The organism is Allobosea sp. Root381 (assembly GCF_001429395.1).
Lineage (GTDB): Bacteria > Pseudomonadota > Alphaproteobacteria > Rhizobiales > Beijerinckiaceae > Allobosea.
On sequence record NZ_LMJT01000015.1, the window covers coordinates 1 to 57,671 of the forward strand.

The 57,671-nt window shown below is 65.5% G+C and carries 47 protein-coding genes and 1 riboswitch (1 of these 48 running past the window's edge); of the genes, 10 read left to right on the plus strand and 37 right to left on the minus strand.

The window, feature by feature from the left end; all coding sequences use genetic code 11:
* Nucleotides 1-177: 177 nt before the first annotated feature.
* From ASE63_RS14230 to ASE63_RS14275, 10 genes are all read right to left on the minus strand, one after another.
* Complete coding sequence (locus ASE63_RS14230) at nucleotides 178-894, minus strand: GntR family transcriptional regulator (RefSeq protein WP_082609941.1); 717 nt, start codon at nucleotides 892-894, stop codon at nucleotides 178-180.
* 95 nt (nucleotides 895-989) lie between these two features.
* Nucleotides 990-2,420 (minus strand): amidase, encoded by a 1,431-nt coding sequence (locus tag ASE63_RS14235; RefSeq protein ID WP_056802162.1) that lies wholly within the window; start codon nucleotides 2,418-2,420, stop codon nucleotides 990-992.
* 46 nt (nucleotides 2,421-2,466) lie between these two features.
* Entirely contained in the window at nucleotides 2,467-3,375 is a 909-nt protein-coding gene (locus ASE63_RS14240; protein ID WP_082609942.1) for an ABC transporter permease, read from the minus strand.
* A 2-nt stretch (nucleotides 3,376-3,377) separates the two neighbouring features.
* The gene (locus tag ASE63_RS14245) at nucleotides 3,378-4,298 is read right to left on the minus strand and encodes an ABC transporter permease (protein WP_082609943.1); all 921 of its coding nucleotides are present in this window, start codon (nucleotides 4,296-4,298) and stop codon (nucleotides 3,378-3,380) included.
* Between the two features lie 129 nt (nucleotides 4,299-4,427).
* Nucleotides 4,428-5,963, minus strand: a complete 1,536-nt coding sequence (locus tag ASE63_RS14250) for an ABC transporter substrate-binding protein (protein WP_162261773.1) — start codon at nucleotides 5,961-5,963, stop codon at nucleotides 4,428-4,430.
* A gap of 32 nt (nucleotides 5,964-5,995) precedes the next feature.
* Nucleotides 5,996-7,390: a M20/M25/M40 family metallo-hydrolase gene (locus ASE63_RS14255; protein WP_082609954.1), complete on the minus strand. Its 1,395-nt coding sequence runs from the start codon at nucleotides 7,388-7,390 to the stop codon at nucleotides 5,996-5,998.
* A 32-nt stretch (nucleotides 7,391-7,422) separates the two neighbouring features.
* Nucleotides 7,423-8,880, minus strand: coding sequence for a serine hydrolase (locus ASE63_RS14260; RefSeq protein ID WP_056802169.1), 1,458 nt, complete (start codon nucleotides 8,878-8,880; stop codon nucleotides 7,423-7,425).
* Nucleotides 8,881-8,902: 22 nt separating this feature from the next.
* Nucleotides 8,903-9,769, minus strand: a complete 867-nt coding sequence (locus ASE63_RS14265; protein WP_056802171.1) for an ABC transporter permease — start codon at nucleotides 9,767-9,769, stop codon at nucleotides 8,903-8,905.
* A 4-nt stretch (nucleotides 9,770-9,773) separates the two neighbouring features.
* On the minus strand, nucleotides 9,774-10,712 hold the full coding sequence (locus ASE63_RS14270; protein WP_056802173.1) for an ABC transporter permease: 939 nt from the start codon (nucleotides 10,710-10,712) through the stop codon (nucleotides 9,774-9,776).
* A 36-nt stretch (nucleotides 10,713-10,748) separates the two neighbouring features.
* Nucleotides 10,749-12,218, minus strand: a complete 1,470-nt coding sequence (locus ASE63_RS14275) for an ABC transporter substrate-binding protein (protein ID WP_162261774.1) — start codon at nucleotides 12,216-12,218, stop codon at nucleotides 10,749-10,751.
* Here ASE63_RS14275 and ASE63_RS28020 point away from each other — a divergent pair.
* Nucleotides 12,217-12,405, plus strand: a complete 189-nt coding sequence (locus ASE63_RS28020) for a hypothetical protein (protein ID WP_210169317.1) — start codon at nucleotides 12,217-12,219, stop codon at nucleotides 12,403-12,405. The genes ASE63_RS14275 and ASE63_RS28020 overlap by 2 nt on opposite strands.
* Nucleotides 12,406-12,823: 418 nt before the next feature.
* On the opposite strand, the gene ASE63_RS14280 is transcribed toward ASE63_RS28020, so the two are convergent.
* From ASE63_RS14280 to ASE63_RS14335, 12 genes are all read right to left on the minus strand, one after another.
* Nucleotides 12,824-13,489, minus strand: coding sequence for a GntR family transcriptional regulator (locus tag ASE63_RS14280; RefSeq protein WP_156410350.1), 666 nt, complete (start codon nucleotides 13,487-13,489; stop codon nucleotides 12,824-12,826).
* 88 nt (nucleotides 13,490-13,577) lie between these two features.
* Nucleotides 13,578-14,810, minus strand: a complete 1,233-nt coding sequence (locus ASE63_RS14285; RefSeq protein WP_056802179.1) for an amidohydrolase family protein — start codon at nucleotides 14,808-14,810, stop codon at nucleotides 13,578-13,580.
* A 12-nt stretch (nucleotides 14,811-14,822) separates the two neighbouring features.
* Nucleotides 14,823-15,770 (minus strand): ornithine cyclodeaminase family protein, encoded by a 948-nt coding sequence (locus ASE63_RS14290; RefSeq protein WP_056802181.1) that lies wholly within the window; start codon nucleotides 15,768-15,770, stop codon nucleotides 14,823-14,825.
* Between the two features lie 5 nt (nucleotides 15,771-15,775).
* Nucleotides 15,776-16,783 (minus strand): trans-3-hydroxy-L-proline dehydratase, encoded by a 1,008-nt coding sequence (gene lhpH, locus ASE63_RS14295; protein ID WP_056802182.1) that lies wholly within the window; start codon nucleotides 16,781-16,783, stop codon nucleotides 15,776-15,778.
* Nucleotides 16,784-16,796: 13 nt separating this feature from the next.
* On the minus strand, nucleotides 16,797-17,678 hold the full coding sequence (locus ASE63_RS14300; RefSeq protein ID WP_056802184.1) for an ABC transporter permease: 882 nt from the start codon (nucleotides 17,676-17,678) through the stop codon (nucleotides 16,797-16,799).
* 37 nt (nucleotides 17,679-17,715) lie between these two features.
* Nucleotides 17,716-18,762, minus strand: a complete 1,047-nt coding sequence (locus tag ASE63_RS14305; protein WP_056802186.1) for an extracellular solute-binding protein — start codon at nucleotides 18,760-18,762, stop codon at nucleotides 17,716-17,718.
* A gap of 40 nt (nucleotides 18,763-18,802) precedes the next feature.
* Nucleotides 18,803-19,867, minus strand: coding sequence for an ABC transporter ATP-binding protein (locus ASE63_RS14310; protein WP_056802188.1), 1,065 nt, complete (start codon nucleotides 19,865-19,867; stop codon nucleotides 18,803-18,805).
* 2 nt (nucleotides 19,868-19,869) lie between these two features.
* Nucleotides 19,870-20,667, minus strand: a complete 798-nt coding sequence (locus ASE63_RS14315; RefSeq protein WP_056802189.1) for an ABC transporter permease — start codon at nucleotides 20,665-20,667, stop codon at nucleotides 19,870-19,872.
* Between the two features lie 510 nt (nucleotides 20,668-21,177).
* Nucleotides 21,178-22,602: an FAD-dependent oxidoreductase gene (locus tag ASE63_RS14320; RefSeq protein WP_056802191.1), complete on the minus strand. Its 1,425-nt coding sequence runs from the start codon at nucleotides 22,600-22,602 to the stop codon at nucleotides 21,178-21,180.
* 26 nt (nucleotides 22,603-22,628) lie between these two features.
* Nucleotides 22,629-23,471 carry a carbohydrate ABC transporter permease gene (locus ASE63_RS14325; RefSeq protein ID WP_082609948.1) on the minus strand — a complete coding sequence of 281 codons (843 nt, stop codon included), beginning with the start codon at nucleotides 23,469-23,471 and terminating at the stop codon, nucleotides 22,629-22,631.
* Nucleotides 23,468-24,370 carry a sugar ABC transporter permease gene (locus ASE63_RS14330; RefSeq protein WP_056802195.1) on the minus strand — a complete coding sequence of 301 codons (903 nt, stop codon included), beginning with the start codon at nucleotides 24,368-24,370 and terminating at the stop codon, nucleotides 23,468-23,470. The genes ASE63_RS14325 and ASE63_RS14330 overlap by 4 nt, the downstream gene beginning before the upstream one ends.
* A gap of 50 nt (nucleotides 24,371-24,420) precedes the next feature.
* On the minus strand, nucleotides 24,421-25,734 hold the full coding sequence (locus tag ASE63_RS14335; protein ID WP_156410351.1) for a sugar ABC transporter substrate-binding protein: 1,314 nt from the start codon (nucleotides 25,732-25,734) through the stop codon (nucleotides 24,421-24,423).
* Between the two features lie 195 nt (nucleotides 25,735-25,929).
* On the opposite strand from ASE63_RS14335, the gene ASE63_RS14340 reads away from it, so the two are divergent.
* Complete coding sequence (locus ASE63_RS14340; RefSeq protein WP_056802199.1) at nucleotides 25,930-26,952, plus strand: substrate-binding domain-containing protein; 1,023 nt, start codon at nucleotides 25,930-25,932, stop codon at nucleotides 26,950-26,952.
* A gap of 278 nt (nucleotides 26,953-27,230) precedes the next feature.
* Here ASE63_RS14340 and ASE63_RS14345 read toward each other — a convergent pair whose 3' ends face one another.
* Entirely contained in the window at nucleotides 27,231-28,412 is a 1,182-nt protein-coding gene (locus tag ASE63_RS14345) for an MFS transporter (protein ID WP_056802201.1), read from the minus strand.
* Nucleotides 28,413-28,423: 11 nt separating this feature from the next.
* The gene (locus tag ASE63_RS14350) at nucleotides 28,424-28,762 is read right to left on the minus strand and encodes an aldo/keto reductase (RefSeq protein ID WP_056802202.1); all 339 of its coding nucleotides are present in this window, start codon (nucleotides 28,760-28,762) and stop codon (nucleotides 28,424-28,426) included.
* Between the two features lie 99 nt (nucleotides 28,763-28,861).
* Here ASE63_RS14350 and ASE63_RS14355 point away from each other — a divergent pair, with 99 nt between their 5' ends.
* The gene (locus ASE63_RS14355) at nucleotides 28,862-29,755 is read left to right on the plus strand and encodes a LysR family transcriptional regulator (protein WP_156410353.1); all 894 of its coding nucleotides are present in this window, start codon (nucleotides 28,862-28,864) and stop codon (nucleotides 29,753-29,755) included.
* A 156-nt stretch (nucleotides 29,756-29,911) separates the two neighbouring features.
* Here the strand turns inward: ASE63_RS14355 and ASE63_RS14360 are convergent, their stop codons facing one another.
* Nucleotides 29,912-31,627 carry a tetratricopeptide repeat protein gene (locus ASE63_RS14360; RefSeq protein WP_244491412.1) on the minus strand — a complete coding sequence of 572 codons (1,716 nt, stop codon included), beginning with the start codon at nucleotides 31,625-31,627 and terminating at the stop codon, nucleotides 29,912-29,914.
* A gap of 155 nt (nucleotides 31,628-31,782) precedes the next feature.
* Here ASE63_RS14360 and ASE63_RS28425 point away from each other — a divergent pair, with 155 nt between their 5' ends.
* The gene (locus ASE63_RS28425) at nucleotides 31,783-39,498 is read left to right on the plus strand and encodes an autotransporter-associated beta strand repeat-containing protein (RefSeq protein WP_156410354.1); all 7,716 of its coding nucleotides are present in this window, start codon (nucleotides 31,783-31,785) and stop codon (nucleotides 39,496-39,498) included.
* Between the two features lie 458 nt (nucleotides 39,499-39,956).
* Here ASE63_RS28425 and ASE63_RS27265 read toward each other — a convergent pair whose 3' ends face one another.
* From ASE63_RS27265 to ASE63_RS14380, 3 genes are all read right to left on the minus strand, one after another.
* On the minus strand, nucleotides 39,957-40,355 hold the full coding sequence (locus ASE63_RS27265; RefSeq protein ID WP_156410355.1) for a hypothetical protein: 399 nt from the start codon (nucleotides 40,353-40,355) through the stop codon (nucleotides 39,957-39,959).
* 104 nt (nucleotides 40,356-40,459) lie between these two features.
* The gene (locus ASE63_RS14375; protein WP_056802213.1) at nucleotides 40,460-41,551 is read right to left on the minus strand and encodes a LuxR C-terminal-related transcriptional regulator; all 1,092 of its coding nucleotides are present in this window, start codon (nucleotides 41,549-41,551) and stop codon (nucleotides 40,460-40,462) included.
* 43 nt (nucleotides 41,552-41,594) lie between these two features.
* The gene (locus tag ASE63_RS14380) at nucleotides 41,595-41,852 is read right to left on the minus strand and encodes a hypothetical protein (protein WP_056802216.1); all 258 of its coding nucleotides are present in this window, start codon (nucleotides 41,850-41,852) and stop codon (nucleotides 41,595-41,597) included.
* A gap of 252 nt (nucleotides 41,853-42,104) precedes the next feature.
* Here ASE63_RS14380 and ASE63_RS14385 point away from each other — a divergent pair, with 252 nt between their 5' ends.
* From ASE63_RS14385 to ASE63_RS14400, 4 genes are read left to right on the plus strand one after another with little or no spacing between them, the layout of a single operon-like run.
* Nucleotides 42,105-43,193 carry a hypothetical protein gene (locus ASE63_RS14385; protein ID WP_056802217.1) on the plus strand — a complete coding sequence of 363 codons (1,089 nt, stop codon included), beginning with the start codon at nucleotides 42,105-42,107 and terminating at the stop codon, nucleotides 43,191-43,193.
* A gap of 41 nt (nucleotides 43,194-43,234) precedes the next feature.
* The gene (locus ASE63_RS14390; protein ID WP_056802219.1) at nucleotides 43,235-46,009 is read left to right on the plus strand and encodes a molybdopterin cofactor-binding domain-containing protein; all 2,775 of its coding nucleotides are present in this window, start codon (nucleotides 43,235-43,237) and stop codon (nucleotides 46,007-46,009) included.
* Nucleotides 46,006-46,536: a 2Fe-2S iron-sulfur cluster-binding protein gene (locus tag ASE63_RS14395; protein WP_056802221.1), complete on the plus strand. Its 531-nt coding sequence runs from the start codon at nucleotides 46,006-46,008 to the stop codon at nucleotides 46,534-46,536. The genes ASE63_RS14390 and ASE63_RS14395 overlap by 4 nt, the downstream gene beginning before the upstream one ends.
* A complete protein-coding gene (locus ASE63_RS14400; protein WP_056802223.1) occupies nucleotides 46,533-47,150 on the plus strand; it encodes a hypothetical protein in 618 nt (205 codons plus the stop codon). Before ASE63_RS14395 ends, ASE63_RS14400 begins: the two co-directional genes overlap by 4 nt.
* Nucleotides 47,151-47,480: 330 nt before the next feature.
* Here the strand turns inward: ASE63_RS14400 and ASE63_RS14405 are convergent, their stop codons facing one another.
* The 6 genes from ASE63_RS14405 to ASE63_RS14430 all read right to left on the minus strand — a co-directional run bounded on the left by ASE63_RS14405 (nucleotide 47,481) and on the right by ASE63_RS14430 (nucleotide 54,295).
* Complete coding sequence (locus tag ASE63_RS14405) at nucleotides 47,481-48,227, minus strand: ABC transporter ATP-binding protein (RefSeq protein WP_056802225.1); 747 nt, start codon at nucleotides 48,225-48,227, stop codon at nucleotides 47,481-47,483.
* Nucleotides 48,227-49,210: an iron ABC transporter permease gene (locus tag ASE63_RS14410; protein WP_056802227.1), complete on the minus strand. Its 984-nt coding sequence runs from the start codon at nucleotides 49,208-49,210 to the stop codon at nucleotides 48,227-48,229. Before ASE63_RS14410 ends, ASE63_RS14405 begins: the two co-directional genes overlap by 1 nt.
* Entirely contained in the window at nucleotides 49,207-50,082 is an 876-nt protein-coding gene (locus ASE63_RS14415; protein WP_156410357.1) for an ABC transporter substrate-binding protein, read from the minus strand. Before ASE63_RS14415 ends, ASE63_RS14410 begins: the two co-directional genes overlap by 4 nt.
* The gene (locus tag ASE63_RS14420; RefSeq protein WP_056802230.1) at nucleotides 50,083-52,254 is read right to left on the minus strand and encodes a TonB-dependent receptor; all 2,172 of its coding nucleotides are present in this window, start codon (nucleotides 52,252-52,254) and stop codon (nucleotides 50,083-50,085) included.
* A complete protein-coding gene (locus tag ASE63_RS14425; RefSeq protein WP_056802233.1) occupies nucleotides 52,251-53,006 on the minus strand; it encodes a hypothetical protein in 756 nt (251 codons plus the stop codon). The genes ASE63_RS14420 and ASE63_RS14425 overlap by 4 nt, the downstream gene beginning before the upstream one ends.
* Nucleotides 53,007-53,243: 237 nt before the next feature.
* Nucleotides 53,244-53,448, minus strand: a riboswitch (cobalamin riboswitch).
* A 97-nt stretch (nucleotides 53,449-53,545) separates the two neighbouring features.
* Nucleotides 53,546-54,295 (minus strand): sulfite exporter TauE/SafE family protein, encoded by a 750-nt coding sequence (locus tag ASE63_RS14430; RefSeq protein WP_056802292.1) that lies wholly within the window; start codon nucleotides 54,293-54,295, stop codon nucleotides 53,546-53,548.
* 97 nt (nucleotides 54,296-54,392) lie between these two features.
* Here ASE63_RS14430 and ASE63_RS14435 point away from each other — a divergent pair, with 97 nt between their 5' ends.
* Nucleotides 54,393-55,283, plus strand: coding sequence for a LysR family transcriptional regulator (locus ASE63_RS14435; RefSeq protein ID WP_056802234.1), 891 nt, complete (start codon nucleotides 54,393-54,395; stop codon nucleotides 55,281-55,283).
* 16 nt (nucleotides 55,284-55,299) lie between these two features.
* Here ASE63_RS14435 and ASE63_RS14440 read toward each other — a convergent pair whose 3' ends face one another.
* From ASE63_RS14440 to ASE63_RS14450, 3 genes are read right to left on the minus strand one after another with little or no spacing between them, the layout of a single operon-like run.
* A complete protein-coding gene (locus tag ASE63_RS14440; RefSeq protein WP_056802237.1) occupies nucleotides 55,300-56,184 on the minus strand; it encodes a DMT family transporter in 885 nt (294 codons plus the stop codon).
* Complete coding sequence (locus tag ASE63_RS14445; protein ID WP_056802239.1) at nucleotides 56,184-56,609, minus strand: DUF1330 domain-containing protein; 426 nt, start codon at nucleotides 56,607-56,609, stop codon at nucleotides 56,184-56,186. The genes ASE63_RS14440 and ASE63_RS14445 overlap by 1 nt, the downstream gene beginning before the upstream one ends.
* Nucleotides 56,610-56,626: 17 nt before the next feature.
* A complete protein-coding gene (locus tag ASE63_RS14450) occupies nucleotides 56,627-57,442 on the minus strand; it encodes a crotonase/enoyl-CoA hydratase family protein (RefSeq protein WP_056802241.1) in 816 nt (271 codons plus the stop codon).
* Between the two features lie 85 nt (nucleotides 57,443-57,527).
* Between ASE63_RS14450 and ASE63_RS14455 the strand changes: the two genes are divergently transcribed.
* On the plus strand, nucleotides 57,528-57,671 hold the 5' end (the start) of the coding sequence (locus tag ASE63_RS14455; protein ID WP_056802295.1) for a TetR/AcrR family transcriptional regulator. Its footprint extends 468 nt past the window's final position; the window shows 144 of its 612 coding nt (coding positions 1-144); the start codon lies at nucleotides 57,528-57,530; the stop codon falls past the right edge of the window.

Here is a 57,671-nt window from a genome sequence, read left to right on the forward strand (position 1 = left end):
CTCCTTCGGCTTGATGTCGAAGGACACGTCGCGGACGACCTGCCGCCACGCACCCTCGACGCGAAACGACGTGCTCAGGTTGCTGACGGAGAGGATGGGGGAGGCGGCGTTTCCGTTCACGGGGCTCATTCCTGTTCTCCCGAACTGTTGTGATGTGATCGGCCGCGGGGCGCTGGATCAGACATGGCTTTTGAAGCGATCCCAGCTGTTCTCTATATGACGGCGCAAGATGTCGGAGAGCTCGCTCTTCCGCCGGGCGCAGAGATGCTCGATGATCGCCTCATGTTCAGCGAGCGCTTCCTGCCATTCGGCCGGGTTGTCGCTGCCCATGAAACGGACGCGCTTCAGCTGCGACTGCAGGGATCGATGCGTCGCGATCAGCGTCTGGTTATCCGATAGCTTCACGATATAGGAATGGATATCCTGGTTCGCATTGAAATATTGCAGCCGCTCGTTCCGCTCGAAATGGGCGACCATGCGGTAATGCATGGCCCTGACCTCTCCGATCTGCGTGTCCCTCGCCTTCTCGCAGGCGAGTTGCCCCGCGAAGGGTTCGAGGACCGCAAGCACTGACAACATGTCGTGAACATCCTTGCGGGTCAGCTTGCGAACGATCGCGCCCCGGTGTGGGACGAGTTCAACCAGCCCCTCGCTGGCGAGATATTTCAGGGCCTCGCGCAGCGGTGTCCGGGAGATCTCGAGCATCTCGCCGAGGCGTACCTCATGAATCCTCGCGCCGGGCTCGAATTCGCCCTGCGCGATCATGTCCCGGATCCGAGCCACGATACGATCGTGCAGCGTCTGACGCTCGATGACGAAGCGCCGGAGGCCGCCGGATGACGCATGTTGCTCGGCTTCCGGGAAATCGGTCACCGTCGGGTCGGGGAATGGCATGCGTGGCGTAACACCTTGTCGATGAGGCTGCCGGGCGGGCGCGGTTGAGGCGCAACCGGGACGGCGGGGAACTCCCGTCCCGGCGACCACGACCGTCAGTGGGCTCCCAGAGCGAGTTTAGGCACGGGTCGAGCGAATTCGGTCCCGACAAGCAGGGTTTCGATTGCCTTGGCCGCGGCCATGACCGTGAGGTCGCTATGCATCCGTCCGACGATCTGGATGCCGAAGGGCAGGCCGAGATCGTCGACGCCGCAGGGCAGCGAGGCGACCGGGTTGCCGGTCACGGTCAGTGTCGAGGTCAGCGCCGCCCAGTGAACGTAGTTCTCCATGGCTATGCCGTCGATCTCACGCGGGAAGAGGTCCTTGGCGGGGTAAGGCGGGATCGTGACCGTCGGGCAGATCAGCAGGTCGTGCTCGTCGAAGAAGGCGTCGAGGTCGCGGATCAGGCGGTACTGCTCGCGATAGGCCGCGCCGATCTCGCGGGCGGTCATCTTGAAGGCCGCTTCGAGATTGGTCAGGACGTTGGGGTTCACGTCGTCGTTGTACATGTGCATGCGGTCTTCGTGTCGCGCGATGAAGTCGACGCCGCGAATGGTCCAGAAGATCTCCACTGCATTGCGGAAGTCCGGATCGGCATGGGCGCTGTCCTTGAAGAAGGACGCGAGATGCTTGACCCTCGCCTCGAAGCCGGCGCGGATTGGGCGCGACAGCGGCGCGATGCCGAGATCGGCCGAGAATGCGACCTTGAGCTTGCTGAGGTCGCAGGCCGGTGGGGAACGGAATTCGCGCGAGTCACGCGGAAATGCCAGCGGGTCGGCGCTGCACCGGGTCGCCATCGCCGCCAGCATCAAAGCAAGGTCGTCCATGTCGCGCGCCATCGGCCCCTGGGCCTGATAGGTTGTGTAGGCGATGGCGCGCTTAGCGCTGCCCATCACCCCCGGAGAGCCGCGAAAAGCCGTCACGCCACAGAACGAGGCCGGAATGCGCAGGCTGCCGCCGGTGTCCGAGCCGGTGGCGAGCGGCATCATGTTGGTCGCCAGCGCGACAGCCGAGCCGCCGGAGGAGCCGCCGCAGGTCCGTTCGAGATCGAACGGGTTCAGCGTCGTGCCGAACAGCTTGTTCGTGGTGTTGGCGCCGGCTCCGAATTCGGGCGAGTTGGTCTTGCCGATGACGATGCCGCCGGCTGCCCTGAGCGAGCCGACGACATGGTCGTCCTTCTCGGGGACATGGTCCTTGAACAGCAGCGAGCCATAGGTGGTCCGGATGCCGGCGGTATCGTTAAGTTCCTTCACGCCGAAGGGCAGGCCGTGCAGCAACGGCAGGTCGTCGCCGCGGACGACGGCCGCGTCCGCCGCCTTCGCCTCGGCCCGCGCGCGGTCGAAGGCCGGCGTGTTGACGGCGTTGACGAAGGGATCGGCATATTCGATCTGCGCGATGCAGGATTCCACCAGCTCGGCCGATGAGAGCTGCTTGTTGCCGATGAGGCGTCGGGCTTCGGTCGCGGATAGGTCGCAGGGGCGAGTCAAGTCGGTCTCCGGAAAACAACAGAGGGGGAGAAAGGGTGTGGAGCTGTCACGGGTCCACAGATTTGGGATCGAGGGCGATGCGCAGCCCGTCCTGGAGCAGGTTCAGCCCGAGCACGAGGAAGAGGATCGCCAACCCCGGAAAGATCACGATATGCGGGGCGATCAGCATGTAGTTGCGGCCGCTCGCCAGCATGCTGCCCCATTCCGGCGTCGGCGCCTGCGCGCCGAGGCCGAGGAAGCTCAGGCTGGATGCGGTCAGCACAGCGATGCCGATGCGCAGCGTCGCCATCACCGTGATCTCGCCGGTGATGTTGGGCAGGATGTGCCTCAGCATGATGCGCCCGTTGCGCATGCCCATCGAGCGCGCGGCTTCGATATAGGGCTCTTTCATCAGGGCAAGCGTCGCCGAACGCGCGATCCGGGTGAAGATCGGAATGGTGTAGACCGCGACCGCGATCATCGTGTTCGTCAGACTTGGGCCGAGGATGCTGACGATGACGATCGCGAGCAGTACGCCCGGGAATGCCAGCATGACGTCGATGACGCGCATCAGCACGATGTCGAGCTTACCGCCGAAAAAGGCGGCGACGACTCCGAGCGGGACGCCGACCGACATCGCCAGCGCAACCGACAGCACGCCCTCAAGCAGCGAGATGCGCGCGCCATGGATGACACGTGAGAGGAGGTCGCGCCCGAGCTCGTCGCGGCCGAAGAGATGCGCCCAACTCGGCCCTTCCAGCATCGCGCCGAACTCCGGCCGGAACGGGTCGTACGGAGCGATCCAGGGCGCGAAGAGGCCGCAGAAGACGATGATGGCGACGATGATGCCGCCGGGCAGCGCCGGCTTGGACCTGCGGAATTTCTTCCAGAAGCGGGCCCATTCGGAGGAACGCTGCGGCTTGAAGGGCTCGGCCGCGCTGGGCACGGTTGTGTCGACGTTTTCCGTGAAAGACATCGTCAGGCGACCTCGACGCGGGGATCGACCAGGCCGTAGAGCAGGTCGGTCAGCAGATTGATGATCACGAAGGTGACGGCGATCAGCAGCACGGAGGCCTGCACCAGCGGCAGGTCGCGCGAGGAGATCGACTGAATGATCAGCCGCCCGAGCCCGGGCCAGCTGAACACGGTCTCGGTGATGACGGCGCCGCCGAGCAGATATCCCATCTGCAGGCCAACTACGGTGATCACCGGCATCAGCGCGTTGCGCAGCCCGTGACGGGTAATCACGCGGAAGCCCGACAGGCCCTTGGCATAGGCGGTGCGGACATAGTCGCTGTCGAGCGTCTCGATCAGCCGGGCGCGCATGACCCGGGCGATGATCGCCGCGTTCGCCAGGCCGAGCGTCACGCACGGCAGGATCAGGTGCAGCCAGCTGTCATTGCCGGTGAGCGGAAGCCAGCCGAGCTGCACGGAGAAGACGATCATCAGAACCAGGCCGACAAAGAAGGCCGGTGCCGAGATGCCGATCAGCGACAGGACCAGGATGATGTTGTCGAGCGCTCTGTACTTGAACGCGGCGCAGAGCACGCCCGAGACGATGCCGACGACGACAGCGAAAAGCATCGCCGCGCCCGCCAACTGCAGGGTGTTGAGATAGCGGTGGCCAATCTCCTCGACCACGGTCCGTCCGGTCTTGAAGCTGACGCCGAAATCGCCGGTGACGGCGCGCCCGACGAAATGCAGATACTGCTCGACGATCGGCCTGTCGAGGCCGAGCGATTTGCGCACGTTCTCGATGTCTGCCGCCGTGGCTTCCGGGCCGGCGACCACCTGCGCGGGGTCGCCCGGCGTCGCGTGGAGCATGAGGAACACCACGATCGAAACACCAATTAGGGCCGGGATCGCGAAGATTATGCGTCGAATGATGAAATGGAACACGTCGCACCCTGGGTTTCGCGCGGCTCGTCAGCTTGCGGCGCGGCGAACGGCACGGCCGGGCGAAGCTCGCCCGGCATGCTCTGGCGGTGCCTCCCGCCGCGTCGACGCGGGAGGCGCAAGACGCTTGCGCTAGACGAAGCGCGCGCCGTTGAAGTCGATGAACTCGTTGCGCTTGATCACGATGCCATCGACAGTCTTGGCTGCCGCAAAAAGCTGCGGTGAATAGAACAGCGGGATCAGGGGAACGTCCTCGCTGATCGTCTTAAGCGCCTCGGCGACGGTCGCGTTGCGCGCGGCCGGCTCGAGCTGCGTGCGCTGCTGCTCGATCAGCGCGTCGAGGGCGGGATTGCTGTAGTTGCCGTAGTTGCTCGGGCCGCCGGTCTTCATCACGAGGTTGAGCGACACGTCGGCGTCGGCGGTCGGCGAGCCCTCGCTCAGCATATAGGCGGCGGCGCGGTCGCGGGCCCGCAGCATGCTGAGATGGGTCGGGAAGTCGACTGTCTTGAGGCTGATCTTGAAGCCGGCGGGGGCCGCCTGGGCCTGGATCGCCTCGGACACTGCGCGGTCGTTCAGATAGATGCCGAGAGTGTGATAGAAGTCGAAGGCCACGCCGTCCTTGAAGCCGGCCTCCTCGAGCAGCTTCTTGCTTTTGGCGGGATCGTACTCATAGGGCGTTGATGCGGGCAGGCCCAGGATCGACGGATCGATGAAGCTACGGCTGACGTCGCCCTTGCCGTTCATCACATGCTTGATCAGCGCGCGAGTGTCGATCGCATGCGCCAGCGCCTGGCGAACCTTCGGGTTGTCAAAGGGCGCCATCTTGGTGTTCAGGCCGAAATAGACCGTGCGCTGGCTCATCGCCGTGATCAACTGGGCGTTGGGAGCCTTTTCGAGGCGGGGCAGCATCGCCGGCGTGATGTTGTCGATGAGATGCGCCTCTCCCGACAGCAGGACGAGAATCCGCGCGCTGTCCTCCGGTACGACGCGGAACTCGAGGCCGCGGATTTTGGGGCTGCCGCCCCAGTAGTCCGCGTTCGAGTCGAGCCGGATGCGCTCGCCCGGTCGCCATTCTGCCAGCTTGAACGGGCCGGTTCCGGCCGGCGAACGGCCATAGTCCTTGCCGTGCTTCTTCGCGGCCGCGGGGCTGACGATGCCGAGATTTTCCATCGTCAACTGCGCCAGCAATGCAGCGTAAGGGCGCGGCGTCTTGATCACGACCGTCAGCGGGTCGACCACTTCGACGGCCGCGATCTGCTCGCCCATGCTCCGCCGCGGCGAGCCGGTCGCCGGATCCTTGAGGCGCTCCAGCGAGAAGCGTACCGCCTCGGCATCGAAGTTGCTGCCGTCATGGAACTTGATGCCCTTGCGCAGCTTGAAGGTCCAGCTGACGCCGTCAGCCGCCGTCTCCCAGCTTTCGGCGAGCAGCCCGGCGAAGTTGCCGTCGGGCGCGCGCGCGACCAGCGTTTCGTGGATCTGCATCGCGACGCGGCGCGTGCGCAGATCGGTCGAGAAATGCGGGTCGAGCGTCGAGGCGTCCGCGCCCGTCGCATAGATCAGATAGGTGTTTTTGCTTGCCTGTGCCCGGGCCGGGCCGCCGATACCGGCCGCGATCGCAAGCGCTCCGGCGGATTGCAGGGCGCGCCTGCGGCTGATGGTGGCGGTCATGTCCATTCTCCTCGTGATTATCGTTGTCGAATTTAGGCCGGCTGCCCCGTGCCTTCGCGCAATGCCCGGAGCGTCGGAATCAGGCGCGGGAAGACGCGCACGAGCGTGCGCATGCCGTTGATGAATCCCGCCAGATCCATGCTCTCGTTCGGCGCGTGGTTGGCCTGGTCGTGGGTGGCGTGCGGAATCTCGAAGCAGGGCTGCCCGAGGATGTCGGTGAAGACATAGTTCGGGCCGGCGCCGCCGATGTTCGGAAAGACGATCGCCTCGCTCCCGTAGACCTCTTCCAGCGTCTGCGTGATGACCGGCAGGACGGGGTGGTCGACCGGCGTGCGCGACGGCGTCACCCGGTTGAACGCGTGAATTTCGATGTCGTCGAAGCCATGGGCGTCGAGATGCTGGCGCAGCTTGGCGACGATGTCGGCCGGCTTCTGGTTCGGCACGAGCCGCATGTCGAGCTTGGCGGTGGCGGTCGCCGGCAGCACGGTCTTCGAACCCGGGCCGGTATAGCCGCCAAAGATCCCGGCCACGTTGCAGGTCGGCTCGGTGATCAGGTTGAAATAATAGCCGTCGTGGACCCGCCCCGGCAGCAGCGCGTCCACGCCGAAGAGTTGCTTCAACGCAGCTTCGTCCTCGGGAATCCTGTCGATCGCCGCCGCTTCGAGCGGGGTGAGCGGACGGACATCGTCGTAGAAGCCCTCGATGGCGATGCGGTTGTCCGGCGTTTTGAGCGTGTTCAGCGCCCAGATCAGACGCCATGTCGCGCTCGGAACGCCGGTCGCGCGCATCGAGTGCTGGTCGCCGCTGGTCGTCCGTGCCCTGAGCTCGACATAGGCCATGCCCTTGAGCCCGAGGATGACCATCGGCCGCCCGGATTCATGGATGTGGCTGTCGGAGAAATAGGTGATGTCGGCCGCCAGCAATTCGCGATGGCTTTCGACGAAGGGCGCAAGATTGGGGCTGCCGATTTCCTCCTCGCCCTCGAACATGAACTTGAACGAGAGCGGGAGCTCGCTGAGGACCGCGCGGAACGCTTCAATCGCCTTCAGGTAGATGAAGATCTGCGCCTTGTTGTCCGAGGTGCCGCGGCCATAGATCTTGCCGTTGCGGATCTCGGGCTCGAAGGGCGGCGAATCCCAGAGTTCCAGCGGCTCCGGCGGCTGGACGTCGTAATGGCCGTAGATCAGCACGGTCGGGGCGCCTTCCTTCAGCGCCTCGCCATAGATGATCGGATGGCGCGCTGTTGGGAAGACTTGGGTTGCGATCCCGACATCCTGCATCTGCCGGACCAGCAGCTCAGCGCATTCGGTTATCCCCTCGTTGCGCGTCGAGATGCTGGGCTGGCGCAGCAAGGCGAAGAGCTCTTCGAGGAAGCGCTCCTTGTTGTCGTCGATGTACTGGTCGAGGCGGAAATCCAGATCGTTCATCTGCTCGCTCATCGTCAGGGCACGGGCCGCGTTCAGGCGCCGGTCGCCACGGCGAGCACGCGGTCGAGCGCCACGAGATCGACCGGATGCTCGCGCTCGTTCGCCATGGCGACGACGCAGCCGCTCTCGCGCAGGATGATGACCTTCTGGTCGCTGGCTCCGGCCGCCCAGGCCACGCTCTCCGGCACGCTGGGGAAGACCCGGTCGCTGTTGGACCGGAAGCAGGCCGCATAGGTCGCCCCCGTATGCGAGGGCGTCAGCGCGTAGTCGACCCAGCCCTCTGGCAGCAGGCGCTCGCCGTTCCAGACGCCGTCCTGGACGAAGAGCAGACCGAAGCGCGCATAGTCCCGCAGCACCGCGAAGCCGGCTCCGGAGGCAATGAAGTTGCCGTGCATGTCGGCGGAGTGCTGGTAGGAGTGCATGCCGATGCGGTCGGCCAGGAGCGCATAGAGCGTCTCGTGATAGGGCAGGCCGCGCTTCTCGATCTCGTTGCGGATAATCGAGCCGAGGACGTTGATGCCGGTGTTGATGTAGCGGTAGTTCTCGCCGGGAAGCGTGACCTGGCTGGCGCGCTGCGCCACGTCGAAGGCGTTCTCGGCGTTGTAATAGACGAAATTGTCCTCGAACACGTGGCTGCAACCGCCCTTGCCGTCATAGGCCGGGAAGCCGAGGCCCGAGCGCATGCGCATCAGATTGTCGAGGGTGATGCGCGAGCGGACGTCGCGCGGATTGGTCCAGGCGGGGGCCGGTGCGCGGTCGTAGACGCTTCCGAGCCAACTTTCCTGGACGAGCCGGCCGATCAGCGTGCCGGTGATCGCCTTGGTCATCGACCAGCTCGGCGTCACGCGGTCCGGCCGGCCGGCGTCGCCATAGCGCTCCAGTACGATTCCGTCGGGCTTGGCGATCATCAGCCCGTAAAGCCCGGCCGAGCGCTCGAACAAAGTATCGGCGGCGGCGGCGAGTTCCGGCGCGGCAACGACTTCTGCATGGCTGTCGCCCAGCGGCCAGGCTCCGGAGCGGTCCGCCGGCCGGCGCTTGATCGGAGCGGGGTCGAAAGCCGGCTCGCGATGGCCGGCGAGGACGATGCCGCCATAACCCTCGCGGGCGATGGCGCGCCCGTGCACGGGGGCGCCGAAGGCCGCGTCGGTCCAGGTCACGGTGACGGCTTTGTCCTGGTCGGAGGCCTCGATCGCGATCGCCTTGCTCTGCCAGGCGGTCTCGACCAGCGTGGTGAGGGCGCCGTGGTCGCGCCCCTCATAGAGCCCCTCGGAGACGCCGGCGATCAGCGGGCGGAAGCGGGCATCGGCGGTCCGCCGGTCGAGCCCAGTCACGTAGAGCATGTCGATATAGCGCTTGGCGAAGAGCGCGACCACCTTTTCGCGTAGCTCGCGCTCGCCGCAGACATAGACGTAAGGCGCCGGGATCTCCGCTTCGGCACCGGGCCGCATGAGGGGCAGGTTGCCGTCGAAATGAACGAATTTCTGTTTCATGTCAGGCTTTCCTGTAATCGTCCTAGATGCGGCGCCGGAAGCGCGGGTCGAGCGCATCGCGCAGCCCGTCGCCCAGTACATTCACGGCGAGCACCGTCACGGTGAGCGCCAGCGCCGGGAAGAAGAGGAGCCAGGGCGCCGATCCGATGAAGGAGCGACCCTCGGCGATGATGTTGCCCCAGCTCGGGATCTCGGAGGGCGTGCCGAGCCCGAGGAAGCCGAGGCTGGCCTCGGCGAGGATGGCCGACGCACAGAGAAAGCTGGCCTGGACCAGGATCGGCGCCGCCGCGTTCGGCAGGATGTGCCTCAGGATGATGCGTATCGGACCGGCGCCCATCGAGCGCGCCGACTCGACGTAGAGAAGCTCCCGCAGGCTCAGCACGACCGAGCGAACCAATCGCACGACGCGCGGGATGTCCGGCACCGAGATCGCGATGATCACGCTGGTCACGCTGGATCCGAACATGGCGAGGAAGGCGATGGCCAGCAGGATGCCGGGAATCGCCATCAGCCCGTCCATGATCCGCATCACCACGAGATCGACATAGCGGCTGTAGCCGGCGAGGACGCCGATGGCGCTGCCGACGACGGTGCTCACCGCGGCCACGGAGATGCCGACGAGGAGCGAGATCTGCGCGCCGTGGATCACCCGGCTCAGCACGTCGCGGCCGAGATTGTCGGTTCCCATCGGATTGGCTTCCGAAGGGGGGCGCAGCCTTTGGCGGCCGGAAATCGCCATCGGGTCGTGCGGGGCGATGTAGTCGGCCAGCAGCGCGGCCAGGATCAGCACCACGACGATTGCGGCCGCGATGGCGGAGCTGGGATGACGGCGGATGGTGGCCGCGAGCGAGCGCGCTGCGCCGAGCAGCGCCGGGGCGAAGGACGTCATTCGTCTATCCCTCGATCCTGGGGTCGAACAGCCGGTAGCTCAGATCGATCGAGAGGTTCACGACGACGTAGCCGATCGACAGGAAGAGGATGACGCCCTGGATGACGGGGTAGTCCCGCTTGAGGACGCTATCGATCACGAGGCTGCCGATGCCGGGAATCGCGAAGACGCTCTCGACGATCACGACGCCGCTGAGGAGCCCGGCGATGCTGGTTCCGATCACGGTGACGATCGGAATGGCGGCATTCTTCAGGACGTGCAGGACGATCACCGTCCGCGGGGCCAGGCCCTTCGCATGGCCGGTCCGGACATAGTCCTCGGAGAGCACCTCCAGCACGGTCGCGCGCGTCACCCGGGCGAGGAAGGCGGCCGAGATCAGGCCGAGCGTGAGCGACGGCAGCAGGATGCTCTTCAGCCAGGGTTCGAAGCCGGATGCGAGCGAGGCGTAGCCCTGCACCGGCAGCCAGTCGAGCTTGAAGGAGAACAGCCAGACGCCGCCATAGCCGAGGACGAAGGACGGCAGCGAGAAGCCGAGGACGGCGATGGTCATCACCAGCCGGTCGACCCAGCTATGCGACATCACCGCCGCGAGCGCGCCGAGCGGAATGGCGGTGGCGATCGCCACGAGCATCGCGCCGGCGGCCAGCGAAATCGTCGGCTCCAGCCGCTGCATGATCAGGGTCGTGACGGGGATCTTCGAGAATAGCGAGGAGCCGAAATCCCCCGTCAGCACGCGCCCCAGCCAGAGCGAGAACTGCACGATCACCGGCTGGTCGAGCCCAAGATCGCGCCTCACGCGCTCGATCTGCTCCTCGGAAGCGAAATCGTCCGACATCATCGCCGCCGGATCGCCCGGCGCCATCTGCATCAGCGAGAAGACGACGACGGCGACGACGAAGCAGATCGGGACGATGCTGAGAACGCGATAGACGACGGAGTTCATCTGCTGGCCTCATCTACGGACGCGGTCGGGGCAGTCTCAGTCCTTGGTGAGGTTCCAGAAGGTCGGAACCTCGGACTTGATGATGCCCTTGATGTTCGTCCGGTAGGCGGAGGCCTCGAAGGTGTTCCCGATCGGAATATGGGGAACATAGGTCCAGGCGAGCTCGTGGAACTTCCGGTTGATCTCGTGCGCGACCTTGTCGTCCGTCGCGAACGAGAAATCGATGCGCAGCTTCTCCATTTCGGGATTGTCCGGCCAGCCGAAGAAGGCCCGCTGCGGGTTCATCCAGAGGTAGTGGTTCTTGACGATGGTATCGACGGTCAGCCCGGCCGATGCCGCGTGAAAGATGCTCCAGCCGCCTTCCGTCGGCGGCGTCCGCCGCGCGCGCGAGGTCAGCAGCGTGGCCTGGTCGGTGGGCCTGATCTCGACGTTCATGCCAATGCTGCGCAGATTCTGGGCGGTGATCAGCGCGTATTGGTGGATGCTCGGGATGTCCTGCGCGTCCAAGATCACGATCTTCTCGCCTTTGTAGCCGCCCTCCTTGAGGAGCTTGCGGGCGAGGGGGAGATCCTTCTTGCGCAGGGTCGCGCCCGGCATCTCGACCGCCCAGGGCGAGCGGCAGACGAGATAGGAGGCGCAGACCTTGTAGTATTCGGGATCGCCGATCGCGAGGCCGAGATATTCCTCCTGGTCCACGGTCGCCATCACCGCCTGCCGGATCTTGACGTTGTCGAAGGGCGGCTGGGTCATGTTCATGCGCAGCACGGCGTCGAAGCCGCTGTCGTCGAACACCGCGACCTCGACGCCCTGGCTCTTCTTCAGATCGGCGATGTATTCCGGCTGGACGCTGACGATCCAGTCGATCTCGCCCTTCTTCAGGGCGGAGACGGCGGTGCGCTTGTCGGCGATGTAGACCCATTCGACGCGATCGACATTGACATGCTTGCCGCCCGACATGAAGTCGGGAGCCTCGCTACGTGGCGAGTAGGCCGTGTTCTTGTCGAAGATGGCGCGCGAGCCGGGCTTCCACAGATCGTGGCGGAAGATGAAGGGACCGCTGCCGTTGACCTTGCTGATCGACTGGGTGATCGGAAGCTCCGCGTCGGCCTTCGGCATGATGAAGGTCGGCGTGTGAATGTTCGCAAGGTAATCGAGGATCTTGAACTCGCGCGACAGCGTGAACGAGAAGGTCTGGTCGTCGACGATATCGACGGAGGTCACGAGCGAGGCGAAGTGGATGAAGCGGTTGCGCTGAAGCGCACGCTTCACCGAAGCGGCGACGTCCGCAGCCGTCACCGGGCTGCCGTCGTGGAATTTCAGCCCGGTCCGGATCTTGATGGTGTGGACGAGCTTGTCCGGCGAAAGGGACCAGCTATCGGCCACCTGGGGCGCGATATTGCCCTTCGAGTCGATCGAGAACAGCGTGTCATAGGCCATGAAGCCGAGGTAGCGCGGCAGGTAGCCGGTCTGCGCGTAAGGGTCGATCAGATTGAGATCGTACAACATGCTGACGCGCAGCGTTTTCTCATGCGCGAGCGATGATGTCGACTGCGACATCACCATGGCTGCCCCGAGAGCAATGGAAACGGCAATAGCCTTCAACATAATAAAGAAATCCTCCAACCCGTATCCTAGATTCGATATCACGCGCCGAGGTGTGTTGTTTATTTTTGCGCGCAAGGCCCGTTTTTAGGGGGCGGAGTTATTTTCGTATTGTTATTTTTATTATGATATTAAATTCACTAATGGACCCTATAAGGAGATTTGAGACGTGTCAAGCATGCTGCATACAGAGTTCAACATTTCGCGTGTTGGCTCCGGTGCAGGAGCGCCCAACCGACGCATGGCAGAGAAAAGCAGGCAACGCGCGGCCCGCCACGGTATAAATGCAAGGAACGGCAAGGGCGGCTCATTTCCAGCCGCGCCCTTGAGGAACGCGCCAGCCTAGCGCGCGGCCTGCGTCGCCTCGCGCGCAAACCCCAGTCTAAAGGAAGGCAGCCGGCAGAGCTGACTGCCCCTGCGGTTCGGCAATTCCGGCAGGGTCTGGTGGTCGTCCAAACGCAGCCATCCCGCTCCTCGGATGGCTCGATCTCGGCAAAACGCGGTGAGGCTTATCCGGATTTTCCGAGGCTATTCAGCAGTGAACTGCATGCATCCATGACGTGGCTATGAATTAACTGAGATGCACTCTGGGCATCGCCTGCTCTACAGGCGGCAAGAATCTCGCGATGTTCCTGATCAGCTACGGCCTGACCAGCGGACAATGACAGCTGAATTCTGAGGAAACGCTCGATCCTGTCGTTCACCGACCGGATGAGGCCGACCATGAAGGGGCGGTTGGCGTCCTCGTAGAGGCAGGAATGGAACTTCCAATTCAGCTCGGCCCATTTCGCGACATCCGTCTCCGCGGCGAACTGGTCGGAGTAATCCTGGGCCGCGGCGAAGGTCGCGGCCGTCATCTGCGGTACGGAAAGCTTGATTGCATTGGCTTCGAGCAGAGCCCGGACCTCGAAGATCTGGACGATCTCGAACTGGGACATCTCCGTGACGACCGCGCCGCGATTGCGCTGGAAGATGACGAGCCCTTCGGCCTCGAGACGTTTCAGGGCCTCGCGAACCGGTATCTTGCTGACGTTGAAGAGGCCAGCGATCTCATCCTGGCGGATCGGCAGACCTTCCTTGATCTTGCCGCTCATGATCGCTTCGCGAAGATGGCGCGCGATGACGTCGGAAGCCGTCGGCCTCGCTCCCAGATCCTCTGCCTCGATCAGCGACATATCCACCCTTCTCCCCGCGGGCATGAACCCTAATGAAGGGTGAGGCCGGTGTCAGCATCGCAGCCGACGCCGGCGAGGCGGTCATGCCTCAACCCAGGCGATTCTTGAAGAACGCGCCACCCCTCATGATCACGTCGATGTTCTCGCCGCGACGCGTGAAGACCGAGGAATCGGTGGTCGGATCCCCCTCGACCACCAGAATGTCGGCGAATGCGCCGGGCGCGATCACGCCGATCTTGCCGTCCATCATCATCATCTCGGCGTTGATGCCGGTCGCCGAGAGCAATGTGTCGACCGGATCCTCGACGCGGCCGCGCAGCGCGAACTCCTCGCCCTGATATTCGTGCAGCTCGTAGCCGAGCAGGTCCGTTCCGAAGCCGATCTTCACGCCGGCAACACGCGCGATCGCAAGGCTTTCGAGCCCGCGGTCGCGCACCTGCGAGATCTTGCGCATGCTCTGCGCGGAGAAGCCGTACTTGTCCGCGAACTGGGTCAGGATGTCGGAGGCGACCAGCGTCGGGACCAGATAGGCGCCATGCTCGCGCACGAAGGCGGCGCTCTCCGCATCGATCAGGTTGCCGTGCTCGATCGTGCGCCCGCCGGCGGCGACGACGGCGCGGATGGCGCGCGGCGTATAGGCATGGGCCATCACATAGGTATTCCAGGCCTGCGCTTCCTGCACGATCGCGCGCAGCTCCTCGTCGGAATATTGCAGGTTCTCGATGGGGTCGGTGACCGAGGCGGCGCCACCAGAGGCCATGACCTTGACGAAATGGGCCCCCTTGCGGAGCTCGTCACGTGCGGCCTCTCGAACTTCCGAGACACCGTCGGCGATGCGCGCGATCGCGCTGCCCGTCCGGTCGTTCGAAACCTCTCCCGGGCGCTTCAGCGTCGAGCGCATGTCGCCGTGGCCGCCGGTCTGGCTTAACGCGAGGCCTGAATGGATCAGGCGCGGCCCGCGGATGTAACCCTCGTCGATGGCCTTGACGAAGCCTGCATCGGCGCCGCCACCGTCGCGGACCGTGGTGAAGCCGCGCGCCAGCATGCCTTCGATGATGTGGTGCGCCTGGGCATGGACGAAGGACGGCCACTGCTTGCCGGCGCTGAGATCGACGCTGTTGGCGATAATGTGCACATGCGCGTCGATCAGGCCGGGCAGCAGGGTGCGCCCCTGGCAGTCGATGGTCGTGCCCGCGTCGCCACCCCCGCCGCCTTCGGTGACAGACTGAATCCTGCCCTCGGAGACGACGATGCTGAGCCCGTCGCGCAGCTCGCGATTGACGCCGTCGAAGACACGCGCATTGCGGAAGGTGACTGTCATGGCCGGCCCCTGTTACGATCCTGATGACGATATGTGGTGTTGATAGACGAGGCGGGCCGCGGCGAGATCCTCGAGCGCGCTGCCCACCGCCTTGAACACGGTGATCTCGTCGGAATCGCGACGCCCCTGATGGCTGCCCGCGACAAGCTCTGTCAGGTTCGCGCGAATGTCCTTGGGCTGCAGGCTGCCTTCCGCGATCGCGCTGAGGATGTCGCCCGCCTTGGCCTGCGCCTCATCGGTATCGACAAACACGCTTCCGCGCTGGAAGCAGGCTCCGTCGGCCTCGCGCATGGCCGGGGTGAAGCTGCCGATCAGGTCGAGATGTGTCCCCGGCGCCAGCCAACTGCCCTCGACAAGTGCGACGGTCGACAGCGTTGCGCAGCTCACGATGTCCGCGGCGCGGACGCCGGCCTCGAGATCGGCCACGACCGCGGTTTCATGGCCGGACGCGGAGAGCTCGGCCGCCAGCCGCGCTGCGCTCGCGCCCGTGCGGCTCCAGATGCGGACCTCGTCGATTGGTCGAACGACCGCCATTGCGGCCGGCAGCAGCCGGGCGACACGGCCCGCGCCGACGACCAGCAGACGCCGAGCTTCCTTCGCCGCCAGGTAGCTCGCCGCCAGTGCCGAGGCGGCGGCGGTGCGATAGGCCGTGAGCACGTCCGCGTCCAGAAAGGCGAGCGGAACGCCGGTGCGGGCGTCGAACAGGGCGTAGATGCCATGCAGGCCGGGCAGGCCGCGCTCCGCGTTGCGCGGGAAGATGTTGATGATCTTGACCCCGTAGAACCCGTCCATCGACCAGGCGGGCATGATCAAACTCGTGCCTTCGTAGCCCTCGCTCTCGATCTTATGGGCGTGCCGCAACGGCACGGTCGCCGGCGTGGCAAAGGCTTCGCGCAGCGCCTGCACCAGTTCGGCCATCGAGAGACCCCGCTCGGTGGCGGCTGCGTCGAGAACCAGCATAGCGGCTACCGAAGCAGGAAGCCGTGCCGCAGCGGATCGTCCCGGTCGATGATCCAGCTCGCCTGCCCGTAGACGGACGCGCTGCCCGAAACCTCGGGAATGATCGCATCGAGCTCACCAAGCTTCGTCGCGCGCAGCACCCGAGCGGTCATGACGGAGCCGACGATCGACTCGTTGACCAGGACGCCATCTGCCGCGAGCCGCCCCTTGGCGAAGAGCAGGGCGGCTCGCCCGGCCGTCCCCGAACCGGTCGGGGAGCGGTCGAGCTGGCGATCGGCGAAGATGCAGCAATTGGCCTGGGTGGACCGTGGATCGGTCGGCTCCCCGTCGATGATCGTGCCGTAGATGTGGTTGAGCTCGGGGATCTCAGGATGGACCACCGGAAACTTCGCATTGGCGGCAGTCTTGACCTCGGCGCCGAAGCGGATGAGCGCCTCGGCGTTGTCCGGGCGGATCGACAGGCCGAAGGGCCGGCCGTCGGTGTAGAAATAGAAGGCGCCGCCGAAGGCGATGTCGCCCGTGACGCGGCCGAAGCTCGGCGTATCGACGCTGACATCGGCATGGAGGAGATAGGACGCGACATTGACGAAGCGCACGCCCGCGGCGCGCTTGCCGTCCCAAGCGACGAAGGCCTCGATGAAGCCACAGGGCGCGTCGATGCCGATCCGGGTCTCGGGCTCCGTACGCTCGACCCAGCCAAGTTCCACCGCCGCCGTCGCTAGTGCGATGACGCCGTGCCCGCAATGGTCGCTGTAGCCTTCGTTGTGCACGAAGATGATACCGAAATCCGCATCGGCGCTGACGGGGTCGGTCAGATAGCCGGCATACATGTCTGCATGGCCGCGCGGCTCGAAGATCAGCGCCTGGCGCAGCGCGTCGATGTTGCGCTTCACCCAGTCGCGTCGCTCGACGATCGTGCGGCCGGGAAAGCGCGGCAGGCCGCTGGTCACGATCCGGAAGGGCTCGCCGCCCGTGTGGACTTCGACGGTCTGGATCAGTCTCTCGATATTCATGATGGCTTGGGGCTCAGTTGCGGCCGGAGGAGTATCTGCGCTGAACGATGAGGTGACCGATCGTGGTGAGGACGAGGGTCGCCAGCATGAGGATGAACGAAGCGGCCGCGCCGAAGGGCCAGTTCATCTGGGTCATCACCTGCGAATAGACGAGCGGTCCCATCATCACGAAGCTGGGGCCACCGAGCAGCACCGGCGTCGCATAGGCGTTCATCGTCAGGATGAAGCTCAGCGTCGCTCCCGAGATGATGCCAGGCATGGCCAGCGGCAGGATGATGCGGCGCGTCGTGGCCAGCGGGCCGGCCCCGAGATTGAACGCGGCTTCCTCGACGGACCGGCTGATGCCTTCCAGCACCGTCTGGAACGACAGGATGACGAAGGGGAGGTTGACCGCGACGATGCCGATGATGACCGCCGTCGGGGTGTACATGATCTCAAGCGGCTGGTTCAGTATTCCAAGCCCGAGCCCGACATAGTTGACCACGCCGTTGGTGCCGAAGGCGATCATCCAGCCCGCGGCGCGGACCGCGTTGCCGACGAAGAGCGGCAGCACGATCGCCAGGATCAGCAGCGACTTGAAGCGCCCGCCGGCCCGCGCCAGCACATAGGCCAGCGGAAAGCCGATCACGATGCAGATCGCCGTCACCAGCGCAGCGATGCCGATGGTCTGGCCGAGGATGCCCCTGAAATAGGGATCGGCGACGAACCGGACATAGTTCTCGAGCGTCAGCGCCTCGGTCATGAACTGACCGGGGATGAACTGGTTCAGGCTGTAGCGCAACAGGATGGCGAGCGGGACGACGAGCCCCGCCGCCACGAGAAGCGTCGCTGGCGCTGCCAGTGTTGCCGCCGAGAGAACGGAGCCGTTCTCCCTGTCGAAGGTGGTTCTTGTCATGGGGCGCGTCGCGACGGTTGGAGGGCGGACGAGGGGCTCAACCCTTGAAGTCGCGGTCCCACCAGTCCTTGAAGGTGGTATTGTTGTTCTTGAAGAAGACCGGATCGGGATTGATCAACCTCTTGGTCTCCTCGTCGGAGAAGCCGATGCGCGCCCTCAAATCCGGCGCCACCACCGCATCGGAGACGGTGGGATTGTAGCCGAAATCGACCGCGAAGGCCTCCTGGGCCTGCTTCGATAGTGCGGCATCGAGCATCTTGTAGGCGCCCGGCTTGTTACGGGCATTGCGCGGAATGCCGAAGCCCTGGACATAGAGCATGACGCCTTCGGCCGGGGCGACCGTCTCGACGGGGATGCCGGCGTTCTGCCACTGCACGGCGCGCGCCTTCCACATCACGGTGACACCGACATCGCCGGCCTTCAGCGCCTGCGCCATAGCTTCGTTGGTCGGGACGACCCGAACCCCCTTGCCCTTCAGGTCCAGGAGCGCGCGCTTGCCTGCCTCGAGATCATAGGCCTTGCCGGTGGATGCGAGCGACGCCGCGAACAGGTTGAACATGTACTGGATGTCGATGAAGCCGAGCTTCTCGCGGAAGCCGGGCTTCCAGAGATCCGCCAACGAGGTTGGCGCGGCGGGAACCAGCTTCGGATTATAAAGGATGACGAGACCGCTATAGACCTGCGGCATGATGTATTGGGCGATGTCGTCCTTCAGAAACGGCAGCAGCTTGGCGGCATTGGGCAGCTGGGCGAGATCGAGCTTTTCGAGCGCGTTCTGGTCGACCAGGCCGCCGTTGAGGACGTTGATCAGCGCCTGGACATCCGTCGAGCCGCGCGGCAGCTGCCGCTCCGCCAGCATCTTGGTCTGGCGCGGCGGCTCGGCTGCTTCATCATAGACGATGTCCAGCCCGTTGGCCTTGGCGACCCCGTCGCCGATATGGCGGGATACGAGCTTCGCGTAGTCGCCGCCCCAGGTGCCGACGACGAGGCGGCCGGCCTGTGCCCAGGCCGGAGCGGCGCTCAGGCCGGCGAAGGCCGCGGCGGAGGACAAGAAGGCGCGACGCGAAAGACCGACGGAGGACATGGCTGTTCCCTTTGTTTGTTTGGTTTGTCGTGGCGGATTGTCAGGCGGTGAATGCGGTGACGGAGGCATCCGCCCAGGAGACGTGGCAGGGATCGCCGACGCTGAGCGGCTCCGCGAGATCGCGTAGCGTCGAAATCACGGCCTCGCCGGTGGCGAGCCGGACATGCACGTCGATGCGGGAGCCCAGATAGGACACGAACTCGACCTTGCCGGCATGGCCCGGCGGAGCTGTCTCCGCGGCGGGGCCGAGGCGGATGGCTTCCGGCCTGATCGCCAGAGTCGCCTTGCCTGTATTCAGCGTCGCGCCGGAGGCATCGCGTTCGGGACATGACAGCAAGGCTCCCTGGATCGAGCGAAACTGCCCGGGAGCGACAACCTCGCCTTCGATGAAGGAGCTCTGGCCGACGAAATCCGCGACGAAGCGCGAGCGGGGCCTGTTGTAGAGCTCGCGCGGCGTGCCGATCTGCTGGACGACGCCGCCTTCCATCAAAATCAGGCGATCGGACATGGTCAGCGCCTCGTCCTGATCATGCGTGACCATGATGGTCGTCAGCTTCAGTTCCTGCTGCAGCGTCCGGATCTCTATGCGGACCTGCTCGCGCAGCTTCGCGTCGAGATTGCTCAGCGGCTCGTCCAGCAGAAGCACCCTCGGCCTGATCGCCACCGCGCGGGCGAGCGCGACACGCTGCTGCTGGCCGCCGGAGATGTTGCGCGGATAGCGATCGGCCAGATGATCGAGCCGCACCATCTGCAGTGCGCTCTGCACCCGCTCACGAACCTCGGCGCCGCCGATGCGGCGCATCTCCAGGCCGAAGGCGACGTTCTGCGCCACCGTCATGTGTGGGAAGAGCGCATAATTCTGGAAGACCATGCCCGTGTTTCGCGACCAGGGCGCGATGCGGGTGACGTCGTCCTCCCCGATCGTGACCGAGCCACGCGTGGGCGTGATGAAGCCAGCGATCATGCGCAGCGTGGTCGTCTTGCCGCAGCCGCTGGGGCCGAGCAGGGAGACCAGTTCACCTTCGCCGACCTCGAACGAGACGTCTTTGGCGGCAGCGAAGTTGCCATAGATCTTGGTGAGGCCTGAGACGACGAGCCGGGACATGATCAAACCACGCGGGACAGGGAGACGTAACGGTCGGTGAGTAGGAGCGCCGCGCCGATCAGGACGATCTGGACCACGGAAACAGCCGCAATCGTAGGGTCCACCTTCCACTCAAGGTACTGCATGATCGCGATCGGCAGCGTCGATTGACCCGGACCGACCAGGAAAAGTGTCATTTCGAGATTGCCGAACGAGACCACGAAGCCGAACAGGCTGGCGGCGACAAGACCCGGCCGAATGCCGGGGAGAAGGATCCTGCGGAACGTCGTCCAGGGCTTCGCCCCCAGGTTCATCGCCGCTTCCTCAATGCCGCGATCAAGCCCCGAGAGACTGACGCCGAGCAGCTTGATGCACCACGGGATGACGATCAGCACGTGGCCGATCACAAGCCCCGCATAGGAGCCGATCAGCGGGAGATCGGTCGTCTTCTCGGCCTGAACCTCGAAGATGTAGAGCGCGGCGCCGAGCACGACGCCCGGAATGACCAGCGGAAACAGGAGAATGCTGCCGAGCGTGCCGCGCCCGCGGAACCGGAAGCGCTGCAGCGCGATCGCTGCGGGGATGCTGACCGCCAGACCTATCGCGGTGGACAGCGCCGCAATCTCGGCGCTGAGCAGGAAGCCCGAAGCGAATTTGCGTTCCGAGAATGCGGCCGAGAACCACCGCAATGAGTGGCCTTCGGGCGGGAAGGACGGGATTTCCTGCGAGAAGAACGCCAGCCATGAAACCAGCACGATCGGCAAAAGGACGATCGTCAGGCCAGGCGCCGCAAACGCTCGCAATAGCACTCTGCCCGACATGACGTCTCTCAACGTATTCTATATTTCGTATACGATATCTACAATCAAACATCGCTGCTCGTCAAGACGCGATCAGGCGCAGCTTGATCGGAGGGGGACGTGGTGCCGCTTCTTAGGCAACCGACCGTCTCAAATCGCAGCAGTCGCCGGTTGTGCTAATCGCGAAGAATGCCGCGGCGCATCGCTCGGCCATGGCCAACCGGCCACGGCTATGCGTCGATGCGAGATTATTTCAACCTGCCCGCTGTGTCGGTCGAGTTGTGGCATGGCAGGTAGTGCCGGGAGTTCTGTAAATTCTGAGGTCGGCGGTGGCAGGCTGGCGATGCTCGACGTCACCTCTCTCCGCGCAAAGGCAGTTTCTGCCCCCGAAACGCTGGCCAATGTCGAGTAGAGGCTTGCCACATGGAAGCCCGCTTCCCTGGCCTCGGCATGGGCGTGAAGTTCGACATGGGCTCAGAGGTCGTCAACTACGAGATGAAGTGGACCCGAGATGACCGCAGGGCGATATCGTTAGCGAACAGGCATCACCCGGCGCCGCGGATCCAAATCCACGATCGCACCTTGATCGCGAAGTGTAGCCTGCAGTGTATCGATGCCGACGGCGGCCGGCGCCTCGTCACCCGCCGTCGCCAGAGCAGCAAGCGTGCCGGCCGCATGCCCGGTCACCATGCACACGGCCTGGCCGCGGATTGAACCGGCGGCCTCATGCGTCGCCGAGATCGACCGTCCCGCAACGACGAGATTCTCGATCCCTACAGGAATGAGGCAGCGCACCGGGATGCCGTATGACCGGGGCAGCGAATAATAGGTGATTCCCGTCCCCTCGACGTTGCGGTTCATGACGAGCGTGCCGGGCTTGACGTCGTGGATGTCGAGCGGATAGGCGCCGCGCCCGATCTGGTCCTCGAAATCCGATCCCGCCAGCACGTCGTCGGCGGTGAGCGTGTAGTTCCCTTCGATATGGCGCGTCTCGCGAATGCCGACCTGGTAGGAGCTCGCAAGCAGGCGCGCGCGCTCAAAGCCGGGCACGTATTTGCGCAGGAACCGCGTGACCTGGGCGACCTGGCGCTGCGTCTCGATTTCGGCGCGCGTCAGGTCGTCGGGGTCCGTGCCGTCGATCCCATGAACGCGCGTGGCATTGATACCGACCTCGCTGCGCCCGGGCAGCGTGTAGATCGTCAGCCACTCGACCGGGACATCCCACTCCCCCGCGGCTCTGGCTTGCGAGATCAACGCGTTGAAGCCGACGATCTGGGCTGCCGGGGTCGAGCGCAGATGCTCGATCGTGTGCTTGCTTCCCGAAAAACCTTCGGCGTCGCATATGTCGTGGGGGTTGGCTTCGAGGTAATCCAGGGTGGCGGCGACATCGACGCTCCCGAGCCTGAAGATGGCGGAGACCGGCTGCGTCGCGGAATCGAGCGGACGCCCCTTGGTGAAGCGTCCCCCGGCGCGCGCGACCAGGTCGGCATCGCCGGAGCAATCGACGAATGTGCGACCGGGAATGATCTCCAGGCCTGCCTTGTTGGCGACGGTGACCGCACAGATCCGGTCGCCGTCCTTCAGGACATCGACCACGAAGCTGTGCAGGAGGAAGTTCACGCCGGCTTCCGCCGCCATGTCGAGCAGGGTCAGCTTGAGCGCTTCGGGATCCTGGCCGGTGATCGAGCCGAGCAGGGAATCGATGCTGGTGCGCGTTCCCCCGTCGATGGCGGCAAGGCGCTCGAAAAGCTCGCCACCGATCCCGCCGAGCGCGACGTATCCCTCATTGTCGGCCGCACCCAGCAGGGACTGGCCGAGCGTCAGGACGCCACCGATGGTGCCGTACTGCTCGACGACCAGCGTGCGAGCGCCGGTGCGCGCCGCCGCGATGGCGGCGATCGCTCCGGCGGTCCCGCCGCCCACGACGACGACGTCGAATTCCTTGCGCATGCGCATCGCGGCTCTCCCAATCTGGTGTTGTGTCACAGCCCGGTTGTCGCGCCGGCCGTCAGGCCGCGCACGAAATGCCGCTGCAACAGAAGGAAAAGGATCAGGACGGGCAGCGTCGTGAGAACCGCTGCCGCAGTGAGCGGCCCCCATTGGACCCCGTAATCCGTCATGAAGAAATGAAGTGCGACCGGTGCCGTCCGCATGCCCTCGGACGAGGTCAGGACGAGCGCGAGGAGAACCTCGTTCCAGGCGCCGATGAAGGCGAGAAGGCTGACGGTCACCAGGCCCGGCTTCGCGGCCGGAAGCACGACGCGATAGAGGGCGCCTAGGCGGCCTGTCCCGTCGATAAGCGCCGCCTCGTCGAGCTGTACCGGGATCGAGCGAAAATAGCCCTGCAGGAACCAGATCGCCAGCGGCGCGATGAAGGCGCTGTTGGCGAGCACCAGGATCACATAGGTGTCCAGGAGACCGAGCCGGCTTCCGAAAAAGTAGAGCGGAACGACGGCCGACAGCTCTCCCAAGGCCATGCCGCAGAGAATGGCGAAGAGGAGCAGGTTTTTGCCGCGGAACTCGTAGCGTGCGACGACATAGCCGGCGTGGATGGACACGAACAGGACGACGGCGATGCTGCAGAAAGCCACGATCGCGCTGTTCAGCATGAACCGGCCGAAGCCACCCCGCAGCACGGCGACGTAGTTGTCGAGCGATAGGGGCCATGGAAGAAACGTGCCGGCGTTCGGAGCCCCAGGGGCCTGCAGGGAGGTGGTCAGTGCCAGCGCGAAGGGAAGCAGCATGGCCGCGCCGACGCAGAACATGAAGGCCGCCCGGGCTGCGGCCGCACTACGCGCCGTGGCGTCATGACGCGACGTTGTCATGACTGTGCTCCGGCCTTCACCAGGCGAAAGTACAGGGCGGCGAGGAGCAGCTCGATCGCGATCAGGAATACGGTCAGCGTGGCTGCCAGCGCGATATCGAAGTTCTCGAAACCCTCGCGGTAGAGACGGATGCTGAGCAGCTCCGTGGCATGCAGCGGGCCGCCGCCGGTGAGGACGAGCGGCAGGACGGCTACGTTGAAGAAGCTGATCATCAGGGTGACGATGCAGACCATCGAGATCGGCCGCAGCATCGGAATGATCACATAGCGGATCTGCTGCAGCTTCGTCGCGCCGTCGACTTCGGCCGCCTCGTCGACCTCCTTCGGTATCGCGGCGAGCCCAGCCAGCAGCATCAGCATCGCGAAGCCGGTCGCGCGCCAGGCGTTGATCACCGTCAATGTCGGCAGCGCCTGCTCGAGGCTGATGAACGGGTTGACGGGCGGCAATCCCACTGAGCGCAGCAGATCGTTCAACGGGCTGAACTCACCGCCGAGCAAGAGCTTCCACATCAGCGCCAGCACGACCTGGTTGGTAACCCAGGGGACAAGAACGATGGCGCGGAGCACCGCCGTGCCCCAGCTCTGGCGGCGCAGCGCGAGCGCCAGTGTCAGGCCGAAGGTCCAGCACAGCGCCACGCCGACGATGACGAACACCGCGGTGTTCCAGAGGTTCTCGAGGAAGCGCTCGTCCTGGAACAGGAAAACGTAGTTGGCCGCTCCGACGAAGCGGACCATCTCGTAGACGTTGGTCGAGAAAAGGCTGTACTGGACGACGAAGATCACCGGGTAAAGCGTCGCGAACAGCACCAGCAGAAGGCCCGGTGCCATCAGCGCATAGGGAAACAGGTCGATCTTCGCGCGATGCGGCGATCGGCGCGCTCGGGTGTCAGTCAAGGTCATGTCGAGCCATCGGCCAGCGCCATCGACGCTGGCCGTCTCTGCTGGAGGGCTTACTGCTGCTGCGCCACGCGATCGTAGCCGGCCGCTGCGCGCCGCAGGACCGCCGCAATGTCGCTGTTCGGCTTCAGGATCACTTCGTGCAGCGCATCGACCATGGCTTCGGTCAGCCGGCTCGCGGTCGGCACGTTGATCATCGGTTCGCTGTTCGCAGCGGTGTAATCGAGCCACCACTGCAGATAGGCCGCTTCGGGAGTCTTGAAATAGGGATCGCCGGCGGCGCTGCGGCGGGATGGCAGCGCTCCCGCGATGCGGGCATTGGCGGCCTGCACCTCCGGCCGCAGATAGAACTGGATGTACTGCCAGGCGGCGTCGGGGGTCTTCGCGCCCTTGGGAATGCCCATCGACCAGCCGGTAAGGGGCGTCGGAGACGGCTTGGCCGGGTCGTCGGATGGGATTTCGACCAGCAGGATATTGTCTGCACCGACTGCGCGCGCATGGTCGCGATAGCGATGCGAGCCGTCGATGAACATCGCGAGCTTGCCGGTGCGGAAGGCGTCGGTCTGGTCTTCCCAGCTCATGTTGACGACATCGGGCGGCGTGATCTTGTGCACGTGCACGCAGTCCGACAGGAACTTGTAGGCGCGCACGGCCGCGTCGTCGGTGAAGGTCGCCTTCCCGTCATCGCCCAGGATGCGGCCGCCGCGCCCATGGATGTGCGGCTGCAGATAGACGGCATGGACGAGCTGCTGCTTGCCGCCGAAGAAGCCATATCCCCAGCGCCCGTCGCCGCTGACCTTCTTGCCGAATTCGACGACGTCGCTCCAGGTCCTGGGCGGTTTCATCCCTGCGCGTTCCAGCCAGTCCTTTCGCACGAAGAGCGCATGCGAAATGGTCTCGAGCTGCATCGTCGTCTTCTGGCCGTTCGTCAGCAGAGCCGGCGAATAATCGATCAGGAAATCCTTGCGCTGCTCGGCGTCGAACGCCTTCTCGATATAGGCGTCGAGCGGGCTCAAGGCCCCGGCCTTCGACACCATCGGGATGGACTCCCACCCGACACGAGTGACATCCGGTTGGGTGTTGGCCTGAACCGCCGTGACGAGCCGGCGTGCCAGTTCCGCGAAGGGATAGATCTCGAAAGCGACGTTGATACCCGTCTCTTTACGGAACGCTTCTTCATGCAGCTTGATCGCCTGCTCGCGGACCGATTTACCTTCGGGACTCAGGAACGACCAATGGACGATGGGCTGACCGTCGAACGGCTTGCCTTGCGCCTGGGCCCGGCCGGCGCCCGGCAGCAGGAACGATGAGGCCAAAGCGGCACTGCCCGCCAGTACGGCGCGGCGGGTCTCGATAAAACTGCTCATCCTGAAGACCTCCACCCTGAAAGTCGTGACCGTTGTCCGGTTCTCTGTCGAAGCGACTGGTGCACCATTTCATGATGCCATGTTAACGTCAACATTATTACAGGGAGCATCCGTTTGCTAGCGGCGGCGCGGTTGCGCGCCCGCGCCCAGATGGTACGAACATGCTTCGCACCTTCCAGCCTGCAGGATCGAGACGTGCCCCGTCCAGCTACGATCGACGAAGTCGCCAAGCTTGCCGGCGTCTCGAGCATGACGGTGAGCCGCGTGGTCAACGCCAGCCCGAGGGTGCGCGAGGAAACGCGCAGCCGCGTGCTTTCGGCGATGGCGGAGCTTGAATATCGGCCCAATGCCATCGCTCAGGGCATGCGCAGCAGCACAACGCGAACGGTCGGGTTCCTGCTGCCGGACCTGACGAATCCCCTGAACGCCATGATCGCGCAATCCGTCGAGGCAAGTCTTGCGGCCGCGGGCTTTCGCATGCTCGTGGCCAGCACCCGCTTCGACATCGACAAGGAAGCGCACTACCTGGAGCAGTTCCAGGCGAACGTCGTCGACGGGATCATTGCGCTGCTGTCGGACGAGACGTCTGAGGTGATCGCACGGGCGATCGAAAAATCCCGCGTGCCTGTCGTCGTGATCGATCGCGACCTTCCGGTGCCGGTGGATGCCGTCTTGTGCGAGCATGAGCAGGTCATGAGCGAACTCGTGACGCATCTGGTCGGCCTCGGCCATCGGCGGATCGGGCTGTTGAACGGCCCGATGACGATCAGGCCGGCACGCCGACGACTCGACGCATTCTGCTCCACCGCGCTGAAACTGGGTGTAGACGATCCGCTTCGCTACAGCCGCGCCCCGCCGCCGACGATCGAGGAGGGCTTTCGCGCCGCGATGGAGCTGATGACCGCAACACCCCGGCCCACCGCTTTGATCGTATGTTCAAACCAGAACATGTTCGGCGCACTTCGGGCCATCCGCGATCTCGGCCTTCGTATCCCCGGCGACCTGTCCTTCGTTGGAGCTGATGAGAACATGTCATCGGCCCTGCTCGACCCGCCACTGACCGTCATCGATCGCGATATCGGATCGATGGGAGAGGCAGCCGCTCGGCTCCTCATGGATCGGCTTGAATCACCGCACCGCAGGCCAGGCGCTCAAGTAACGATACCGTCGCAGCTAATTCTAAGAAGTTCGTGCGGACCGGCTCATCGAACCGACTGATCCTCAGCTGGCTAGGCCGCCGCCGAAGCCGCGCGACTTCTGGGCGATCCGGACACGGCTGCAGCACGACCGGCGCGTGACGAGCAGCGAGCGGAACGCCCCTTATGGAATCCAGTTGTGGCCGTGCGCCGCTGACACTTACCGGAAGCGAAGGCGCTTTAGCGCCGCCTAAGCCCGCAAGGTCGCTGGAATGGACGGATGTCCGCTCATTGGTGCAGCTTAAAGTTCCGCTGTTGGCGGGAGTATCCTTGTGCTGGAGCAGTACTGCCGCCGGGCATCTAGCTGGATGTACAAAGCCGGTTTTCGTTTTGCGCCTCGCTCTTGCGCCGAACGCTGACAAGAACGGCAGCCAGGCCAACCGCCGAAGTCGCCGCGCCCGCCACAGCCACCATCGGATATCCCAGCCCTGCCGCGATAACGCCGCCTCCCAGCGCAGCCCCGAAGGCGTTACCGAGATTGAACGCCCCGATGTTCACGGCCGAAGCCAGGTTGGGCGCGTCGGCTGCGGCAGTCATCACTCGAACCTGCAGCGGCGGAACGAGCGCAAAGCTCGCGATACCCCACAGGAAGATCAGCACCGCGCTTGCGGCGGCGTGGCCCATCGCCAGGGCAAACGCGACCAGCACAGCCGAGAGGGACGCCAGCGTCACGATCAGCGTACGGTCGACCGAGCGGTCAGCGAAGCGTCCGCCCAGCCAGTTGCCGACCGTCAGCCCGGCGCCATAAGTGAAGAGCATCGCGGTCACGAAAGCTGACGAGGCCCGCGTTGCCTCCTGCAGGATCGGCGCGATGTAGGTGAAGACGGTGAACATCGCGCTGGATGCGATCACGGTGAGCGCCAGCGCGCCGAGGACTGGCCCTCGCGTTAGTGCTCGCAGTTCGGCCTTGGCGTCGCCTCCCACCGGAGCGGGGAGCGCGGGCAAGGTAAGGCGTAGCGCGGCCATCGTCGCCAGGCCAAGCGCCGCGATGCCCCAGAACGAGGCGCGCCAGCCGAGATGCTCGCCCGCCCACGTGGCGATCGGTACGCCGACGACATTGGCGATGGTCAGACCCATGAACATCGCCGCGACCGCGCCCGCCTGGCGCTGCGGCGGCACGAGGCTCGCAGCGACGATCGAGCCGACACCAAAGAAGGCGCCATGGTTGAAGGAGGTCAGGATGCGCGCGCCGAGCAGCATCGCGTAGCTGTCCGAGACCGCCGAGAGCAGATTGCCGAGCGTAAAGATACCGGCGAGGCCGATCAGCAGCATGCGGCGCGGCACCCGTCCGGTCGTTAGCGTCATCAGCGGCGCGCCGATCATCACGCCCAGCGCGTAGGCACTGATCAACAGGCCCGCGCTCGGGATAGAGACGCCGAGATCGGCGGCGATGATCGGCAGCAGCCCCATCGGTGCGAACTCGGTCACACCAATGCCGAAAGCGCCTATGGACAGCGCGATCAATCCGGGATTGAGCTTCATGATGACATTCCTCAGACCGGCGCCGGCGCGAGGCGGGCAAAACCCGCCTGCTCGCGGTCGGGCGTGTGGGGATAGGGCGGCAGGAACGCGTTCGCCGCAGCGAGCGCGATGATCTGGGCCGGCGTTAGCGGCCAGGCTCGCGCGCCCTTGATCTGGCGCAGCTGATCCTCGTTGCGTGCGCCGACGATGACAGAGGAGATGGTCGGCCGCCCAAGCAGCCAGTTGACGGCAATCTGCGGGACGTTGTGGCCTGTGTCGGCAGTCACGGCCTCGAGGGCTTCGATCACGCAGTTATGCTCGCTCTCGACGGGCGGGCGCAGGCCCGGCGATCCCGGTTGACGGTATTCCATATTTCGCTCGCCTGTTGATATTCTGGCGCATAGATAGATCCGGTAGATGCCCGGGATTAGCCGCTCTCTTCGGGCAGGATATTTGCGATAGGAGCAAAGATGCTGGTCGGAGCGGATCGAGCGCATTCACTTGCGATGTTTGCTGCGGTCGTGGACGAAGGCAGCTTCTCTGCCGCTGCCCGCCTGCTGAACCTCAGCCCTTCGGCGGTGAGCCGGACGATCGACAGGATCGAGGCACGCCTCGGCGTCCGGCTGCTCCTTCGTTCCACCCGTTCCCTGACCGTTACCGCGGAAGGACAGGCCTATCTGCAGGCGGCGCGGCGAATCCTTGTGGACCTCGACGATGCGGAGCAGCAAATCGCCGATCAGGGGGCGCCACGCGGACGTTTGCGCGTTAGCGCGGCATTGTCGCATGGGCGACTATGCGTGGTTCCTTTGCTAGGCGAGTTTGCGGCCCTCTATCCGCATATCCTTGTCGACATTTCGCTGACGGACACGCTCACCGACATCGCGGGCGGGCAAGCCGATGTCGCAATCCGTTTCGGGCCGCTGGCGGACAGTACCTTGACCGCGCGCAAGCTGGGAGAGACGCGCCGCGTCATCGTCGCGTCGCCAGATTATCTCGCTCGCCACGGCACGCCACAGGCCCCTGAAGACCTGCTCCGGCACAACTGCCTCAACTTCAACTTCCGACGCGCTGAGCCCGTCTGGCCTTTCAGCCGGGACGGCCGCGACTTCGCAATGTCCGTCAGGGGTAATATCGAGGCGAATAACGGCGAGACTCTCGGGCAACTCGCGGCGAACGGGGTCGGCATAGCGCGTGTCGGAGCCTTCAGCGTCACCCGGGAAGTCGCGGATGGGGCGCTCGCGCCGATCCTCGAGAAATTCAATCCCGGAGATGTCGAGCCCATCCACGCGGTCTTCGTCGGCGGCGTTAGCGTGCCTGCGCGGGTCCGGGCCTTCGTCGACTTCCTGGCATCGCGCCTGCGATGAACCGCCCCGCTGGCGGACGGCGTGTCGGAGGCCCCATAAATTGCCGGTCACGCCCCAGCATGGGTGTCGTGGCTGCTCGAAGTTGCCGCATCGGAGGCGGGCGGTTTGACGATCGCGGCTCGCCCACATTGTTTCCTCTACCACTTCTACGCAGCGCTATTTCTCGGGCAAGCCGGCCGCAACCATCAGGTTCATGACCCGTTCGGCGGCCTCGAGAAAAACCGGGCTGGCATTCTTGGTGGGGTGCGGCGCATTGCTTGCCGTCGAACCAGGTCTCAATTCCAAGGCCTTCGCCATGGCCGCCCTGGCTTCGGCGGTTCGGCCCAATTGCTGATAGGCCGCAGCCAGCAGCATATGCGTGCGTCCGCTAGCCGGCGTGATCGCGATCGATCGCTGCAGCCAGGGCAAGGCTTCTTCGGCGCGGCCCATGAACAGGTAGCTCCAGCCCGCTCCGACCGCCCACGTCCAGCGCGCGACCTGCGGCGTATCAAATCGGTCCGCTTGCACGAATGTCGCGACCGCGTCATCGAAGCGTCCAAGGTGAATCTGAGCAAGCCCAATGAGGTACAGCGTGCTCCCGCCCCACGGATTGTGGGTCAACGTTCTGGCGCACGCCACCAGGCTTTCGGCGAAGCGGTTCGTCGCCGACAGAAACCGACAATACGTTTCCAGCACTGGAATATAGTTGGGTCGTGCGCGCAACGCGCGCTCCATCATCATGCCGATGTCGTTCTTGGTCGCCTCGCGCTCTTCGGCGGGAAACCAGTCCATCTGAATTCCGCGGAGTTTGAACGCAGCGAGCGCGACTTGCAGGTCGACATTGTCGGCGTCGTCGGCGAGGCCTTGTTCAAGCATTGCCTGCGCAGTGCGCAAGCGTTCCGGCGACGTCTGGTTGATCGAGGCCGTCGCCTGTTCAATGGCGGCCCTGGCGCTGCCCGTCGGCAAGCCATCGGCCAGGCGCTCGCCTACATTCAGAAGAGCGTTGACGCGCAGCGCCAGTGCGTGGCCCATGCCGGCGGTCAGGCGGGTCTGCTGAAGTTGCATATTGGCGGCCGTCCGTTCGACGAACAGCGACGTCGTCCACTTGCCCGCCCCGGTTGCGGGCTCGATCATGCGGGCGCGCAAATTCCATGCGGTTTCGGTTTTCTCCAGCTCGCTGCTGACGACGTAATCGGCCCCCTGAGCGGCGCCGGACGGAACCACCACACGGATCATCTCGATTTTCATCAGCCCGTCGGTCAGATCGCGGACGATGCCTGCCGCCATCCGGGTGGCCTGTGGATCATCGCCCGCCGCCATGGGCATCACGGCGACGGTCACGGGCGAGTTCCTCTGGAACCGGGGGAGCCATGCCGCTGTCGCCCAGGCCGACGCGCCGAGCCCCGCCATAGCCACGAGTACGGCGCGGCGCGGCATGCCGAAACCGTGCCGGCCGGGGGCCGGTTCGCTTAGTGTTTCGGACTCCATCGCCGAGCTGGCTTCTACCGGCGCGTCCGTGCCTCTCGTGTCCGACACCTCTGCCACGAACAGGTAGCCGCGGCCGGATATCAGTTTGATGATCTGCCGCTGATCGTCGCCCAACGCCGAGCGAAGCTCGCGGATGGACTGGAACACGCTGTCCTCGGCGACGTGGACGTCCGGCCAGACAGCCTCCATCAGCTCCTGCTTACTGAGAACCCGCCCCGGATTGGCGGCAAAAAACTTCAACATTTCGAGGCTTCTCAGCCGAATCTTGATGACGCCACCGTCCGGCCCGCGCAGCTCCACCCGATCTCGATCCAGTTCAAATCCTAAAAACTGCAACACGCCGCGCTTACCCCCAGCTGCAAAACGACCGCAGAAAAACGCCCAATTATCATAAAACGCGGCCAAACGCGGCCCATTCAGAAAATGTCAGAAACCGTCAAAGCATGTCGGCAGCCGATTCAAGACGTGTCCGGCGCGCGATGACAGAGATGGACGGAATTGACGTGGACGGGGGGATCGAAATCCGGCGGCCGCGTGCGTCTTTGCTTTGCCGGGGAACCATGCGTCCAAAAACACTTTCGACTCATGCGCGCGGCGTCTCTCCATGGCGCAGCGTCACGCGCGGCTTGTTGCGCGCCGTATTGCTGGCCTCGACGGCGCTGACGGTCGCCGCATATTCGGCTCCGGCGCGGGCTCAGGACGCGACCTGGCTCGCCAGCCCGACCGACAACAATTACGATAACGGCGTCAACTGGAGCAGCGGGACGGCGCCGAGCGGTTCGGCCTCCTTCGGCGTCTCGAACGTAACCAGCCTGTCGATTTCCTCCATTAACACCACGGTGGGGGGCTGGATCTTCGGCGCGGGCGCCTCGAATTACAGCTTTAGCACCGCCGGAATTCTGAGCTTCAACGGCGCCGGCATCATCATCAACGGCGGCAGCGCCACCATCACCAACTACGGCGCTCTGACTTTCGGCGCCGCCAGCACCGCCGGCAGCGCCACCATTACCAACAACGCCGGCCTGTACTTCCGCCACAACAGCACGGCCGGTAGCTCGGCCATCACCAACAACGACGGCCTGTACTTCTACGCCACCAGTACTGCAGGTAGTGCCGCGATTATCAACAACGACATCTTGGGTTTCTTTGACACCAGCACGGCAGGTAGTGCCACCATCACCAACCACGGCGGCCTGACTTTCTACGCCACCAGCGCGGCCGGCAGTGCCAACATCACCAACCACCACAACGTGAGTTTCTCGCGAACCAGCACGGCCGACGGCGCTACCATCACCAACTACGGCAGCTTGGGTTTCTCGGAAACCAGCACGGCCGGCGGCGCCAACATCACCAACAACATGAGCCTGCAATTCTCCGGCGCGAGCACAGCCGGCAGCGCCACCATCACCAACAACTACGGCCTGTATTTCTCGAACACCAGCACGGCCGGCGGCGCCACCGTCACCAACAACAACGACCTGCAATTCTCCGGCATGAGTTCGGCCGGCAGTGCCACCATCACCAACAACAACGGCCTGTATTTCGCTGGCACGAGCACGGCCGACAGCGCCGCGATCACCAACGACAGAGACCTGTCGTTCCACGCCACCAGCACGGCCGGCAGCGCCACCATCGCCAACGATAGCTACCTGCAGTTCAACGGCAGCAGTACGGCCGGCAGCGCCGCCATCACCAACAACGACAATCTGTATTTCTTCGGCACCAGCACGGGCGGCAGCGCCACCATCGCCAATAACGCCGGCGCCACTGTCGATTTCTCGTCCTCGACGGGCCCCGCCGGCGACAACAGGCTCGGCGCCGGCTCGATCGCCGGCGCCGGCAATTACATCCTCGGTTCCAACGAACTGACGGTCGGCTCGAACAATCAGTCGACCGAGGTGAGCGGCGTCATCTCCGGCGTGGGTGGTTCGCTGGTCAAGACCGGCACCGGCACGCTGACTCTGGCGGGTGCAAACATCTATACCCGCGGCACGACGATTTCGGGCGGCACGCTCCAGATCGGCAATGGCGGGACGACCGGCTCGATCCTGGGCGCGGTCGCCGTGGGCGCGAGCGGAACGTTCGACCTCGTCACCGCGGACACCGCAGACATCACCAGCATCACGAACAGCGGTTCCACATATTTCCGCGACGGCACCAGCGCCGGCAGCACCACCATCACCAACAACAACAACCTGCGATTCTACAACACGAGCACGGCCCGCAGCGCCGTGATCACCAACAACGGCGGTCTGTATTTCGGCAACACCAGCACGGCCGGCGGCGCCGACATCACCAACGACCGCACTCTGACTTTCGGCGGCGCCAGCACCGCCGGCAGCGCCGCGATCACCAACAACGACATCCTGAATTTCTACGACAACAGCACGGCTGGCGGCGCCACCATTACCAACAACGCCGGCGTGGATTACAACGACGACCTGTATTTCTACGACAACAGTACGGCAGGCAGTGCCACAATCACCAACCACGGCGGCCTGATTTTCTCCGCCACCAGCGCGGCCGGCAGCGCCAACATCACCAACTACCGCAACGTGCGTTTCTCGAACACCAGCACGGCCGGCGGCGCCAACATCACCAACTACAGCAGCTTGAGTTTCTCGAACACCAGCACGGCCGGCGGCGCCACCATCACCAACAACGACGGCCTATTTTTCTTCGCCACGAGTTCGGCCGGCAGCGCCACTATCACCAACAACAGCCTCCTGCGATTCACCTTCACCAGCACGGCCGGCAGCGCCACCATCACCAACAACGACGGCCTATATTTCTCCGCCACGAGTTCGGCCGGCAGCGCCACCATCACCACCAACAACAACCTGGTTTTCGACGGCAGCAGTACGGCCGGCAGCGCCGCCATCACCAACAACGCCAACCTGTATTTCCTCGATAGCAGCACGGCCGGCAGCGCCACCATCGCCAATAACGCCGGCGCCACTGTCGATTTCTCGTCCTCGACGGGCCCTGCCGGCGACAAGAGGCTCGGCGCCGGCTCGATCGCCGGCGCCGGCAATTACATCCTCGGTTCCAACGAACTGACGGTCGGCTCGAACAATCTGTCGACCGCGGTGAGCGGCGTCATTTCCGGCGCGGGCGGTTCGCTGGTCAAGACCGGCACCGGCACGCTGACACTGGCGGGTGCAAACACCTATACCGGCGGCACGACGATTTCCGCCGGCACGCTCCAGATCGGCAATGGCGGGACGACCGGCACGATCCTGGGCGCGGTCGCCGTGGGCGCGAGCGGAACGTTCGACCTCGTCACCGCGGACACCGCAGGCATCACCAGCATCACGAACGGTGGCTCCACATATTTCCGCAACGGCACCAGCCCCGGCAGCACCACCATCACCAACAGTCGCGACCTAAATTTCCTCGACGCCAGCACCGCCGGCAGCGCCGCGATCACCAACAACAGCGTCCTGGCGTTCTTCGGCAACAGCACGGCAGGTAGTGCCGCGATCGTCAACCATCCGGGCGGTGCGGTAGACTTCTCGGGCACGAACGGCCCAAACGGCGAGGGCAGGATCAGCGCGGGGTCGATCGCGGGCGCCGGCTCCTATCTACTCGGTGCCAACGAACTGACGGTCGGCTCGAACGATCTCTCCACCGAGGTGAGCGGCGTCATCTCTGGCGTCGGCGGCGCGCTGGTCAAGACCGGCGCCGGCACGCTGACCCTGGCGGGCGAGAACAGCTATACCGGCGGGACGGCGATTTCGGACGGCACGCTTCAGCTCGGCAACGGCGGCGGCACCGGCTCGATCCTCGGCAACGTCGTCAATGACGCTGTGCTCGCCTTCAATCGCTCCGACGCGATCACCTTCGCCGGCGACATCTCCGGCAGCGGCGCGGTGCGGCAGATCGGTTCGGGCACGACTATCCTGACCGGCACCAACCGCTATACCGGCGACACCCTGGTGTCCGGCGGCCGGTTGCAGTTCGGCGATGGCAGCGCCGGCGGTAGCAACACCCTTGGCGGCAACGTCACCGTGACCGGCGGCACGCTGGCGATCCAGACGCCGGCGACCCTGAACGTGGCGCAGACCGTGACCTTGGGCGACAACACCGCTTTGTCGATCAGGGCCGGCGCCAACAGCCCGTCGCTGTCGGCCGAGAGTGTCATGATCGGCAATGGCGTCGCCTTCAACATCAGCGGCATCGACGATGCAAGCCAGCTCGACAAGGTGTTGATCAACACGACGTCCGGCATCGGCGGCGACTTCGCCGGCGTCACCGTCGGCGGCTTCAGCGGCACGGTGGACTACCTCACCGTCTCCACCCGCAAATCAGCCGACACCCTGCAATATCTCGCCAGCTACGGGTTGACCTGGACCGCCGGCAACGATCTCGCCCACGGCACATTCACGCTGACCAACCCGACCGACAGCTTCACGGTCGGCACTGCCCTCGCTGACCATGCCGCCAATCCCGCGACCGGGTGGAACGGCACCGCGCTGACCAAGACCGGCGCGGGCACACTGATCCTGACGGCGGACAGTACCTACAGCGGCGGCACCGCGATCAACGCCGGCACCTTGCAACTCGGCAACGGCGGCGCGACCGGCTCGATATCAGGCGATGTCGTCAATGGCGGCGTGCTCGCCTTCAACCGCAGCAACGTGGCCACCTTCGCAGGTGGCATCTCTGGCAGCGGCGCGGTGCGGCAACTCGGCTCGGGCACGACGATCCTCACCGGCACCAACAGCTATAGCGGCGGTACGACGATTTCGGGCGGCGTGTTGTCGGTGTCGCGCGACGCTAATCTCGGCGCGGTCACGGGCGGCCTGAGCTTCAATGGCGGCACCTTGCGGACGACCGCCAATCTGACCACGAGCCGCGCCGTCGATCTCCTCGGCAGCGGCACGGTCGAAATCGACAGCAACACGACAGCAACCTTCGGCGGCGTCATCTACGGCGCGGGCGCCCTGATCAAGCAAGGTAGCGGTTCGCTCCACCTCACCGCTGAAAACACCTATGCAGGCGGGACCGTCATAACCAACGGCGTGTTGCGGCTGGGTGATGGCGCCACCTCGGGTGCGATCCAAGGCGATGTCGTCAACAACGGCTCGCTCTACTTCGACCGCTCCGACAACGTGACATTCGCGGGCAATATCTCGGGCAGCGGCCTGGTGCAGCAACTCGGCACCGGCACGCTGACCCTGACGGGCGCCAACAGCTATAGCGGCGGCACGACGATTGCGGGCGGCACGCTCCAGGTCGGCAATGGCGGCGCGACCGGCTCGATATCAGGCAATGTCGTCAACGACGGCGTGCTCGCCTTCAACCGGACCGGGACGCTGACGCTTGCCGGCGACATCTCCGGCAGTGGCGCGGTGCGGCAGATCGGCTCGGGCACCACCATCCTGACCGGCACCAATACCTACAGCGGCGATACCTTCGTGTCCGGCGGCCGGCTGCAGTTCGGCGACGGCAGCGCCGGCGGCAGCAACACGCTCGGCGGCAATGTTACCGTGACCGGCGGCACGTTGGCGATCCAGACGCCGGCGACGCTGAACGTGGCGCAGAACGTCAGCTTCGACAACAATCCCACTTTGTCCGTCGTGGCCGGCGCCAACGGGCCGGCGCTGTCGGCCGGCAGCGTCACGATCGGCAACGGCGTCACCTTCGACATCAGCGGCATCGACGATGCGAGCCAGCTCGACAAGGTACTGATCGACACGACATCCGGCATCGCCGGCGATTTCGCCGGTGTCACCATCGGCGGGTTCAGCGACACGGTCGATTATCTCACGGTCTCCACCCGCAAGTCGACCAACAGCCTGCAATACCTCGCCAGCTATGGCTTGAGCTGGGCGTCGGGCAACAATCTCGCCAGCGGCACGTTCACGCTGACCAACGCCACGGACAGCTTCACGGTTGGAACCGTGCTCGCCGACCAGGCGGCCAACCCGGCGACTGGGTGGAACGGCACCTCGCTGACCAAGGCCGGCACGGGTACGCTCACCCTGACCGGCGACAACACCTATAGCGGCGGCACGACGATTTCGGGCGGCGTGTTGTCGGTGTCGCGCAACGCCAATCTCGGTGCGGTCACGGGCGGCCTGACCTTCACGGGCGGCACGCTCGCGACCACGGCGAGTTTCGACACCGCCCGTTCGATATCGCTGACACAGGCGGGACGCTTCGACGTTCTGGGCGGTACCGAGCTCGGCCTGACGGGCGTGGTCTCGGGCAGCGGCGATCTCGTCAAGAGCGGCGCCGGCACGCTGCGGCTCGACAACAGCACCAATGCCTACGGCAACACGCTTGTTGCGGCGGGCACACTGGTCGGCAATGCCGGCTCGATCTCGGGCAGTATCGGCAATGCCGGCACGGTCGTTTTCGACCAGGCCGGCAATGCGAGCTTCGCCGGCGGCATCGCGGCGCTCGATGGCACGCCCGGCGTGATGGTCAAACGCGGAGCGGGCGCACTGACGCTGACCGGTACGTCCTCGCTCGACTGGACTGTCGAGACCGGCCGGCTGATCGCCTCGGCCGAGCGTTTCGGCGGCAATGTCGCCATCGCCTCCGGCGCGTCCTTCACCTTCGACCAGGCCGTGAACGCGGCCTATGCCGGCGTGATGTCGGGCACTGGCGGTTTCAACAAGACCGGCGCGGGCCTGCTCGACCTGACCGGCGACTCCTCCGGCTTCAGCGGCACCACCACGGTTGCAGGCGGGACTCTGGTCGTAAACGGCGCGCTCGGCGGCACGCTGGACGTGCTGACGGCCGGTCGTTTGCAGGGCATTGGAACGGTCGGCAATACGACCGTTGCGGGCACGATAGCGCCGGGCAACTCGATCGGCACGCTCAACGTCGCCGGCAACGTCACCTTCAATCCCGGCTCGATCTACGAGGTCGAGGTCAATGCGGCGGGCCAATCCGACAGGATCGTCGCCGGTCGCAACGCGACGATCAACGGCGGCTCGGTAAAGGTGTTGGCGGGTGCAGGCAGCTACGCGCCGCAAACCCGGTACACGATCCTCACAGCCAACGCGCCAAGCGGCCGGTCGGGCACTTTCAGCGGCGTGACCTCGAACCTTGCCTTCCTCGATCCCTCGCTCAGCTACGACGCCAACAACGTCTATCTGACGATGACGCGAAACAGCATCGAATTTGCCGCCATCGGCATAACCCCGAACCAGATCGCCACCGGCGGCGGCATTGAGAGCCTTGGCTTCGGCAACCCGGTCTACAACGCGGCGCTGAACCTCTCGGCCGATCAGGCGCAATATGCCTTCGACCAGCTCTCGGGCGAGATCCACGCCTCGGCCAAGACGGTGCTGATCGAGGACAGCCGCCTCATCCGCAACGCCGTCACCGACCGCATCCGCGCCGCTTTCGACACGGTCGGGGCGTCGGGCATCGTCACGACCTATGTCGACGGCAAGCCGGTGATGGTGAAAGCAAACACCGATCGCGTCGCGGTCTGGGGCCAAGGCTTCGGTTCCTGGGGCCACGCGAGCGGCGACGGCAACGCGGCCCGTCTCAACCGCTCGACGGGAGGCTTCTTCATCGGCGCCGATGCGCCTGTGTTCGACACCTGGCGCTTCGGCGCGGTCGCCGGCTACAGCCGCACGAGCTTCGACGTGAAGGATCGCCGCTCCTCCGGCGCGAGCGACAACTACCATGTCGGCCTCTACGGCGGCACGAGTTGGGGTATCTCGGGGGGCGATGTCGCCTTTCGCACAGGTGCCGCCTACACCTGGCATGACATCGCGACCTCGCGGAACGTCATCTTCCCCGGCCTCGGCAACAGCCTGAAGGGCGACCACAATGCCTCCACCGCGCAGGTCTTCGGCGAACTCGCCTATGGCGTCGGCGCAGGCGGCGCGAGGTTCGAGTCCTTCGCCAACTTCGCCTATGTCAACCTACGCACCGACGGCTTTACAGAACAGGGCGGAGCGCCGGCGCTGACCGGCGCGTCCTTCAGCACCGACGCGGCCTTCACCACGCTCGGCCTGCGCGCCTCGACCACCTTCGACTTCGGCGGCGCGACCGTGACGGCCAAGGGCATGATCGGCTGGCGTCATGCGTTCGGCGATACGATACCGCTTTCGACCATGCGCTTTGCCGGCGGCGGCGATGCGTTCAGCATCGGCGGCATTCCGATCATGCGCAATGCAGCGGTGATCGAAGCCGGCCTCGACTACGCCGTCACGCCCAACGCCACTCTGGGCGTCTCCTATGGCGGCCAGTTCGGATCGGGCGTGTCCGACCAGTCGGCCCGCGTCAACGTCAACGTGACGTTCTGATGGGCGGCGGCGTCGAACGACTAAATCCGAATGCTCTTTCTGCACCAGACCTGTATGCTGCTGGACATCCTTGATCCCTGTCGACCATCCTCACCTACGTGCCGCCAGTCCCGCGGATCTAACGGCGTGCACGCGCTTCCAGCCCTATACTCGCGGAAGTCGAGGTTCATGGTGACGATGATGAAGCTATGCGCGTAGATTCTGCAACGTCTGCTTCTCGGTAGACTCTGAATGTCCGGCGTTAGCGCGTCTCGAGCAGGTAACCGGTTGTGGTTTTTCGGGCGGGATGGGAGATGGTGATACCGCGCCGACGTCCGCCGGTGCGCTTTGAGGAAGCGTCCCCCGAAATGGGGGCTCCGCGGGCGCCGGCGCGATGCCGACGGCGCGGAGCGAGGCAGCGACCGGGCGCTGCTGCTGCAGGCGGGTGCAAGCCATCATCGTAACCGCCACCATTCAGGTCAAAGCGGCGCATTCCAGTTCTGTGAGCGGCCCGAGCAGACCCAGTCCTTGCCGCTCTGAAGCGAGCCGACATAGCGGAAGCGCGCAATCATGCGGCGGTCGGCGTTACTCGTGTTCCAGACCTTGGTCCGGCCGGCCGGCAGCCCGTCGGCGCCGCAATCCCGCGAGCCGTTGGCGCGGTGGATGCAGAACTTGATGTAGACCCGCGAGCCGCAATTATTGGTCATCCGGGCCGAGAGGAGGCGACCGTTCTCCAGCCACTGGACCTGCCCCCGCACGCATTGGCGCGGCGCGCTGTAACAGCCGTCCTTGTCCGCGCTCTGGGCGGAGGCCTGACCTTGGAAGACGAGTGCCGTGACTGCGGCGGCGAAAAGCGATCTGCATATCGATGGTGTCATCAAAGCGTCCTTGTGTCCTCGTGCGGGCTTGGCGTCAGCTAGCGCCAGCGGCGGACGTGCGTCTTCACCCGTTCGGGTGAGACATCGCACGGGACGAGGAAGCGTCAGAACCGTGCGGAGGTCGCGAGCCGGACGAGGGCGGCCTGGCTGCTGACGCCGGTCTTCGCATAGACCGCCTTGAGCTGGCTGCGGATCGTTTCCCTGGCCAGCTCTGCCTTTTCGGCAATTTGCGCGATCGATTGCCCGCCGGCGATCTCGATGAAGACTCGGGCCTCCGCATTGGAGAGCTTCAGGGCCCGGGCGAGGGCCGCCAGATCGCCAGGCTGCGGAGACTTCGGCAACGTCTCCATGACGAGGATGACTGAGGTGCCGGCGAGATATTCCGAGATCTGATCCTGCAAGACGCGGATGAGCGAGAGCTTGGCGCCGGGCAGGTAGCTGGCCCAGGTCCTTGGGCCAGCATAGCCGCGCGCGAGCATTGTCGCGAGCATCTCCTGTGCCGCGGTGTCGACGACACGCAGCGTGCCAAGCGCAGACATTCGCACATGTTCGCCGGCCGCGAGCCAGCTCCGGCCGGTCTCCGAGGCCGTTCTGATCTTCAGGCCTTCGCCGACGACGATGACGCCGACATCGAGCGCGTCGAACAGCGAGGCCGTGATGCCGGCCTCCACGTTGTCGAAGCGGTTGGTTCGGTAGTGCCGAAAGGCCCGGCGCAGATGCGGTGCGAGCATCGTCAGCTGCCGGGCGGCGGCGTCGTTCCTGTCCGCGTCCGCGCTGCTGGTCAGCGTACTGATGAGGAATGAGCAGCTGGAATCGTGAAACAAGGTCGCGCCGATGCCGGCCTCAAAGCCGAAGCCATTGATGAAGCTATAATACTCGTGCCGAAGAAAGCACCGGCGATCGATGAGTTGCTCGCCGGTGATGCCGATTCCGATGGGCGTTTCGGCGAGCTTCTGCATCCAGGGATTGATACTGGAGTAGTGCGCGGAATAATCGCGCAAGGCGACCGGGTCGAAGCCGGAGGCGAGCGAAGCGGCACCCTGGCCGGTACGATGATCATGGAAGAAAAGGGTCGAAGCCGCGCCGGGGAGCGTCTCGTTCAGCTTGTTCAGGAATTGTTGCCAAGTCGCCTCGCCGACAAGTGAAGCGTAGATCAGGTCGATCAGGTCAGATGTTGTTTCGGGTGCGTGGAGCATCGTTTCAGGCGGGCAAGCTTCTCATCGACAACTATAGATATAATCATGCCGCAGCGTCATATTGCAAGAGCGTGATCTCTGTCGACCGAACCGTTCCACCATTGGTAAAGCTGCTCGGCGTCGTCGTCGTGCCGAAGGTCACGGCGATCGCCGCCGCACCCGTCAGCATGGGCGGCCCGGTGAAGGTCGTGTTGCTGTCGGTTCCGGCATTGCCGATCACGAAGTTGAATGGCGCGCCCCGTGTGAGCGCGGTCGCCCCGTTGGGCCCGGCCCGTGCCGGCGAGATGGCCGTCGGGACCAAAGCTGCGGCCGCCGCTCCGGGAAACGCTACGCCTCTGCCAGGCGCGGCCAGGGAAGCGGCGCCGAGGACGCCTTTGAGGGCATCACGGCGCGAGTGACGAGGCTATTGGCGCTTGTCATTGGAGATCTCCTTGTCGCGGGAGCTTTGATTTAGGCACTTAGAGTTCATCTAAGTTATGCGTGACTTGTTAACGCATTTGACGATAACGATGAAACGAGACTTGACGCGGATCGTCCAAGGAAAACCGCCAAAATGAGATTGCGGTCTGTTGCGGCACTTTTAGCCATCCTGCTGGGTAATGCTGATGGTGCCTATGCTCAGGCGTTGCCGTCCTACATGACTCCGATTTCCGGGCTCACAACGACGACGGATGCCGAAACGGCAACCAAGGACATCCTGGCACTCAACACGGGAATGTTCGAGCTTTATAGCGAGGCGGCGAAGGTGTTTCGCGTCAATATCCTCGCCAAGCACCCCGTGATCCTTGGCCTGTTCTCGGGCGCGGGCGGGCGTTTCACGCTGTATCAGCCTGGAAAGCCGCCGGTCGATGCACCGCCGGTGCCGATGCCCTATCAGTTGCTCAAATCCGTCGCACACAGCACCCTGGCGCTGGCCGAGGTCGCCGGGCCATATGTCGACAACCCCGGCAACAAGTCATGGCGCGGGTCGATGCTGGCCTATCGCAGCCGGATGCAGTCGGCACTCGACGGTCTTGATTTGACCCCGATGCAGGCCGACTGGCGCGAGAACAACCGCATTATCCTGCAGAACAATCTCGCTTTCATGGACGATTGCACCGAGAAGGGCATGATCGCCTTCGATGTGCTGGAGAGGTTCGGCAGAAAGCAGGCGCCTTATCTGGCCAAGACTGTCGCATGGGCAGCGCAGATCCAGGTCAATCACTGGATGACGGTGCTGGCCGACTGGAAGACGATGCTGGGTCCGGACTGGGACAAGACCTATGCCGCCAGCAACACCATTTATGCGACTCGCCAGAACAATGTGCTGTTCAGCGTGCTGGCGCAGTTTTTTCCGCCGGAAGCGATGAACGACCGGCTGCTGCTGATCGAGACCGCGTCCTTCACCACGACCCAGGCCGATATGCTGGACTCGCTGACCCGCATCATCGCCGATCGCTCGGTCGGCTCGTTGTTGTTCGGCCATTATCGTTTGACGGATTACGAACTGATGGGGGGAGATGCGCGCGCCGCCATCATCGCCGAGAGCGCCAGGCGCGGCATGACGCCATTCCTGCCGCCGGTGGTGCCGTTCGGCTCCAGTCAGTGGCCGATGCTGATCACGACCGGACCAGGGCCCGCATCCATCGCCGACCTCCAATAGGCTTGGCCGAGCAGCAAGCAACTGTTGATTGGGGGGAATGCATGGATACCTCGCGCCGCGAGTTCATGAAGTGGGTCTCTGCAGGAGGCATCACGCTCAGCTTGTCCCGGCTGGCAATGGCGGAGCCGATTGCGTTCCCGGAACGCGCGACCTTGCCGGGGCACGGCAAATGGAATCCGGCGGTCGGTGCCGCCGGACGCGTCGACGGCGTCGCCAAGGTCACGGGATCGAAGCTCTACGCATCGGATTTCCGTGCGTCCGACCTGCCGGGTTGGCCGGCCCGGACCTCGCATGCGCTGCTGGTCCGCGCACCCGATGCAACACATGTCTATCTCGGCATGGACCTCGCGCGGCTGAGCGGCGCGCTGAGACCGACGGTCATCGTCACCGCGGCCGATCTCGCGGAAATCAACACGCGCGTGCCCGCCTTCTACGAAGGCGATCTGTTCTGTCCGGTCGGAAGGACACCTCTGTATCTGGGACAGCCGGTGGCGTTGCTGATCTTCGAGCAGTTCGATGCCTATGATCGTGCGCGGCTGCTGCTGCGTGACGGCACCTTCGTGCAATTCGGCGAAGAAACCGGCGCGGTGGAGATGCCCAACTACGCCGCGTTCCGGTTCACGCGCGTCGCTGGCGCAACGCCGGACGCAGCCGACGCCTATTCGCCGATCCTGGCTGGCTGGGTCAGCCCTGGCCGCGTCCAGAGCACGGCCTTGCCGGTGTGGTCGTCGCTCGCCCAGAGGTCCGATGCATCTTACAAAGAGGCCGCGGTCCATGGCGACCGGATCCGTGCCGAGATCACGGCAAGCGAAGCATCCGATCTGGTGCTGAACCGGACCTTCGACACCCAGTCCGTTGATCCGATGTTCCTGGAACCGGAGTGCGGTCTCGGCTGGTACAGCCGGCAAACCAAGGCGCTCGAACTGGTGCTTGGCGTGCAGTCGCCCTATGAGGCGGCCGAAGCCGTGGCCTACCTGTTCGGCGAAGCGAAAGCCCCTTTCAAGCCCGGCAATATCAACGCGCAGTTCGCTTATGTCGGCGGCGGCTTCGGCGGCAGGGATCATACGCCGTTCGTTCTGTATGTCGCGCTGGCCTCGATGTTCTTTCCCGACCGTCCCGTGCGGCTCGCGCATGATCGCTATCAGCAGTTTCAGGGCGGTATCAAGCGCCACGCGATCAATATGAAGTCGCGAATATCGGTCGATCGCGCGACCGGCAAGATCAAGGCGTTTGCAGCCGATCACGTCCTCGACGGCGGCGGACTGGCCAATTTCTCGCCCAATGTCGCGACGGTCGCCGCGACGGCGGCAATTGGCATCTATGATGTGCCGAAGGTCGATGTCACGACGGTCGCGACGCATACCCGCGGCGTGACGGCGGGGTCGATGCGCGGCTACGGCACGCTGCAGACCATGACGGCACTGGAGGTGCTGATCGACGAAGTCGCCACGGCATTGCCGCTCGACCCGATCGATCTTCGGCGGCGCAATGCCCTGAAGCCCGATGGTCGGACCATGACGGGCAATCCCTACGCCGTCTCCGTGCGCACCACGGAGATACTGGACAAGCTCGAGACGCATCCGATCTGGCAGCAGCGCGCGGTGGAGAAGGCGAGCGCACCGAACGATGTTCTGGTCGGCACCGGCGTGGCCTGCGTGACCAAGGATTACGGCACTGGCGGCGACTGTTCGAATGGCCGCGTCGAGCTTAGCCCCGACGGCCGGATCGCCATCTATTGCGACCATGTCGAGATGGGCAACGGCATCGGTACGGCCCTGGCCAATCGCGTCGCGGTGCATCTCGGCGGCATCGCCGACGAAGTCTCGGTGTCGCGGGTCGACGTGTTCGACGCACTGGAACTGGTGACGTCCGGCGATTCCTACACCATGGACCAGAAGACCCAGGACAAGGCCGAGAAGAATCCGCGCTGGGTGCCGGCGATCAGTTCGGCGACCTCGGCTTCGATCGGCGCCCATGTCGGCACCCATGCCGCGGCGGAGGCCGCGCGGGTGATCTTCCGCTTCGGCCTGTGGCCGGCGGCGCTGGCCTTGTGGGGTGTCGCGCCGCGCGATCCGCGGGCCAGGGATTGGGACAAGGTGCAGTGGGCGGACGGCCAGCTGACCGTGCCCGGCCTGCCGCCGCTGCCGCTCGCGACACTCGCCGCCACCGTCCATGCGCGCAATCTCGTCTCCGGCGCCATGGCGCACGGCTTCTCGCGCTGGGCCTGGTCACGCGCTCGCTTCCCCATCGATGGCGAACAGTACAGTGCCGAGATCGATGGGCTTGCGGTGCGGCGCGGAGCGGGCAAGTTCAGGCGCATCAATCGCGTGAGCGTGCTGTTTCCACCGACCAGCAACAACCGGATCGGCACGGTCTACACCTCGATGTGCGGCACGGCCGTGCGTGTCGAGATCGAGAAGGCGACCGGCGCGCTGCGCATCGCCAAGGCCTATAGCGTGTTCGAATGCGGGCAGGCGCTGGTGCCGGAAGTCGTGCTCGGCCAGGCGCAGGGCGGCTTCGCCATGGGCGTCAGCTACGCCCTGCTGGAAACGCTGCCGCCATTCGAGGACGGGCCCGGCAACGGCCAGTGGAATCTCGGACAATATCTGGTGGCGCGCGGATCGGATCTGCCGCTGCGCGATATCGAGATCGAGATATTGCCGCCGCTGACGCCGGACGAGGCACCGAAAGGCATGGCCGAGGTGGTGATGATCCCCGTCGTGCCGGCACTGCTCAACGCCATCCATGACGCCATCGGACATCGCTTCTCCGCGCTGCCGGTCACCCAGGTCATGCTCAAGGGAGTGCTCGCGTGACGACATTGAGCATCACGATCAACGGGCACGCCCACGCACCCACCGAGGTGCGCGACGATCTCAGCATGAACGACTTCCTGCGCGAGTATCTCGGGATGACCGGCACCAAGTTCGGCTGCGGCGCCGCGCAGTGCCTGAGCTGTGCCGTCATCGTCGACGAGCCGGACGGCACCAGCCACACCAGCCCGACCTGCGTGGTCTCGGCTGCGAGCTTTCACGGCAAGGCCATTCGCACCGTCGAGGGGCACGCCAGGAACGGCGAGCTGTCGCCGCTGCAGAAGGCCTTCATCGCGCATTTCTCGTTCCAGTGCGGTTACTGCACGGCCGGCTTTCTCAACGAAGGCCAGGTGCTGCTCGAGCGCCTGGCGAGGGCGCCGGTGCCGCGAGCGGGCCTCGAGGAACTCATCGCCGAGGCGCTCGATGGGCATCTCTGCCGCTGCACCGGCTACATCAAATATCATGAGGCCGTCCGCGACGTGATCCTGACCGATGCGACGCGCTATCTCATTCAGGAGCAACGCGGATGAATGCCGAAAAGCGCGCCAAGGCTCTGGTGATCGTCGCAACGCTCGGCATCAGCATAGTGACGGCCTATGCGGCGAGCCACGAGCCGTCGAAAGGCCTCGCGACGCCGCAGAGCTTCGATGGCATCGCCGATACCGATGCGCGCTCGGCTGCGATCTTCACCGAACTGGGCAAGGTGTTGACGCATCCGCGTTGTGTGAACTGTCATCCCGCTGGCGATCGTCCGCGCCAGGGGGACGCGCGTCGCCTGCACGAGCCGCCGGTCGTGCGTGGTGCCGACGGGCACGGCACTGAGGCCATGCGTTGCAACTCTTGTCACAAGGACACCAATTTTGATCCCGGCCGCATACCCGGCCATTCGGAGTGGCATCTCGCGCCGCGCGAAATGGCGTGGGAGGGCAAGACCGTCGCGGAGATCTGCACGCAGATCAAAGACCCAGCGCGCAACGGTGGCCGCAACGTCGAGGATCTGATCGATCATATCGGCAAGGATACGCTGGTCGGCTGGGCCTGGGCGCCAGGCTACGGCCGCGCGCCTGCACCGGGAACGCAGGCGCAGGCGGGTGCCTTGGTCGAGGCGTGGGCGAAAAGCGGAGCTGCCTGCCCGAATGGATAGCCCGCTGCAAGCGGTTGGATCGGGCTTCCGGCGGCGTTGTCACGTTAGATCACCGGACCGAACGTCGGCGCACAGCTCCGCCAGAAGCGTATCTCGCGACCCCATCACGATTAGCTGCTTATCCGGAAAATCGATACCGAGGCGCGACCGATCGCTGCAACAAGCCGAAATTAATAGCAATCACAGTATTTTAGATCGAATCTAAGGGCGGAGCGGCGGGGCGTTGCTTTGGTGGCGCATCGAGCCATCGCGAGCATCTGCGCAGGTCAGCGCAAAGAACCAGCCCGCGCACGATTGCTATCAAAGGCCCGTTGATAGCGCAGACGGCTCTCAGCCGAGGCCCAGCACCCAATCGCGGTCGACGCGGCGCGGATGCGTCTGCAGACGCAGCTGAAATGCCGCCTCGAATGCCGGCTCGGTCACCATCTCCTGCGCAGGCTTGTCAGCGGTAACCTTGCCACCGTCGAGCAGGACCAGACGGTCACAGAAGCGCAAAGCAAGATCGAGATCGTGCATCACCACAATGACGAGCGCGCGCCCTGCAGCGGCATAGGCTTTCAGCCGTTCCAGCAATGCGAGCCGATGCCGCATATCGAGACTGGCGCCCGGTTCGTCGGCGAGCACGAGAGGTGGTTCGGTCGACAAGGTTGCGGCGAGCATCGTGCGCGCCCGCTCGCCACCGGAAAGCTGGCTCCAGCGGCGGCGTGCCAGTGGATCGACACCATTGCTTCGAAGTATCTCGTCCAGGGTCCGTGCGTCGGTGAGGTTGCGATCCCGGCCGAGTGCCACGATCTCCGCGACCGAGTAATCCCAGGCCGGCTCGAACTGTTGCGGGCAGTATCCGCAGATCGCGCCGCGTTCGCCGGCTTGCCACGCCGCCAGCGGCCGGCCATTCCAGAGCACCTCGCCCCGGCTCGGCCGGCGATAGCCAGCGAGGCAGCGCAGCAATGTCGACTTCCCCGCGCCGTTGGGGCCGAGAATGCCGACGAGCGCGGGCGCGTCGAAGGACAGGCTTAGACCCTCGAGCAGCGCGGTTTCGCCCGCCTTCACGCCTAGATCCCGACATTCGACGCGCATCACGCCCTGAGCCTCCGCGCCAGCAGCAGCAGGAAAAATGGACCGCCGATCAGCGCGGTGACGAGGCCGAGCGGAATCTCCGCTGGAGGCAGAACCGCACGGGCGATGCCGTCGCAGACCGCGACGAGCGCGGCCCCGATCAGCGCACTCGCCGGCATCAGGGCGCGATGGCGCAGGCCGATCCACCAGCGTGCGAGATGCGGCGCGATTAGGCCGATGAAGGCGACCAGGCCTCCGAAGGCCACCGCCGCAGCGACAACTGCGGCGCCGACCAGTACGGCACGGCGCGCGAAACGGGCGGGGTCGAGGCCGAAGGCGAAGGCCTGTTCGTCGCCGAGGCCGAGCAGATCGAGGCCATGCGCCAGCCGGATCGCGAAGAGAAGCCCGGCAGCGACGAGCCCCGCCAACAGCAGCAGGCCGGCGAGGTCCGGCGTCTGGATGCCGCCCAGCGTCCAGCTCAGCACGACCTGGAGGTTCACCGTGTCGTCGGAGAGGGCCAGCATCAGGAAGGACCGGAGCGCACCCAGCATCGCGGCCACCGCGACGCCGGCAAGCAGCAGGCCTGCAGTGTCTGGGCGGCCGTGCAGGCCCGAGACGACCAGAACGAGCCAGGTCGCACCCCAGGCGCCAAGGAAAGAGAGCGCCGCCAGCGCCGGGCCGCCCGGCAGGCCCAGCGGCACGAGGAGCGCGATCGTCGCCCCGATCGCGGCTCCACCGGACGCGCCGAGCAGGTAAGGTTCTGCAAGCGGATTACGGAACACGCCCTGGAAGATCGCGCCGCCGAGCCCCAGCAGCGCGCCGACAAGGGCCGCGGCGAGCACGCGCGGGATGCGCCAGACCAGCAGCAGCCGGCTTTCCATGTCCTGGGCGCCCGCAAGCGCGGAGGCGAGCCGGGCAGGGGACGCCCAATCATGCCCGGCGATCGTCGCAAAGAGCAGGGCGGCTGCAAGTGCCGCGGCGAGGAGGAGGAAGCGGCCCGTCATGAGGTGCTCGCCCGCAGCCGCGCAGCGAGCTTCTCGATGCCATCGACCGTGCGCGGTCCCGGAATCAGGAATTCTGCCCGCGCGACCGTGTAGGCCCGCCCTTCGCGCACGGCGCGCGCCAGCCGCCAGCCCGGCTGCGCCACCATCGCATCGAGGTCCGCCTGCGAACCGGCGAAGAGCAGCACGTCGGGGTCTGCCGCGATGATCGCTTCCGGCGATACATGGGCGACGATGCCGCGCTCCAGCGCGTGCCGCCCGCCGGCCCTGACGATGGCGTCGCCGGTATAGGTGTCGGCCCGGGCGATCAGGACCAGGCCGTTGCCGAGCTTGCCGGTGATCATGACGATGCGTTTTCGGCTTGCCGGTGCCCGGCCTGCCACCGCAGCCAACCGGGCCTCGAGCGCCGCCGCGACCGTCTCGCCGCGCTCCGGCTCGCCGGTCGCCTTCCCGACGAGACGGAGATTGTCCATCACTTCGGTTACGCTGCGGGCGAGCAGGACCATGACCGGCACGCCGAGCCGCGTCATCGGGTCGATGAGCTGGTGCATGGCCTGCCTTGCCGGTGTGACGATCAGCAGGTCCGGGCGTTGCGCCACGACGGCGTCCACCGAGAAGCCGAGCCGGCCGCCGATCTGCGGCTTCTGGGTCATTTCGGGGGGGAAGCGCGTATAGGCCTCGACCCCGACGATGCGATCGACCAGGCCGAGTGCCGTCACCAGCTCGGTGTTCGAGGCGAAGATCGGCACGATGCGCTGCGGCGTACGCGCGATCTCGACCGTCCGGCCGACCGCGTCGGTCAGCCGGATCGGCTCGGCGCTCGCCGGGGCGGCGAGGCCGAGCAGGCCGGCCAGGATGAGCGCGCGGCGCAGCACTCAGAAGCGCGCCTGCAGGCCGGCCTGGAGTTCCAGGCCGGGCATGGAGGTCCCGGTGCCGCCATTGGCGAAGCGGGCATCGAGCTTGTAGGGCCGCTTGTCGGTGCCGATGAAGATCGGATGGTCGTTCTTGTTGAAGAGGTTGTTGACCAGAGCGAACAGCTTCACCCCCTTGGCGATCTCGACCTCGCCGCGCAGGTTCACCACCCAGAACGGGCTCTTGCGGTGGATCCAGTCGCGATTGGGCTCGGCGAAGGGGATCAGCAGGTTTTCCTCGGTGTTGTACCACATCGGCCCGTAGAGCACGCCGGATACCTGCAGCGACCAGGGATATTGCACGCCGCTCTGGCCGAAGCGCGTGCCGATCGCCGCCTGGTATTCGTACATGCGCTCGGGCTTGCGGCTGTTGGCCGTGGCGGCTGCGCCCTTGTCCTCCATGTCGAAGTTCCAGGCGCCGTTGCCGAAGACCGACCAGCGCCAGGCGGTATTGGTGTATCCGGCAAGCTTCAGGATGTCGGCATCGAACTGGAGCTCGACGCCCCGCACCACCACATCGGCGGCATTGTTGGCATAGTCGGAGGTGTTGGCGACGCCGGTTCGGGCCCGGGTGATGATGCGGTCGGAGATGACGTTCTGGAAGATCGCCAGATCCATGCGCCAGCCGTCGCCGGCATAGGCCGCGCCGGCCTCGACCTGCTCGCTGGTCTCGGGCTTCACCGAAGGATTGCCGAAGATGCGGCCGCCGCCCAGCGTATTGAAGTCGGCGGCGAGCTCGGTCGCGGTCGGCGCGCGGAAGCCGGTTGCATAGCCGACGCGGAAGGTCAGCCGGTCGGTCGCCTTGAAGGTCGCGCCGGTCGACCAGGTCGTGGCCTGGTAATCGACTTCGCGCGGGCGTTGGGCTGCGAGGTTGGGCGTGTATTCGAAGCTCGTGGTGCCGAAGGTGCGGCGCACGCCGGCGCGCAGCGTCAGGCGCTCGTCGAAGAGCTTCTGCGAATCCTCGATATAGAAGGCGTTGACCGTCTCGGACTGGTTGTTGTCCTGCGGCGAGACCGGGGCCAGCGGGTTGCCGGGCACGCCGATGCGGTCGCGCGTCGAGCGCAGCGTGCTGCGTTCCCAGTCCCAGCCGGCGAGCAGGTCGTTGCCGGCCCAGAGCGTCATGCTCGGCTGGAAGCGCGTGCCGACGACGTTGAGCTCGCGGCGGTTGTAGTCGGCCGCGGTGCCCGGCGCCGGCAGGCCGTTGCCACCGCGGATCACCGGCGAGGCCCAGCGGAAACTGTCGACGTCCTGCACGGCATAGCCCTGCAGCATCCAGCGATACTGGCCGCCGGGCAGCTGGCCGCGATAGGTCACGTCGAAGGAGTTGTTGTAGCGGTCTTCCTGGCTGATCGTGTTGGCGCCGGAGCCGCGGAAGCCGACATCGTAGATGCCGTCGGTGCGCAGCGTCGCCTCGACGCGATGGTCGGGGTTGATCTGCAGGCCAAGCGCGCCCGCGACGCCGAGCCGCTTCCAGCCGGTATTGACCATGGTCGAGCCGCCGCGGCCCGAGTGATAGTCGTCGCGCGTGCCGCCGGAGATGCCGGCATAGTAGTCGATGCGGTCATAGAGCCCGCCGGTCTGGGCCTTGCCCCGCAGCAGCCCCCAGGAGCCGCCGGCGCCCTCGATCATGGTGCCGGGCGCAGTGCGGCCGGTCTTCAAGATGATGTTGATCACGCCGCCGATGTTCTGGCTGCCATAGACCACGGAGGAGGGGCCGCGGATGATCTCGATGCGCTCGACATCGGCGGTCGAGAGCTTGGAGAGGTTCGCCGTGCCGGCGCGCCGGCCGTTCATCAGCACCAGCACCTGGCTGCGGAAGTCCTTGCCCTGGCCGTCGGTGGCGCCGCCGCGGATGTTGATCGACGTCTGGCCCGGCGTCCACTGGCTGAAGAAGCCGACGGCGTTCTCCGCGAGGAGATCGGTGACCGACTGCGCGTGGGCGCGGTCGATCTGCGCGGCGTCGAGCACCTGGACGGTACCGGGAATGCTGCTGCGCGGCTCGGGGCGGCCGGTCGCCGTGACGACAAGCTCGTCGAGCTTGATCTCGGTCTGCGCGGCGGCGGGAAGCGCGAGGAGGCCGAGGGCCAGGCTCGTGGCGCCGAGGAGGGTGGTCTTGAGGGCGTGGCGGCGGATCATGACAAGGTCCAGACGAGAACGGCCGAGCGGCGATGGCAGGACAGTCGGAAGCCGCCCGGAACCGGTTCGGCCTGTTTCGTGAGATGGGCGAGAAGCGCTGGGCGCCGGGAATCGTCCGGCGCCCAGCCCAGCCGGTCGGCCTGGAAGGTGGCGAAGCGCCCGAGCTCCGACAGGACGAGCGAGAAGGTCCAGTCGGTCGCGTCGGAGCGGTCGGGCAGATCCCCGCCAAGCTGCGGCAGGACGCGTTCGATGCCGGGCGTCTCGTCCTCGCCATGCCATTCGCGCGGCAGGCAGGCGGCCAGGATCAGCCCCTTGGGGCCCTGCTGCGCGGGCACGACCCAGATGATCCGGCGGCGCGCCCATTGCCGGCAGCGTGCGTGGAAGCGAGGGGCATCGCCGAAATAACCCGGCATGGTCGCGGCCAGCACCGTATCCGCCGGCTCGCAGGCGACGGCGGGCTCGTCCCAACCCGCCGGAATCACGGCTGGCGGGTGCGCAAGCGCGGCGAGGCGCCCCTGCATGGTCGGCGAGGGCTCGATCGCGGTCCATTTCCGGCCCGGCCGGCGCAGTGCGGCGCCGAGCTGCCCGCCGCCGGCACCGATATCGACGAGATCGCCGATATCCGGAACCAGCTGGCGGATCAGCGGCGCGACGCGCGCCACATAGTCGGAGGAATCGATGGCGCTGGCATAGAGCGCGAGCGGATCGAGCGCGACGGCAGGGGCGAGCTCGCGAGAAGGCAAGGCAGTCATGCGATGCTTAATAATGAAACATTATAACATTGCAAATGCAATAGCGCCCGCGCTGCCTGAGGCGCACTCGCACTGCAGCGCCGACGGCAATCCGCCCCCAGCGGGCCAGTTTTATCCATGGTCACGGTCGACAGCCCCTCGCTGATGCGGGCGGGGCTAGGTGGACGCTCACTGAGAGAACGGGCCGGCGAGGGCGCGCGTCTCGGCGGCGACCCGCCGGGCACCCCGCCAGCGCGACATCCTCACTGCTGTCGAGGCAGGTCTCCTGGCTCGCGGGTCGTCGCTTCCGGCCGTCTTCCCGGCGCGGACGCCAGTGACTTCATGGCCGGAAACTCACCGCTCACAGTTGCGGGGGCAGCTCCGGGTTTCGCGCAAGACCGCGCGTCACCGGATTCCCTCTTAGCTCCGGATCGCTCCGGAGACCTCGACGCCAGCAGCCTAGATGGCGAGATTGTGGCGTCAAGCTGTCAGTCGCGTGTCGAGGATTGCGTTGTGGATGGGAGCGACAAACGTGCCATGTACGGGGCAACCCGGGGCGATCAAAGGACGTGGCGCAGCACCATCTCCAGCCCCAGCAGCATCAGGCAGATCAGGAAGCCCCGGCGGAAGGCGGCCGGGCTGATCAGCCTCCGCACGAACTGCCCTGCCCACATGCCGGCAAGGGCGGGCACGACCGCGAGGGCCGAAAGCGTGATTTGGTCGAGCTGGAATGAGCCGCGCGCCCCGAGGCCGATCGCCAGTGCGATCGTCGATATGGTGAAAGACAGCCCGAGCGCCTGGACGAGATCGTCCTTCTCGAAGCCGAGAGCCTGGAGATACGGTACCGCGGGAATGACGAAGACGCCGGTGCCGCCGGTCACGGCGCCTGTTGTCGCGCCGATGGCCGGCGACAGCCAGGCCTCGAGGCGCTTCGGCACTTCGAGCTGGCGCGCGAACAGCGTGTAGGCCGAATAGATGACGAGTGCGCTGCCGAGAGCGACGCTCGTCAGGCGCGTATCGCCACTGGCCAGCAGCGAGGTGCCCAGCACCGTCCCGACGACGATGGCGAGCATCATCGGCCAGAGCCTGCGGATGAGCGGGCCGAGGCTGGGGCCGGCAAGGAGCTGCCAGAGATTGGTCACGAATGACGGGATGATCAGCAGGCTCGCCGCTGCAAGAGGCGAGACGATGGCGCCGAGCACGCCCATCGCCACCGTCGGCAGCCCCATGCCGGTCACGCCCTTGACGATGCCCGCGGCGAAGAAGGTGGCGGCGACGGCGATGAGGAGTGGGGTCGAGAGATCGAACATCAGCTCTGGATAGGCCGGCTGACGGCGCATGCAATGCGGATTCTCCGTAGCCTGCCTTCGGTTCGCCCGAAGCCTCATCTTCTGCTAACCCTTCCGCATGCGCTTCGACCTGACCGATCTGCGCCTGTTCCTCGCCGTGGTCGATGCGGGCAGCATCACCCATGGTGCGGCCGAGGCGGGGCTGTCGCTGCCGGCGGCAAGCGAGCGGCTGCGCGACATGGAGGCCGCCGGCGGCGTCGCATTGCTCGAGCGCGGGCGGCGCGGGGTCACCACCACCGAAGCCGGCGCAGCGCTTGCCCATCACGCACGCACCATCCTGCACCAGGTCGCGCAGATGCGCGGCGAGCTCGGCGAACATGCCAGGGGCCTGCGCACGACCATCCGGCTGCATGCGAATACGGCGGCGATCACGGAATTCCTGCCCGGGCGCCTGGCGAGCTGGATGGCTGCGAATCCGCAATCCGATATCGAGCTGAAGGAGCGGCAGAGTGCGGAAATCGCCCGCAATGTCACCGCCGGCTTCGCGGAGATCGGCATCCTGTCGGATGCGGTCGATCCGGGCGACCTCACGCTGCGGCCCTTTGCGACCGATCGGCTGATCGTGGTGGCGCCGCGCGGCGATGCGCTGACGGCGATGGCGCGGGTTCGCTTCGCCGATGTGCTCGACCGGCATTTCATCGGGCTGGCAGGCGGCGCCTTGCAGGATCACATCGAGGCGCAGGCGGCGAAGATCGGCGCCAGGCTCAAGATCAGGGTCAGGCTGCGCAGCTTCGACGGGATCTGCGAGATGGCGAGCGCAGGCGCCGGGGTGGGGATCGTCCCGGAAGCCGCCGCGCGCCGTTGCCGGCGCTCCGTGCCACTCGCCGCCATTCGCCTGTGCGAGGACTGGGCGACGCGCCGGCTTTCGGTCTGCATCCGCGACGAGGCCGATCTGACGGCGCCGGGAAGGAGTCTGTTCGAGCATCTGACGTCGAACGCGCGGCCGTGACGCGGCCGCAGGCTGCTCAGCCCGCGCGGCGCAGGCCCAGCACCGTGCCGCAGGTGACGAGTCCGAGCCCGGCCAGGGAGGCTCCGCTCGGAGCTTCGCCGAGCAGCAGATAGCCGCCCAACGCCGTAAGCCCGGGCACAGTCGCGGTGAACAGGGCGATCTCGGCCGCGCCCAGCAGCGCGACGGCTCGCGTGTAGATGAAGACGGACAGCGCACCGATCAGCACGCCCTGGAAGAAGCCCTGTAGGGCGATGTCGGGCCATGCGGCCGAGAACAGCGTGGTCCCGGGCAACGCGGCATAGACCGGCAGGAAGAGGGTCGCGGAGATGCCTGCAACGATGGCCGCTGCTTTCACGGCCGGTATGCCCATGCGCTTCGCATAGAGCCCGTAGCCGGACCAGCAGAAGGAGGCGGCGAGCAGGCAGAAATCGCCCATGAGGACAGTGCCTGCAGAGAGCCGCGACCCGTCCCAGATCACCACGGCCACGCCGATCGGGATGGCGCCCAATGAGACCTGTCGGCTCCGCTCCATCCCGCATCCGCAGAACAGCTTGAGCAGCAGCGCCGTCGTCAGCGGCAGCGCGCCGTGGATGAGGATGGAGCCGTGGGCCGCCGGTGCGAGCGCAAAGCCCGCATAGGCGAAGAGGCCGAAGCCTAGCCCACCCAGAGCGGCGAGCAGCACGGCCTCGGCCGGACGCAGGCCGCTCAGCCCGTGCCGGATAAGGATAGGCGACAGCACGAGCCCGCCGACGCCGAAGCGCAACGCGGCGATGTCCGGCAGCGTGAGTTCGGTCGACAACCCCATGCGCGAGATCAGCACGAAGGCGCAGAACAGGCTGACGACAGCGCAGGCATAGGCGACCCCGCGCACGCGCTGGGTCGCGACCGCGTTCACCTGCATCAAGCGACACCGTCGAAGCTTGTCCCGCCGGGAAGCACGCCGAGGCGGATGAGACGGCTGTCGGCGACGGCGGCGAGGCGATGTTCCATCGCTTCGCGATAGATCGGATCGCGCAGCATGTCGGCGAAGGCGCCGGGGCTCGGATACTTCGCGATGAAGCAGATGTCCCAGGTCTCGTCTTCGGGGCCGATCATCCCGAGTTCGAAGCGACCGCGCCAGACGATCCGGCCGCCGAGCCGGGCGAACACCGCAGCGCTGATCCGGCCGTAGCGCGCATAGGCATCCGCGCCGGTGGCCTCGCGACCATCCGGATAGCGAGCCGCGCCGTGCAGGCGGATCAGGTTGAGCATATGCACCGGCCCGGGCCGGTCGTCCGCCCGAAAGGCGGCGAATGTCTCGCGCGAGAAGGTCGTGAAGGCTGTCATGGCCGTGCCCCGTCGCCTCACTCCGCCGCCGCGTTGAGCGACCAGGAGCCCGGATAGTTCGGCTTGCGCCGCGACATCCAGGCATCCAGCCCCTCGCGAAGATCGGCGGTCGGGGCCATGCGGGCGAATTGCTCGCCTTCGATCAGGAGGCCTTCGGCGATGCTCTGGTTGATCCCACGCGTCACCGCCCTGAGGATGCTCGCCGCCGCCAGGGGCGAATGCCGGAGGATCCGCCCTGCCAGATCGCGTGCCGCCGGCAGGAGATCCGCATGCGCCACGAGCTGGTTGATCAGGCCGAGTTCGAGGGCCCGCTGCGGTGTGAAGACGTCGCCGGTCAGCAGCAGTTCGAGTGCCCGCTTGCGCCCGGCCAGGCGCGGCAGGCGTTGCGTGCCGCCGAAGGTCGGCGGCATGCCGAGATTGATCTCCGGCTTGGCGAAGGAAGCGCGGTCGCTCGCGATGGCGAGCGGCACGGCCTCGGTGATCTCGCAGCCGCCGCCGAAGGCAAGCCCGTTCACAGCGGCGATGATCGGCTTCGGGAACGCCTCCAGCCGTGCCGTCAGCCGCTGGCCGCGCGTGACGAAGTCACGCATGGCGACATCGGCGCCACGCGCCACGCTCCGCGAGAATTCGTGGATGTCGCCGCCTGCCGAGAAGGCACGGTCCCCTGCGCCGGTCAGGATGACCGCGCGGATGCCATCATCGATCTCGATGGCGTCGAGCAGCTCCAGCAGCCGGTCGATCAGGGCGTAGCTCAATGCATTGAGCTTTTCGGGGCGGTTGAGGGTCAGGGTCGCGATCGCATCGCGCGTCTCGGTCAGGACGAGGTCGGTCATCCGGTTTCCTTTGCACTAATTGGCTGGATCAGGATCAACGCCTTTCCGGTTTCTGTATATTCACTAGTCGGTATACATGGGCATCATGTCCGATGCCTCGAAGCCGACGCGCAAGCGCATCATCGACGCCGCAAGCAAGCTCTTCTACGCGGAGGGTATCGGCCGCGTCAGCGTCGATGCGGTCGCCGAGAAGGCAGGGTTGACCAAGCGGACGCTGTACTACCACTTC

What these genes read in the sequence shown, in the direction of transcription:
- ASE63_RS14230 (WP_082609941.1), bottom strand. Translation starts at nt 894, where the DNA reads ATGCCATTCCCCGACCCGACGGTGACCGATTTCCCGGAAGCCGAGCAA.
- ASE63_RS14240 (WP_082609942.1), bottom strand. Translation starts at nt 3,375, where the DNA reads ATGTCTTTCACGGAAAACGTCGACACAACCGTGCCCAGCGCGGCCGAG.
- ASE63_RS14250 (WP_162261773.1), bottom strand. Translation starts at nt 5,963, where the DNA reads ATGACCGCCACCATCAGCCGCAGGCGCGCCCTGCAATCCGCCGGAGCG.
- ASE63_RS14255 (WP_082609954.1), bottom strand. Translation starts at nt 7,390, where the DNA reads ATGAACGATCTGGATTTCCGCCTCGACCAGTACATCGACGACAACAAG.
- ASE63_RS14260 (WP_056802169.1), bottom strand. Translation starts at nt 8,880, where the DNA reads ATGAAACAGAAATTCGTTCATTTCGACGGCAACCTGCCCCTCATGCGG.
- ASE63_RS14265 (WP_056802171.1), bottom strand. Translation starts at nt 9,769, where the DNA reads ATGACGTCCTTCGCCCCGGCGCTGCTCGGCGCAGCGCGCTCGCTCGCG.
- ASE63_RS14270 (WP_056802173.1), bottom strand. Translation starts at nt 10,712, where the DNA reads ATGAACTCCGTCGTCTATCGCGTTCTCAGCATCGTCCCGATCTGCTTC.
- ASE63_RS28020 (WP_210169317.1), top strand. Translation starts at nt 12,217, where the DNA reads ATGCTGACGCGCAGCGTTTTCTCATGCGCGAGCGATGATGTCGACTGC.
- ASE63_RS14275 (WP_162261774.1), bottom strand. Translation starts at nt 12,218, where the DNA reads ATGTTGTACGATCTCAATCTGATCGACCCTTACGCGCAGACCGGCTAC.
- ASE63_RS14280 (WP_156410350.1), bottom strand. Translation starts at nt 13,489, where the DNA reads ATGTCGCTGATCGAGGCAGAGGATCTGGGAGCGAGGCCGACGGCTTCC.
- ASE63_RS14285 (WP_056802179.1), bottom strand. Translation starts at nt 14,810, where the DNA reads ATGACAGTCACCTTCCGCAATGCGCGTGTCTTCGACGGCGTCAATCGC.
- ASE63_RS14290 (WP_056802181.1), bottom strand. Translation starts at nt 15,770, where the DNA reads ATGCTGGTTCTCGACGCAGCCGCCACCGAGCGGGGTCTCTCGATGGCC.
- lhpH (WP_056802182.1), bottom strand. Translation starts at nt 16,783, where the DNA reads ATGAATATCGAGAGACTGATCCAGACCGTCGAAGTCCACACGGGCGGC.
- ASE63_RS14300 (WP_056802184.1), bottom strand. Translation starts at nt 17,678, where the DNA reads ATGACAAGAACCACCTTCGACAGGGAGAACGGCTCCGTTCTCTCGGCG.
- ASE63_RS14305 (WP_056802186.1), bottom strand. Translation starts at nt 18,762, where the DNA reads ATGTCCTCCGTCGGTCTTTCGCGTCGCGCCTTCTTGTCCTCCGCCGCG.
- ASE63_RS14310 (WP_056802188.1), bottom strand. Translation starts at nt 19,867, where the DNA reads ATGTCCCGGCTCGTCGTCTCAGGCCTCACCAAGATCTATGGCAACTTC.
- ASE63_RS14315 (WP_056802189.1), bottom strand. Translation starts at nt 20,667, where the DNA reads ATGTCGGGCAGAGTGCTATTGCGAGCGTTTGCGGCGCCTGGCCTGACG.
- ASE63_RS14320 (WP_056802191.1), bottom strand. Translation starts at nt 22,602, where the DNA reads ATGCGCATGCGCAAGGAATTCGACGTCGTCGTCGTGGGCGGCGGGACC.
- ASE63_RS14325 (WP_082609948.1), bottom strand. Translation starts at nt 23,471, where the DNA reads ATGACAACGTCGCGTCATGACGCCACGGCGCGTAGTGCGGCCGCAGCC.
- ASE63_RS14330 (WP_056802195.1), bottom strand. Translation starts at nt 24,370, where the DNA reads ATGACCTTGACTGACACCCGAGCGCGCCGATCGCCGCATCGCGCGAAG.
- ASE63_RS14335 (WP_156410351.1), bottom strand. Translation starts at nt 25,734, where the DNA reads ATGAGCAGTTTTATCGAGACCCGCCGCGCCGTACTGGCGGGCAGTGCC.
- ASE63_RS14345 (WP_056802201.1), bottom strand. Translation starts at nt 28,412, where the DNA reads ATGAAGCTCAATCCCGGATTGATCGCGCTGTCCATAGGCGCTTTCGGC.
- ASE63_RS14350 (WP_056802202.1), bottom strand. Translation starts at nt 28,762, where the DNA reads ATGGAATACCGTCAACCGGGATCGCCGGGCCTGCGCCCGCCCGTCGAG.
- ASE63_RS14355 (WP_156410353.1), top strand. Translation starts at nt 28,862, where the DNA reads ATGCTGGTCGGAGCGGATCGAGCGCATTCACTTGCGATGTTTGCTGCG.
- ASE63_RS28425 (WP_156410354.1), top strand. Translation starts at nt 31,783, where the DNA reads ATGCGTCCAAAAACACTTTCGACTCATGCGCGCGGCGTCTCTCCATGG.
- ASE63_RS27265 (WP_156410355.1), bottom strand. Translation starts at nt 40,355, where the DNA reads ATGACACCATCGATATGCAGATCGCTTTTCGCCGCCGCAGTCACGGCA.
- ASE63_RS14375 (WP_056802213.1), bottom strand. Translation starts at nt 41,551, where the DNA reads ATGCTCCACGCACCCGAAACAACATCTGACCTGATCGACCTGATCTAC.
- ASE63_RS14385 (WP_056802217.1), top strand. Translation starts at nt 42,105, where the DNA reads ATGAGATTGCGGTCTGTTGCGGCACTTTTAGCCATCCTGCTGGGTAAT.
- ASE63_RS14390 (WP_056802219.1), top strand. Translation starts at nt 43,235, where the DNA reads ATGGATACCTCGCGCCGCGAGTTCATGAAGTGGGTCTCTGCAGGAGGC.
- ASE63_RS14400 (WP_056802223.1), top strand. Translation starts at nt 46,533, where the DNA reads ATGAATGCCGAAAAGCGCGCCAAGGCTCTGGTGATCGTCGCAACGCTC.
- ASE63_RS14405 (WP_056802225.1), bottom strand. Translation starts at nt 48,227, where the DNA reads ATGCGCGTCGAATGTCGGGATCTAGGCGTGAAGGCGGGCGAAACCGCG.
- ASE63_RS14410 (WP_056802227.1), bottom strand. Translation starts at nt 49,210, where the DNA reads ATGACGGGCCGCTTCCTCCTCCTCGCCGCGGCACTTGCAGCCGCCCTG.
- ASE63_RS14420 (WP_056802230.1), bottom strand. Translation starts at nt 52,254, where the DNA reads ATGATCCGCCGCCACGCCCTCAAGACCACCCTCCTCGGCGCCACGAGC.
- ASE63_RS14425 (WP_056802233.1), bottom strand. Translation starts at nt 53,006, where the DNA reads ATGACTGCCTTGCCTTCTCGCGAGCTCGCCCCTGCCGTCGCGCTCGAT.
- ASE63_RS14430 (WP_056802292.1), bottom strand. Translation starts at nt 54,295, where the DNA reads ATGTTCGATCTCTCGACCCCACTCCTCATCGCCGTCGCCGCCACCTTC.
- ASE63_RS14435 (WP_056802234.1), top strand. Translation starts at nt 54,393, where the DNA reads ATGCGCTTCGACCTGACCGATCTGCGCCTGTTCCTCGCCGTGGTCGAT.
- ASE63_RS14440 (WP_056802237.1), bottom strand. Translation starts at nt 56,184, where the DNA reads ATGCAGGTGAACGCGGTCGCGACCCAGCGCGTGCGCGGGGTCGCCTAT.
- ASE63_RS14445 (WP_056802239.1), bottom strand. Translation starts at nt 56,609, where the DNA reads ATGACAGCCTTCACGACCTTCTCGCGCGAGACATTCGCCGCCTTTCGG.
- ASE63_RS14450 (WP_056802241.1), bottom strand. Translation starts at nt 57,442, where the DNA reads ATGACCGACCTCGTCCTGACCGAGACGCGCGATGCGATCGCGACCCTG.